Source organism: Dapis purpurea BLCC-M126 (assembly GCF_050015975.1).
Classification (GTDB): domain Bacteria; phylum Cyanobacteriota; class Cyanobacteriia; order Cyanobacteriales; family Microcoleaceae; genus Trichodesmium.
Genome location: NZ_JBNHER010000327.1, coordinates 17,366 through 67,485, shown reverse-complemented (window position 1 = coordinate 67,485; position 50,120 = coordinate 17,366). Strand labels below are relative to the sequence as shown.

At 36.1% G+C, this 50,120-nt stretch carries 38 protein-coding genes and 1 pseudogene; 25 read left to right on the top strand and 14 right to left on the bottom strand.

Going from position 1 to position 50,120, the window contains the following annotated elements; all coding sequences use genetic code 11:
- Positions 1 to 793 (bottom strand): WD40 repeat domain-containing protein (locus tag ACP6PL_RS30135; protein WP_426549053.1); only part of this gene is annotated, 793 nt, incomplete at its 3' end.
- The gene (locus tag ACP6PL_RS30130; protein ID WP_426549052.1) at positions 777 to 2,213 is read right to left on the bottom strand and encodes a P-loop domain-containing protein; all 1,437 of its coding nucleotides are present in this window, start codon (positions 2,211 to 2,213) and stop codon (positions 777 to 779) included. The genes ACP6PL_RS30130 and ACP6PL_RS30135, both read right to left, overlap by 17 nt.
- 272 nt (positions 2,214 to 2,485) lie before the next feature.
- Here ACP6PL_RS30130 and ACP6PL_RS30125 point away from each other — a divergent pair, with 272 nt between their 5' ends.
- A complete protein-coding gene (locus ACP6PL_RS30125) occupies positions 2,486 to 2,746 on the top strand; it encodes a hypothetical protein (RefSeq protein WP_426549051.1) in 261 nt (86 codons plus the stop codon).
- 330 nt (positions 2,747 to 3,076) lie between these two features.
- On the opposite strand, the gene ACP6PL_RS30120 is transcribed toward ACP6PL_RS30125, so the two are convergent.
- Both ACP6PL_RS30120 and ACP6PL_RS30115 read right to left on the bottom strand, forming a co-directional pair.
- The gene (locus ACP6PL_RS30120; protein WP_426549050.1) at positions 3,077 to 3,760 is read right to left on the bottom strand and encodes an ImmA/IrrE family metallo-endopeptidase; all 684 of its coding nucleotides are present in this window, start codon (positions 3,758 to 3,760) and stop codon (positions 3,077 to 3,079) included.
- On the bottom strand, positions 3,757 to 4,098 hold the full coding sequence (locus ACP6PL_RS30115) for a helix-turn-helix domain-containing protein (protein ID WP_293103213.1): 342 nt from the start codon (positions 4,096 to 4,098) through the stop codon (positions 3,757 to 3,759). Before ACP6PL_RS30115 ends, ACP6PL_RS30120 begins: the two co-directional genes overlap by 4 nt.
- Positions 4,099 to 4,345: 247 nt before the next feature.
- Here ACP6PL_RS30115 and ACP6PL_RS30110 point away from each other — a divergent pair, with 247 nt between their 5' ends.
- The 10 genes from ACP6PL_RS30110 (at position 4,346) to ACP6PL_RS30065 (ending at position 12,778) form a co-directional block, all read left to right on the top strand.
- Complete coding sequence (locus ACP6PL_RS30110) at positions 4,346 to 4,612, top strand: hypothetical protein (RefSeq protein WP_426549049.1); 267 nt, start codon at positions 4,346 to 4,348, stop codon at positions 4,610 to 4,612.
- Positions 4,613 to 5,037: 425 nt separating this feature from the next.
- Positions 5,038 to 5,730 carry a hypothetical protein gene (locus ACP6PL_RS30105; RefSeq protein ID WP_426549048.1) on the top strand — a complete coding sequence of 231 codons (693 nt, stop codon included), beginning with the start codon at positions 5,038 to 5,040 and terminating at the stop codon, positions 5,728 to 5,730.
- 230 nt (positions 5,731 to 5,960) lie between these two features.
- Positions 5,961 to 6,350, top strand: a complete 390-nt coding sequence (locus tag ACP6PL_RS30100) for a hypothetical protein (protein WP_426549047.1) — start codon at positions 5,961 to 5,963, stop codon at positions 6,348 to 6,350.
- A gap of 135 nt (positions 6,351 to 6,485) precedes the next feature.
- A complete protein-coding gene (locus ACP6PL_RS30095) occupies positions 6,486 to 7,481 on the top strand; it encodes a hypothetical protein (RefSeq protein WP_426549046.1) in 996 nt (331 codons plus the stop codon).
- A gap of 96 nt (positions 7,482 to 7,577) precedes the next feature.
- Positions 7,578 to 8,678, top strand: coding sequence for a coiled-coil domain-containing protein (locus ACP6PL_RS30090; RefSeq protein ID WP_426549045.1), 1,101 nt, complete (start codon positions 7,578 to 7,580; stop codon positions 8,676 to 8,678).
- Positions 8,679 to 9,310: 632 nt separating this feature from the next.
- The gene (locus ACP6PL_RS30085; protein ID WP_426549044.1) at positions 9,311 to 9,595 is read left to right on the top strand and encodes a YiaA/YiaB family inner membrane protein; all 285 of its coding nucleotides are present in this window, start codon (positions 9,311 to 9,313) and stop codon (positions 9,593 to 9,595) included.
- A gap of 161 nt (positions 9,596 to 9,756) precedes the next feature.
- Positions 9,757 to 9,984 carry a YiaA/YiaB family inner membrane protein gene (locus ACP6PL_RS30080; protein WP_426549043.1) on the top strand — a complete coding sequence of 76 codons (228 nt, stop codon included), beginning with the start codon at positions 9,757 to 9,759 and terminating at the stop codon, positions 9,982 to 9,984.
- A 525-nt stretch (positions 9,985 to 10,509) separates the two neighbouring features.
- Positions 10,510 to 11,052: a type IV pilin-like G/H family protein gene (locus ACP6PL_RS30075; RefSeq protein ID WP_426549042.1), complete on the top strand. Its 543-nt coding sequence runs from the start codon at positions 10,510 to 10,512 to the stop codon at positions 11,050 to 11,052.
- A 229-nt stretch (positions 11,053 to 11,281) separates the two neighbouring features.
- Positions 11,282 to 12,226: an ABC transporter ATP-binding protein gene (locus ACP6PL_RS30070; RefSeq protein ID WP_426549041.1), complete on the top strand. Its 945-nt coding sequence runs from the start codon at positions 11,282 to 11,284 to the stop codon at positions 12,224 to 12,226.
- Between the two features lie 192 nt (positions 12,227 to 12,418).
- On the top strand, positions 12,419 to 12,778 hold the full coding sequence (locus ACP6PL_RS30065; protein WP_426549040.1) for a hypothetical protein: 360 nt from the start codon (positions 12,419 to 12,421) through the stop codon (positions 12,776 to 12,778).
- A 237-nt stretch (positions 12,779 to 13,015) separates the two neighbouring features.
- Here the strand turns inward: ACP6PL_RS30065 and ACP6PL_RS30060 are convergent, their stop codons facing one another.
- The 3 genes from ACP6PL_RS30060 to ACP6PL_RS30050 form a co-directional block, all read right to left on the bottom strand.
- Positions 13,016 to 13,918 carry a succinate--CoA ligase subunit alpha gene (locus ACP6PL_RS30060; protein ID WP_426549039.1) on the bottom strand — a complete coding sequence of 301 codons (903 nt, stop codon included), beginning with the start codon at positions 13,916 to 13,918 and terminating at the stop codon, positions 13,016 to 13,018.
- A gap of 368 nt (positions 13,919 to 14,286) precedes the next feature.
- Complete coding sequence (locus ACP6PL_RS30055; protein WP_426549037.1) at positions 14,287 to 15,504, bottom strand: ATP-grasp domain-containing protein; 1,218 nt, start codon at positions 15,502 to 15,504, stop codon at positions 14,287 to 14,289.
- A gap of 1,551 nt (positions 15,505 to 17,055) precedes the next feature.
- Positions 17,056 to 18,576: a glycosyltransferase family 2 protein gene (locus ACP6PL_RS30050; protein WP_426549036.1), complete on the bottom strand. Its 1,521-nt coding sequence runs from the start codon at positions 18,574 to 18,576 to the stop codon at positions 17,056 to 17,058.
- 1,422 nt (positions 18,577 to 19,998) lie between these two features.
- Between ACP6PL_RS30050 and ebsA the strand changes: the two genes are divergently transcribed.
- Complete coding sequence (gene ebsA / locus ACP6PL_RS30045; protein WP_426549035.1) at positions 19,999 to 20,370, top strand: type IV pilus biogenesis protein EbsA; 372 nt, start codon at positions 19,999 to 20,001, stop codon at positions 20,368 to 20,370.
- Between the two features lie 789 nt (positions 20,371 to 21,159).
- The gene (locus ACP6PL_RS30040; protein WP_426549034.1) at positions 21,160 to 22,233 is read left to right on the top strand and encodes a phosphotransacetylase family protein; all 1,074 of its coding nucleotides are present in this window, start codon (positions 21,160 to 21,162) and stop codon (positions 22,231 to 22,233) included.
- A gap of 8 nt (positions 22,234 to 22,241) precedes the next feature.
- Here ACP6PL_RS30040 and ACP6PL_RS30035 read toward each other — a convergent pair whose 3' ends face one another.
- From ACP6PL_RS30035 to ACP6PL_RS30025, 3 genes and pseudogenes are all read right to left on the bottom strand, one after another.
- Positions 22,242 to 22,514 (bottom strand): hypothetical protein, encoded by a 273-nt coding sequence (locus ACP6PL_RS30035; protein WP_426549033.1) that lies wholly within the window; start codon positions 22,512 to 22,514, stop codon positions 22,242 to 22,244.
- Between the two features lie 95 nt (positions 22,515 to 22,609).
- Positions 22,610 to 22,873, bottom strand: a complete 264-nt coding sequence (locus ACP6PL_RS30030) for a hypothetical protein (protein WP_426549032.1) — start codon at positions 22,871 to 22,873, stop codon at positions 22,610 to 22,612.
- 29 nt (positions 22,874 to 22,902) lie between these two features.
- Positions 22,903 to 23,529 (bottom strand): annotated as a pseudogene (locus ACP6PL_RS30025) (carotenoid oxygenase family protein); the annotation flags it as partial.
- 244 nt (positions 23,530 to 23,773) lie between these two features.
- Here ACP6PL_RS30025 and ACP6PL_RS30020 point away from each other — a divergent pair.
- From ACP6PL_RS30020 to ACP6PL_RS30010, 3 genes are all read left to right on the top strand, one after another.
- Complete coding sequence (locus tag ACP6PL_RS30020; protein WP_426549031.1) at positions 23,774 to 24,277, top strand: DNA recombination-mediator protein A; 504 nt, start codon at positions 23,774 to 23,776, stop codon at positions 24,275 to 24,277.
- Between the two features lie 13 nt (positions 24,278 to 24,290).
- The gene (locus tag ACP6PL_RS30015) at positions 24,291 to 24,713 is read left to right on the top strand and encodes an MAPEG family protein (protein WP_426549030.1); all 423 of its coding nucleotides are present in this window, start codon (positions 24,291 to 24,293) and stop codon (positions 24,711 to 24,713) included.
- Positions 24,714 to 24,805: 92 nt separating this feature from the next.
- Positions 24,806 to 25,297 carry a YajQ family cyclic di-GMP-binding protein gene (locus ACP6PL_RS30010; protein ID WP_426549029.1) on the top strand — a complete coding sequence of 164 codons (492 nt, stop codon included), beginning with the start codon at positions 24,806 to 24,808 and terminating at the stop codon, positions 25,295 to 25,297.
- 280 nt (positions 25,298 to 25,577) lie between these two features.
- On the opposite strand, the gene ACP6PL_RS30005 is transcribed toward ACP6PL_RS30010, so the two are convergent.
- Positions 25,578 to 25,781, bottom strand: a complete 204-nt coding sequence (locus ACP6PL_RS30005) for a hypothetical protein (protein ID WP_426549028.1) — start codon at positions 25,779 to 25,781, stop codon at positions 25,578 to 25,580.
- A gap of 450 nt (positions 25,782 to 26,231) precedes the next feature.
- On the opposite strand from ACP6PL_RS30005, the gene ACP6PL_RS30000 reads away from it, so the two are divergent.
- Positions 26,232 to 26,813, top strand: a complete 582-nt coding sequence (locus tag ACP6PL_RS30000; RefSeq protein WP_426549027.1) for a WD40 repeat domain-containing protein — start codon at positions 26,232 to 26,234, stop codon at positions 26,811 to 26,813.
- Here the strand turns inward: ACP6PL_RS30000 and ACP6PL_RS29995 are convergent.
- A complete protein-coding gene (locus ACP6PL_RS29995; RefSeq protein ID WP_426549026.1) occupies positions 26,810 to 27,985 on the bottom strand; it encodes a tetratricopeptide repeat protein in 1,176 nt (391 codons plus the stop codon). The genes ACP6PL_RS30000 and ACP6PL_RS29995 overlap by 4 nt on opposite strands.
- A gap of 89 nt (positions 27,986 to 28,074) precedes the next feature.
- Here ACP6PL_RS29995 and ACP6PL_RS29990 point away from each other — a divergent pair, with 89 nt between their 5' ends.
- The gene (locus ACP6PL_RS29990) at positions 28,075 to 28,794 is read left to right on the top strand and encodes a hypothetical protein (RefSeq protein ID WP_426549025.1); all 720 of its coding nucleotides are present in this window, start codon (positions 28,075 to 28,077) and stop codon (positions 28,792 to 28,794) included.
- Between the two features lie 1,149 nt (positions 28,795 to 29,943).
- Here ACP6PL_RS29990 and hemL read toward each other — a convergent pair.
- Positions 29,944 to 31,242: a glutamate-1-semialdehyde 2,1-aminomutase gene (gene hemL / locus ACP6PL_RS29985; protein WP_426549024.1), complete on the bottom strand. Its 1,299-nt coding sequence runs from the start codon at positions 31,240 to 31,242 to the stop codon at positions 29,944 to 29,946.
- Positions 31,243 to 31,520: 278 nt separating this feature from the next.
- Between hemL and hisIE the strand changes: the two genes are divergently transcribed.
- The 3 genes from hisIE (at position 31,521) to ACP6PL_RS29970 (ending at position 39,495) form a co-directional block, all read left to right on the top strand.
- The gene (hisIE, locus tag ACP6PL_RS29980; protein ID WP_426549023.1) at positions 31,521 to 32,189 is read left to right on the top strand and encodes a bifunctional phosphoribosyl-AMP cyclohydrolase/phosphoribosyl-ATP diphosphatase HisIE; all 669 of its coding nucleotides are present in this window, start codon (positions 31,521 to 31,523) and stop codon (positions 32,187 to 32,189) included.
- A 632-nt stretch (positions 32,190 to 32,821) separates the two neighbouring features.
- Positions 32,822 to 34,288: an alpha-amylase family glycosyl hydrolase gene (locus ACP6PL_RS29975; protein ID WP_426549022.1), complete on the top strand. Its 1,467-nt coding sequence runs from the start codon at positions 32,822 to 32,824 to the stop codon at positions 34,286 to 34,288.
- Between the two features lie 434 nt (positions 34,289 to 34,722).
- Positions 34,723 to 39,495: an ExeM/NucH family extracellular endonuclease gene (locus ACP6PL_RS29970; RefSeq protein ID WP_426549021.1), complete on the top strand. Its 4,773-nt coding sequence runs from the start codon at positions 34,723 to 34,725 to the stop codon at positions 39,493 to 39,495.
- Between the two features lie 917 nt (positions 39,496 to 40,412).
- On the opposite strand, the gene ACP6PL_RS29965 is transcribed toward ACP6PL_RS29970, so the two are convergent.
- A complete protein-coding gene (locus ACP6PL_RS29965; protein ID WP_426549020.1) occupies positions 40,413 to 41,183 on the bottom strand; it encodes a class I SAM-dependent methyltransferase in 771 nt (256 codons plus the stop codon).
- 502 nt (positions 41,184 to 41,685) lie between these two features.
- On the opposite strand from ACP6PL_RS29965, the gene mtnB reads away from it, so the two are divergent.
- The 4 genes from mtnB to ACP6PL_RS29945 all read left to right on the top strand — a co-directional run bounded on the left by mtnB (position 41,686) and on the right by ACP6PL_RS29945 (position 49,707).
- Positions 41,686 to 42,303 carry a methylthioribulose 1-phosphate dehydratase gene (gene mtnB / locus ACP6PL_RS29960; RefSeq protein ID WP_426549019.1) on the top strand — a complete coding sequence of 206 codons (618 nt, stop codon included), beginning with the start codon at positions 41,686 to 41,688 and terminating at the stop codon, positions 42,301 to 42,303.
- Between the two features lie 250 nt (positions 42,304 to 42,553).
- Positions 42,554 to 43,342 (top strand): hypothetical protein, encoded by a 789-nt coding sequence (locus ACP6PL_RS29955; protein ID WP_426549018.1) that lies wholly within the window; start codon positions 42,554 to 42,556, stop codon positions 43,340 to 43,342.
- Positions 43,343 to 44,549: 1,207 nt separating this feature from the next.
- Positions 44,550 to 46,025 (top strand): alpha-amylase, encoded by a 1,476-nt coding sequence (locus ACP6PL_RS29950; protein ID WP_426549017.1) that lies wholly within the window; start codon positions 44,550 to 44,552, stop codon positions 46,023 to 46,025.
- Positions 46,026 to 46,692: 667 nt separating this feature from the next.
- Entirely contained in the window at positions 46,693 to 49,707 is a 3,015-nt protein-coding gene (locus ACP6PL_RS29945) for a WGR domain-containing protein (RefSeq protein ID WP_426549016.1), read from the top strand.
- Positions 49,708 to 50,120 lie beyond the last annotated feature (413 nt).

The following is a 50,120-nucleotide window of genomic DNA, read 5'->3' as shown; positions in this document are numbered from 1 at the left end:
GATTCCAGACTTTCAGTGTATGATCGAATGAACCCGAAACTACATATTTGCCATCATGTGTCACTGCTACTACCCTTACCGAGCCACTATGCCTCCTGAGAGTGTGTAACTCCTGCCCAGTCTCCAGATTCCAGACTTTCAGTGTATGATCGAATGAACCCGAAACTACATATTTGCCATCGGGTGTCACTGCTACTGCCGTTACAAAGTCACTATGCCCAGTAAAAGTACGGATTAGAGGATGGTGAGCAGGGGTGAGATTTGCTGCTAGTGGGCGCAACCAGGGTCGTTCGCGATATTTTTTGGCCTCAGTTAATAGTTTCTCAATGATGGGCATTTGTTTTTTTGGTGGCAATTCTTTTTTAGTATATTTGGGCAAAAATTTACCAATAATAGGTATGTATTCCCAAAAGTATTTATAAGGTGGTGGTAGTAGTGCTAGCAACCGCCCCAATAGTTGCCCCGGTAACTGACTCTCATCATCTGTAAATATGTGTGCTGACTTTTGCAATGCCAATTTTATTAACGTCAATGCTTTGTCTGCATCCCTATCCCGATCGCTCAACTCAATCATTTCCAAACTATCTAACAATTTATAATCATTTATTAAAGCCTCAATGCCATATTCTGGATGCTTAATTTTAGCTAACAAAAAATTAAAATCACTCAAACGCTGATAATATTTTTCAACTTGCTTTGTTTCGACTTTCAGGCGCGGATCGTCTAACAAAAGTCGCTGTTGACTTGGAGATAACTTAGCAAAATTTTCTGTAAACTTACTCCTCGGAGTCATCCTCAAGTTCCTCCCACAATGAATCATTATAGTCAGACAACATTTGTTCAATATTCCCTAACTTTGGAATAGCTTTTCTAATCTCCCGTTGCTTCTCAACAAAGTCACTAAAACTCAAGTGATAAATAGAATAACATTCCTCTCCTACCAACATTTGCTTTTTTAAAAATTGTATCCAGTCATCCAAAACTTCCTGCACATCATACTTACTCATAGACTCTTTTTGATTGACAATATCGGTAATACATTCACAACTGATCGGTTGATCCGCCACGACTAAAATAGATAAAATCATCGCTTTAATGGGATTTATCAGCAACCTTTCCCACTGCCGATAATAATATTGTTCTAAACCCTCTGGCAATTGTTGAATTTGCAAATCATCTAATTTCCCCTGAGCAATATCGGGCAATACAAAATATAAATACATAAAATTATTCTGGCTTTTTTCTGCCAAAGTTTGGATAAATTTTGGGGGAGAACATTGTCGTTCCTTCATCCATAAATGAAATTTTTCTTGATATTCGGGAGCGTCAATATAAGTAGTGATATATTCGGTAATATCGGCTCGATTAAATTGTTTATATTCTCTCAAATCTAATTCTTTTATCTTCACCGAAGGAGCAACCAATAACTTTTTTTGTTCGGCAGTATAGGGGCGACGAGTTAACAGAAAATAAACCTGTTCTGGCAAGTTTTGGGGTAAGTCTAAAATATTATGCCCTGGTTCAGTTGTTGCCACCTCATCCAAAGCATCAACAACTATAATTAACGGTCGATTTTCTGATAGTTTAACTTTAGCTTTATTCAGTAAAATTTTTAAGTCATCTCTGTCAGTATTTTGTAGTTGATAATAGTGGGATATTTGCTGACGAATTTTATTCAGAAAATCATCAGGAGTATTGCATCCCGTAGTTAGCTCATTAAAATAATGAATAACCCCATTATCTTTAACATATTTAGCAGCGATCGCGCTCTTTCCCATCCCCGGTTCCCCAATCACAGTAAAATAACCTTGGGAATTTTCATTAATAAAATTATTGAATGCCTGAAAGACAAATTTTCGTCCACAAAAACGTTTAGTTTTCTCTTCAATTAATGGCTCAAAACCTGTAATTAATGATTCGGATTGGGGCGGGAAATTATTTCGTTCTTCAGCATATTTTTCTCTAAGATATTGATGTAAAATTAGAGCTTTTCCTTGACCTTGATGAGCTTCTAATCGAGGACAAATTTCCGTAAATTTTTTATAAATTTGCCTCATTCTTGACTTAACAGATTCTTCTTTTAGATATAATTTTTCCGCTACTACTTTTACCTCTACTGGTTTTTCATGTGCTTTTGGAAAAATTTTCTTTAAAGTTTCTGAGGTTAATCCATGTTCGATTGCCATCGAATCCAGAAATTCTAGCCATTCCATCAGCTAATCTCTCTCTACTCACAACAGCAAATTATAGCAAAACTATAACTATTAATATAAATTTAGCATCTAAACTCAAAAAAAATTATCAATTTTATACCTAGATTAGACTTCAAATATACCTGAGATATACCTACATAAAAATCAACTTTAAATACACCTTTTAGACCTTAGTATAACTGAAGTATAGAGAACCTAAAAACCCCTTGCGGAAAAAATAAATTTGTAGCTATAGTGTTAACAACAAGCAATTCAAATCAGGAAAACAAATCATGGAAAACATCAAACAAATTTTTGAAATAGGAAAACAAATCATGGAAAATATCAAACATTTTCGAGAAAATATCCAGGCAGCAAATCCCGAACTCAAGGGCAAAATCAACCCAATTAATCCCGAAAATGTTGTAGAAAATAAATTAGATGCAATGGCAGGATTAGAAACAGTCATTTCCCAAACTAACCACCGAAAAATAACCAAACAAATGAATGTAGCGGTAAACATCATAATTCCCACAACTATTAATATTGACTAACCATACGAGACTCGCCCATGCATAGAATTGTGCAAACAACAATTACAGCGCTTTCCGTTGTTATGAGGTACACACATCGCGGGCAAGATGCCCGCACTACATGATTTTCACCATTTACCCTGTACATCATTTGCCCGAAATCTGCTGTAAGTGTAGGTTGGCTTGAGGGACAAAACCCAACAACAATAAGGCTTAATACCAGTTTGATAAATGTTTGCTACGAATCTCTGTTGCCTGTTGCCGATAACTAGAGTTTTGTAACATTCTTTCTTTCAAAATGGTATAAGTTGGGTTTCACTTTGTTCTACCCAACCTACATTTTTAGGCGTGTCATCCAAATAGTTGTGTTTGCCCCTTAACTTCAGTAGGTCCCCGATAAATTGTGCGACTACCTTTAGGTATAGAAATCCAGCCAAACTCTTGCAGACGATAAGTTAAATTAGAAATACTCACGCCTAACTCATCTTTGATTTTATAAAGGTTTGACCACTTAGTTAAATCTCTACCTTGTCTTTTCTCTTCCAGAATTGACTTCGGCATTAATAAACAACCTGCAAAATATTGTGCTTGCCATTCAATAGAGTCAACTTTACTGCCACCTGCACCCCGACAAACAAAAGATTCTTCTGACTCTTTTGGTTTTCCATAATCACCTAGATCGAGTTCTAACTGTTTGACAACTCCATCTGCTTCGTCATGGTTAATATGTAGCACCCAATGACCAATTTCGTGAGCAAGGGTTGATTCTTGAAACCCTTGAGGTTTATCTAAAATTTCCTCATTGATTTCAATAAGTCGTTCGGTTGGTAAGATTCGAGCAGCGATCGCTCCTCCTTGATCGGGTGGAATATAATCCCAAACTACTCCCAAATCCAAAAAATCAGCTACTAAGGAAGCATCAAAAGGCCATTTGGGAGCAAAATTTGCCGTTTTGTGCATTTGCCTGAGAATATCATTTGCCCGACGCTCAATCGACTCTTTACGATAAAAGCTATAGGGTTTGAGGATACTCATACTTCATTCTCCCTTGCCGCTTGAGATATTTTTTGAGCGAACTCAGGATTTTCCTGTACTCGTCGGAATAATGCCAGCATCTCTCTTGGGTTTTGCTTGAGAATTTCCTCGTACTGTTGAGGAATTCTACCAGCAAGGAAAATCAATTCCTCTGGATTCAAATTGAGATTCTTCGCTAATCCGCGAATCACTTCTTCTTTTGGCGCATAGTCAGCGCGATCGTTCTCTAGCTTGGACAAATATGTGAAGTCTACTCCTAGATGCTTGGCCAGTTCCCTTTGGGAGTATCCTTTGTCCTTGCGGGCCTTTCTAATTAGCTTTCCAAAACTTTTTGCCACGACTTTTTACCTCCTGGTAAGTATTTTAGACCAATTTGACGAAAATTTCAACTTTACTCTTGACGATTAAATCAACAAGCGCTACAATAAATTTAGTTGATAAAAAAATCAATTAAAGCACACTACTGGTAAGGTTGAAAATTCAGTCAATTAAAATTAGGCTCTATATATAGTGTCATGCTCGAATTGGCTAATTGTAAATTTACCCTTAGTTTTCACAAGTATAATCCACCTGGAGGATACCATCATGCTAAGAACCTGGACAGACACTCACTACAAACTAGAAGACGAAGACTGGTTATATATTGCCACCCATGAAGAACAGAGTTCTGCCTCTCTTGTTTGCCCAGGATATGCAAGAGATGGGGAAGGTTTCAGCATTCACTTTACTCCTACTCACATAGAAATGTTGGAGCATTTACTGGGAGCATTGCGAATTATTAAAGCTCAGGAAGAAGCAACCACAGATTACAAATATCCAGAACCAGCAAAATTGTCACATCTAATTAATTAGAAGGAAGAGGGAGTAGGGATTAGGGAGTAGGGGGAAGGAAGAAGAACTAATTATTAGAACTTACGCACCTAACCAACAAACCGGGTTTATTACCGTTAATGCTTAATATTGCTAAACCCGGTTTCTGTGTAAGTCCTAATATGTCTGGAGAATTAGCAATCATACTAGGTTTTTGCTGGCGCACAACTTTCCTATCGGAATGCTAGCGCAAAAGCACTTCGGCTGTCGCCGAAACTGAACACTTCTCTCTTGAAACTTCTAGCATTAGACTTCTCAAAAATTAATCTCAAATCTTTGTCATTCAAGTAGCTCAAATTAGGGAGATTTTAACCCCCCATTATACACCTTGAGAAGCCGAGAGTTGAAGTAGAATTCAACTAATAACAAAAAATTAGAAATAAATCAAACTCACAGGAAACAAAAAAATGTCTAATACTAATACAAAACCCAAAATTGATGTTTTTGGAGCCAAACCAAAACAAGCTTTATTAGTACCAGAAATTCCCATTGCAGTTCGTAATAATTGCCAATCAGGACAATGGGTAATTGGAGACACAGATTACGGCTCTAAAGTATCAATGACAATCCTCAAATTCAGCAAATTTTTTGGCAATTTAGGTCAAACAATTAATACTTTGTGGGGTCAACTTTGGTTTATAGCTGAGTCAGGAGAATTACCTCAAGGAGTGTTAATGGTGACATATATTAAAAGTCGTTCATTGAATGATTTTAATCGTTTAATTGCCTCAGTTCAAGCCAATGGAGTTGAACCAGCAACAGGAATTTTTATTCCTGAATTTGTTAAACATAGCGGTCAAAAGCCGGATGAAAATGGTGTAGTAAAACCTATTAATTATTACAGTTTAAAATGGCGTTGGGAAGAACGCAAAGACTGGTCAATTATTCATCAGGCAGCAGCAGTACTTTCAGAGCAAACTAATCTTTCAAAAATGATTGACTTAGAAGGAACTAGAAAAATGGTTTGTTTAGATGATTTATCTCCGAATGAAACTGCTAGTTTGATGGCTGCTCATACTAATAGTAATTCTGATTCTTCAGTGCTGAGTTTAAATGCTAGTGATGATACAGCTTTACCATCTGCTGCATTATCTTCATAAATTACTAAGCATTCAGCAATCAGCCGTCAGCTATTAGCTAGGAGTTATTAACTAAAGGAGGAATTAGTCTCTAAAGAGAGTTAAAAGTTATCAAGAAAAAGGTTTTTAATCAACCTTAGTAAGTTATTACTTTCAAAACATTTTTGGTTAACATCTTCCAGGAAAAGCTGAACGCTAAAAGCTGATAGCTGAATGCTAATAAAAAAATCTTAAAACTTAAGGAAATACAAATGAGTAAAATTCCTAAATTCACTATTTATCAAGGTGCAAAAACACCACGAAAGCAACAGTGGGAAGAAAATTTACGAGGAAAAATAGAAGTTAAGCATCAAATTCGAGCTGATACTGTTAATGACTTGGAAAATTTCAGTCAAGATTTACGACATATTAGTTTAGTTGTTGAATCTATTCACAAGAATTACCAGGCATTACTAACAGAAAATCATCATTTAAAATCGACTCTTTTACAGTTAGTAGATGATTGTTATTGTTGGAAAGGTAATCGTTGTGAAAAATGCCAGAAAATTCTAAAATCATTAGCTCCAGAAACAGCTAAGAAAAAAATTAATACTCCCCAAGAATATGAAGCTATTTTGACACAGCTTCGGAAATTGGGATAAGTAGGAAGTGTGGAAAGTATGGGAAGTGTGGGGAGAAACAAGCAAATTCGATCTTCCGATGGGTTTCACTGGAATGAAACAAACAATTCTGCTAGGTTAAATCGCAATTAAATTTAGATTACTAATGGAGGAAAAATGACACAAGCTACATCCGAAAACAGCAAATTTCAAGTAATGAAATCATTTGAGCAAATTTTAAATGCTCGCAAAAATATCACATCAAAAGTAGCAACTAAGGAGGAAGAAGCAGAGAAAGAAAAAGGTAAACAAATCTTAGAAACTGCTGCTACTTATACCACTGATAGTATTGTTAAAGGTTTGGCTGATTTACAATTAGATTTTGGTGGTATTGTGAATCAATTATTAGAAAATTTACACCAAGAATCGGCAAAACTTGACGAATTAAAACTTGGTATTGAAATAGAAAATCAACATTTACAAGAGTTACAAAAAATTCGTATTGTTGCTGATGCAATGCATATTTTAACTCAAGAACATCAAGAAAAGTTACGATTCCTAGAACATAATTTTAACGAACATCAAGAAAGTCAGACAAAAGATATGACGACTAAGCGAAAGGCTTGGCAAAAGGAACAACAAGAGTATGAATTAGCAGTTGCAGAGGAAAATCAATTGTTAATTAAACAACGAGAAAAAGAGGTTGCTGATTATCAATATGATTTAGAACGTCAACGTAAAATTGAAACAGATGACTACGAAGAAATGAAACGAAATATGGAACGAGAATTACGAGATTTAGGTCAACAAAAGGAAAAACAATGGCAAGAAAGAGAAAGTTATCTGGCAGAAAATCAAGTTGAATTTGAAGAAAACAGAGAAAAAGTTAATGGTTTTGAAGAAGAGTTAAAGAAGGCTTATGTTAAAGCTAAAGAGGAGGCAATTCAAGAAGCAAATCGAGAGGCAAAAGTTAAAGCTGATCTGTTTGCAAAAGAGTGGGAAGGAATGAAGAATGGTTATGAGTTAAAGATTCAATCTTTGGAGGAAACAATTCAGCGACAAACTGAACAAATTAACGATATTTCTACTCAGTTACAAGCTGCAATACAGCAAGCTCAAGATTTGGCAATGAGGGCTTTTGCTAGTTCTAATAATGGTTCTCAAGCGAAGTAGAATTCAGAATTTAGAATTGGTGAATTAGAGAATTTATCTTTGATTCTACATTTTAAATACTAAATTCACAAAAAAATTTAACAGGAGAAAAAGCAAATGGTTAAAAGAGTTAGTGCTAACAATACTAAAGCTGAAATTTTAGAAGCTTTTGCAGAATTAAAAAAGGAAAAATCTGCTCTAGAAGCAGAAATTAAGCAATTCAATAAGGAAGGCAAAACTACTAGTAAAAACTCTGTAGATTCAATGTCAAAACAACCAGGAAAAGAAGTAACAAAATTTATGAACTTAAACCAAACTCAGAATAAACCAAGTATGCAATATACAATTGAAAATTTACTCGCGCTGCAAAGTGGTTTTGGTGGAGCTATTAGCGAATTGTCCGAAAAGCTCACTTCAGAAGCTACTAAATTAGAAGAAGTTAGACAAAAAGTGACAGAAGAAATTAAACAATTAAACAATTTGCACAATTTAGAAAATATTGAGGAAAATACTTTAGATAATTTGATTCAACAATATGAACAAAGTGCTAAAGAATTTGAAACAGAATTTAGCGATCGCCAGGAAAATTTACAACAAGAAATGGAGTCAGGTAAACAAACTTGGGAAAAGGAACAACAGGAACATCAACGCAGCATAAAAGAACGAAATGAGCAGCAAGATAAAGTTTATCAACGGGAGACTGAAAATTATAAATATGACTTGCAGTTGCAACGAGATTTAGATATTGACGAATATGAACAAAACAAGAAAAATTTGTATAAAGAATTAGAAGAATCTCAACAACAACAGGAAAAACTTTGGTCAGAAAGAGAGCAGTCTATTTCTGAGCGCGAAAAAGAATATGCTGAAGTAGAATTAAAGGTACAAGACTTTGAAAAAAAACTAGAAGCTAATATTAAGAATGGTAAGGAAAATGGGCGAAATATTGGCAATTATCAGGCAAAGGTTAAATCCGATCTGTTGGCAAAAGAAGTAGAAGGAGAAAAACAATTTTATGAACTACGCATTCAATCTTTACAACAGACAATTCAAAATCAAGAACAGCGGATCAAGAACTTATCTCAACAATTAGATTCTACTTTAATTCAAGTTCAAAATTTAGCTGTAAAAGCCATTGAAGGAGCATCAAATTCTCGTTCATTTCAAGCTATGAAAGAAATTGTTCTAGAACAAAAGAATCAGCAAAAGAAAAGTTGATTTATAACCTAAAAAAATTAGCGATCGGCAGTCGGTAAATTTACCGACTGCCGATCGCTTCCTTTATTAAAAGTTAGGAGTAAGAATCAATATTAAATATAATTTATTGGCTTGAATATCCCTTTTTAATCAAACATAAATCTGATTCAGTTATTTTAATTACCCTGATTATTTGTAAGATTATTTTTTAAAATTTGGTATTATTATATTGAATTTTATTATATTTAGATAATTAGATAGTACAATTTTTGAACTGTCTACCTATAAATTTTATCTATAAGTATCACCCTTTATTTGTCTTGTCATAAAAATTAAAAATATAGGGCTACGCAGGTGTAGTGCGCGGACATTTATAGATTCTCAAACTCAGTCAAGGAGAAATTAGATTTGTTGGGAACAGGGAACAGTTAGAAAAACATTTCCATGTCTGAGATTCATGATAAATAATTGTCCTAACTAATTCTTTCTTAACTATAACTTCTAACTTCTGACTTCTGACTTCAAACTTCTGACTTCATGTAGCGATCGCTTGTGCATCTATAGAAACTGTCACTCTACTATCATTCCTATAAAATTCTACACCTAAAATCAAAATTAATCAGCCAAAAATATTGATTTGAGGTAGTAATTTTATGACTAATAAATATGTTCAACAAAAAGATACTGCTGCATGGATACTTCAAGTTTGGGCTTCCTTTATTCTTGCTACTGCTGGCACAGCAACTGGCATTATTTATCTACCTGTAGATATTTGGATTAAAAGTTTTATGGGGATGGGTTTAACATTCTCAGTAGGTTCCGCTTTTACCTTAGCAAAAACCATCAGAGATAATCACGAATCTGAAAGAATAACTGCTAGACTTGATGAAGCAAAAGTTGAAAAATTACTTGCAGATCATCATCCTTTAGACAAGTAATATAATTGAATTCAGAAGTTATAGCACTACGTTTTTGAATTAGCAAAATAAATTTGCTTTGTTAGGAAATAGGAAATATTATAACATTGATAGTTCTATCTCCGTACCCTATTTCCTAGTGCTTTAATCAAATAAAAATATTGATTTGAGGTATTAATTTTATGACCAACAAAGATGTTCAAAAAAAAGATACTACTGCATGGATATTTCAAGTTTGGGCTTCCTTTATCCTTGCTACTGCAGGCACAGCAACTGGCATTATTTACTTACCTGTAGATAATTGGATTAAAAGCTTTGTGGGGATGGGTTTAATATTCTCAATAGGTTCCGCTTTTACCCTAGCAAAAACCATTAGAGATAATTACGAATCTAAAAGTCTGAAAGAATAACTGCTAGACTTGATGAAGCCAAAGCTTAAAAATTACTGGCAGATTATCATCCTTTAGACAAAAAGAATAACTGCTAGACTTAATGAAGCCAAAATTGAAAAATTACTGGCAGATTATCATCCTTTAGACAAGTAGAAAGTATCTATAAAATTTCCAGATAGTGGGCAAATATTTCTACACAATTAAATACTAATAATAGAAAAAAAATTGGGCACGACACGAGTTTTTCACAGGTCTGCATAGATGGTGAAAAATGATTAATTAGTGTATTCGTGCCCAAATTTTTTTTATCTCATGCAGCAACTCTACCTATTTACTGATAAGTAATATGATTTACCTAAGTTTATTATTAGAAATAATTTGTAATTTTTAGAGAGATGGAAGATGGTAGGGAGATGGGTACAATAATAGCAAAGCTAATTAGTAATTAATCCGACTTAAATCTTAGATATTTTTTTGTGTGATTTAAGTAAGCTCTGCCTTGATAAAAATTTAACTATATAGGGGAAAACTAGGAGGTAAAAAATGTCAATCAAACAATCTCCTAATTTTAGGAATATATCTTTGGTCGATTTTATCGGGTTGATATTTTTGGTGGTATTTAGCATGGCTATATTACCCTGGTTTTCACAACCACTCAAATCACCCCCAAAAAGCGAAGCAAAACAATATGTAGCTTTAATTAATAAAGGCCAACAATTTTATTATTCTAAAAACGGTGAGTTTAGCGATAATATCCCTGATTTAGGACTAGGTATCAAGTTAGAAACATCAAATTACTCATACAAAATCAAAGAACTTAACAGTCTGAGAGTTATAGTTACTGCTACTACTAAAAATAAAGACTCATTTTATTATTACAAACCTATACGCTTGCCTTTTTTTGGGATTGGATTACCTTTTTCTCAGCGGATACCTCTACCTTCAAGTAAAAGTTATTCTGGCATAGTATATATTAAAGACGGTACTCCTCAATCAATGATTTGTAAAACTGACGAACCCTCATTAATAGCACCCGATAATTTTCAATCTTTTGACCAATGTCCTAACGGTTCTTCAGCACTATAAAACATCCATATTTTTCCTGTCAAAACAATCTTTCGGGAAATTTAGAAACTGTTTGAGAAGTATTGGATAGAACCGATGAATCGGCGCAAACCTAACCCCCCTACCCCCCCCTACAAGGGAATGGGGGTCTCAAAGCTTCTCTCCTGCTCCGAAAGAGGTTTGGAGAGAGGTTTTTATGAATTGACAAACAATTTCTTATAGAGAACCTATCCTATTTTATCCAACAGCCATGCTAAAAGAACTAGCAATTGAAAGCCGTGGACTAACTAAACAATTCGATCGCCACATAGCAGTCAATGACCTATATTTACAGGTGGCCACCGGAGAAGTTTATGGACTGATCGGACCCAATGGCGCAGGGAAAACTACCCTCTTACGAATGTTAGCAACTGCCGAAGAACCCACGGTTGGAGAAATATATATCAGTGGAGAACGCTTGCTGCGTGACCATACTAACTCCACCCTGAAACAACGTCTTGGTTTTTTGCCAGATGATTTTCCCGTATATGATGATCTGACTGTGTGGGATTATCTTGACTATTTTGCCAGACTTTACAATTTGCGCGAACCTCACCGTTCGCGCCGACTGTTTGCTGTCTTAGAATTAGTCCAACTGGTGAATAAACGGAATAGTTTGATTTCTACTTTGTCGCGGGGTATGAAACAACGCCTAAGTTTAGGAAGAACTATTATTCACGAACCCTTACTTTTGTTATTAGACGAACCTGTTTCTGGTTTAGATCCCATTGCCAGAATGCAATTTCGGGAAATTATCAAAGCTTTGCAGGAAGCAGGGATGACAATAGTCATTTCTTCCCATGTTCTGAGTGACTTGGCAGAACTTTGCACTTCCGTGGGAATAATGGAATTAGGTTATTTGGTAGAAAGTGCTTCTCTCAAAGAACTTTATCAACGTCTTAGCACTCAGCAAATCTCGATTTCTGTCATGGGTGGGTTATCAGAGTTAATTACAGAAATTAAAAATTTTCCCTGGGTGGAAGCTTGGGAAGTTTTGCCAGATACTCAACAAGTACAAGTGCAATTTTCCGGAACTCCCGAAGATGCTGCTACTTTGTTGCGATCGCTCATTCTTGCCAATATCCCAGTCACAGAGAGAGCCGGAGGAACAATTCCCTTCTGCCCCCTGCCCTCTGCCTTTCCTGATAAGTCATAGATACAGCTACTTGTTTTTTATTTCATTGGAGTAATTAATTATGCTATCTAAACTATTAGTCAATTTATTGAATTGGAACCCGCAATTATTCAGGGAAATTAAAGGTCGTCTCACAAAAAAAATGTAGCGATCGCCATATCTGTATCTCTCCTGTGCCAATTTCTGGTAATGTGGTTATCCCAATTCAAAATTTTGAATTTGAATTGGATATTTTTGGCTGTGATGTTAATTGGCGGTGTTTATATGTTAGTAGAAGATATAGCCGAAGAAAAACGTCTTGGTACTCTGAATTTTATTCGCCTCAGCCCTCAATCTAGCCAAAAGATTTTGCTTGGCAAATTATTAGGAGTACCAATTTTAATTTACCTAGCAGTCGCTATTTCTTTGCCTTTATATTTGTGGGCTACTATTTCATCTGGTTTGTCTTTATCTGGGTTTTTGAGAGTTTCTGTAGTTTTAATTACATTTTGTTGTTTTTTCTACAATTTATCACTACTTGTTGCCTTTTTAGGAGTTACTCAAGCTTGGAAGTGTTATAAGAAACCGGGTTGATCGGAGGTAGATATTAGTATGGTGAAGCATTTCATATTAAACCCGGTTTCTATACTTTTTTTTAACCGATATTACCGGATTTGATATGACTTAGAAAAAATTTAAATCTGGGGCGGGTTTCATTATCAAAAAAATAGACTTTTTGTTCTGAATACTTGTGCTTAAACCCGCCCCCTATTTTAGGAAAATCTCAAATTAATTCCAAATATTTATCGTATCAATTTATCAAAATCCAAATTAGATATACTTCTTTTCGAGTGAATTTCTCACTAAAGTTGGAATGTCAGAAGGTCGTTTTGCTACTGGTATTTTAACTGCTTCAAAAGCTGCAATTTTACTTTCAATCTCACCATTAGAATCATATTTTTCACCAGCAACCCTAGCACTAATTAAACTATTAGCATGACTATAATTTTGATTTATAGGAGCATAAGTACCAGAAATATAAGCAACTACAGGTTTATCAATTGTTTCTGAAATATAAGAAGCTGCTATTTCTTCACTTGCGCCCTCAACCTCTCCTATTAAAACAATTAACTCTGTACGCTCATCCTCATCTAATATTTGTAACCACTGGAGAAAAGAAGAACCTACAATTGGATCGCAACCAAGACTTACAGAAATAGACTGCCCCAACCTTGACTTCGTTAGTTCCCAGGCAACTTCATAAGTAAGAGTATTACTGCGACTAATAATACCAATTGGACCTGGAGTATAAAACTGAGTCGGATGAGTACCTAGTAACAAACGATCTGGTACAATGATACCTGCACAGTTAGGTCCAACAATCAGAGTTTCTGTGGCCTCAGCTTTTCTCAACAGCTTGACCATATCTAGGGGAGGCACGCCTTCTGTAACAATCACAATTTGTTTAAGACCGGAAGCAATCGCCTCTAAAGCAGCATCTAATACCTGATAAGCAGGCATAACTATCACAGTGGTATCAATTATACCCACCTTTGCCACTGCCTGCTCTACCAAACTAAAAACAGGAATATCATACCATTCTTTTCCCCCTTCTCCAGGACTAATACCTGCCACCACATTTGTGCCACAAGACTTCATCATTAAGGCTATTTGGGTAGATATTTTTTCTGTAACACCCTGAACTATGACTTTGCTATCTTGAGTTAAATTCATAATACTTCAGCCATTATTTGTATAGGCATTTATTAATTAATAATGAACAATGGATAATGGATAATTATTTTTGTTTTGCTGTTGCCGACATGAAAAATGCTAAAAGCTTTGGCGGAGCATTCCGTAGGAAAGGTTTGCGGAACGCAAACATAATTATCAATTATTAGGAGAGACTTTAAAGTGGATTAATTAATTATCAATTATCTTGTAACAATTAAAAATCACCTCTTATTCTCAATAATATGATTGAATAGAATGATTTTTTTTCTTTTTTTTTCCTTACAGGAGAATGTTTCAACCTTAATGAAAATTATTAATTAAATTATTAATTAATTGACTGGTATTGGTAATTTTTCCGTTTTTTACCACTATTTAGACAGAGAAACAGCCTTATTAACTGCATCCTCTAAGTTTTCCATAACCTCTACTGGTAGACCTGATAAACGTTCCCTCGCTCGGCTAATTCTACCTCCTAATAAACGCAGTACAAATGGAATTTTTTTCTGGTCTATATTTCTTAACTTATTAAAATATTCATATATTATAGTAATCAACTCATCACTTGTCTGAACTATACCTATAACATTTATCAAAACTACCTTAACATTTTCCTTTTGACTAACTAAATCCAAAGCTGCAAACATTTGTGATCGTAAACTATCCTTGACTTCCAAATAATCACCCAACTTAATATTCAGAAAATTAGCTGGTTTTCCCTGGGCTTGCATCACCAAATCAACAGTAGTCATTGTTAAACCTTCACCATTGCATAAAATCCCGATATTTCCCTGTAATTCTATCAATTTCAGTCGATAATCTGGAATAATTTTTTCACTACTCAGACCATTAACATTACTCGTCACCAATAAAGAATTGTTTTCTATTTCCTTTACTTGTTCCTGTTTAATTGCATAATTATTACTAATATTTTTGCCAACTAAATTAACCAAGTCTGGATGACGACCTAAAGCATAATCGTTAACACTAACCTTACCATCTAAAGCCATTACTTCTCCTCTCGGACTAATACCAAGAGGATTAATTTCTACCAAATCTAAATCCTTTTCGACAAATAATTGATACATTTTTTCTACTATGTGGCTTACTGATTCTATCAGTTTTCCTTGCAGTCCAATTTTTACCATTAAACGACGTGCATAAAAAGGGGAAAATTCTTGATTAACAACCACCTGTTGCATATTTTTCATAGCTGTTTCTGTATCAATACCCCCTTGTGCTGAACCCAGAAGTACAGGGCGACGTACTATTGGATCTAAAACAACTGCCAGATATAATTCCTGGTCAGCATTATATTTTGCCTCTGCCAACAAAACTTCTGGATACTCATCTTTAATTGGCAAATTAAAAATTGTCTGAGCTGCTGCCACAGCATCAATTGTATTTTCAACAAATTTAATACCCCCTAAGCTATTTCTTTCACCAGTATGAACTTGAGACTTAAGTACAACTGGATAGGGTATTTTTAATCTTTTTAAATCTTTAGGATAATCTATTCTTTGAGAGGGCAAAACAGGTATCCCCATCTCACTAAACAATGCCTTTGCTTGATATTCTAATAAATCCATATCAACTTAATCTTTGATTTGCTCTAGTTAATAATACTTTGGGATATTTCATTTGAGCATTCCCCAGATTTTGACAAATTTGGCAGCTATACTTGACCAAATATTTGCAGACAAAATAGGCATTCATAATGCTAAGTTTCTTAATATTCTTGAAGGAGTATAATAATTCCTATTACCCATAAATTCCTCCATCAAGCATCTAGTTTTCCCAATCTTTTTTTCTGCTTTACCCTTTTTCTATTAATTTGATTTTTATAACTCATTTTTGTTATGGACATCAAAAAATAAACATCATTCAAGTATAGCAATTGTTAAGGTTGATAATTGTTATGTCTATAACTTTGACTACAACTATTTTTCTTCAATCATAGCAATTTGCGGGCCTATTTGCTAGAAAGAGAGAATCAATCATCTAAAGATATCCCAGCAATTATTACAATTAAATCTTGATTTGCTCCATTTTTTATGCATCTGTTCCCTGTTTCTAGTTAAGCTGTTCCTAATAACTACAGTTTTGTAGCATTATTTAATCCAATTTTTGTAACATAAAAGTGAGATTTCATAACTTAGAAATATAATTGCTATATAACCTGCGATATTAATGTGTTAAAGACATTATCAATAGCTATAACCCCTTGTAGAATCGGGGTTGCACATTAAAGAATGATAATAGATTTTAAGCTGTACATATTGTTGAGGAAACATTATCCAAAAATATCTACTTTCGGATTTAATCATTTCTGATTGTGCAACGCCGTAGAATCACTATTAAAAGAGGAGCGACTTGAATTGCGGATCTGCTCTGTAAGAGCGGGAAATTTCGCTATGCCACCCTACGGGAAACTGGCTCTTTCAGAGGACGCTAACGTTTTTTCATGTCGGCGAGAGCCGAAGTGCAAATTTGTGCAGCAGCTAAAGCTTTTTCCCCTTGAAAGAGCAGGCTTTTGACCTGAATTATTTAATTAATAATTATTAATTATTCGCTAAAATCAGACTTTTCCTGTGGAATACTCCCCAAACAGCTAAGTTGACAAATCAGCTCTAAACTTACCCAAACCCGAAGGTTAACCAACAAAGGGTTTGTGAAGCATCCCTTTAGGAAAGGAATCTCCCAAAATACAATTTTATCCCCGAAAGCTCCGTTGCTGCTTCTATGACAACCAAGGACTAAAGTCTATAAAGTTTCTCGATCTAGGCTAATTCTCCGTAGAGACTCTGCCTACTCATCCATATTGTTTTCTACATTAACAGGACTATTAAAGTCTCTGTCCATTTAAAAACCACATTCTGCAAATTTATAAATCCTCAACTAGAGAAGCATTTTCTATTTATGCCTACAGAGAGAATATATTTGAGAACTTGGCTAAAATCTATATGCTTTAGTAGTTATACCAATTCACTTTAAGGATGTCACAAACAGTTTCAAACTTTGAAATGTAAAATAATTGCCCGAAACTATTGTATTGTCAAAATTTTTATTAATCGCAAATTTAACTTCTGACTTCTAACTTCTGACTTATGACTTTCGTGAAACGGTATTAGCTCCAACTTTTAACTCTCCTCATCACCTCTATGAACCGTTTTTACCCATTTTAATCGCTTAGGTAATACAGACATCCGAGCAATAGTAACGCCCATAACCACAAACCAATGCAACATATAAAAAGTTCCCCGCACACTTTCTAAAAAAGTCAGCAATAAAGACAATGGATGTTCTTTCCTCAAAGCAAACTCCATTACCTTTTCCTCTTGTGCTAAACTTCTTTGTCGTGTTTGAGTTCGACGTAAACCGATAAACATTCCTAACAAAGATACCATCACAGTAAACACAGTTAAGGGACTGGTTACTGGTAAACGACGTAAGATTATTGACATCAAAAAATCAGGCACAGCAGCAACCGATATTAGATATTGTGTCACCCAAAATTGCCATAAATCCCAGGTTTTACCAAATCCCATTCGGTTACGCAAAATCAATTGCCAGTAGTCTAGATAGCGCTGATATCCTCCTTCTGCCCATCGGGAACGTTGATGCCACAAAGCTATCGAGTTAGTTACTCCTTCCTCCATTACCGGTGGAAAAGCCAGAAAATCTATATCCCATTGATTTAAGTGTAGGCGAATAGTTAAATCTAAATCATCAGTAATAGTTTGTTCATTCCACCCCCCACATTCTTCTAAAGCATTCAGACGGACGAACTGGCCATTTCCTCTGAGTTCTCCAATCCCACCAATGGCAATTCGCTGTTCCTGAAAAAAACCATCTAGGACCATTTCTGCAGATTGTCCCTTTGTCCAAAAATTTAGACCTGCATTGGCGATCGCTTTTCTTACTTGTACTGCTCCTACTTTTTCTCTCGCAAAAAGTGGTACTACCTTTCGGAGTAAATCAGGTGTTACCTGTGCATCTGCATCAAACACTCCTAAAATTTCTCCCCTCACAAAAGGTACAGCAGTATTTAGAGCGCCTGATTTACCTCCCCCAGCATCTGGACCTCTTCTAATCACTTTTAGTTGTTGATATTCCTGAGCCAACTGTTCTAACAATACAGGGGTTTTGTCTGTACTATTGTCATCTATTACCCAAAGTTCGTAATTATTAGTAGGATAATCCAAAGCACAGATATTCTTTACCAATTTGCTAATTACAGCTTCTTCGTTTTTCGCTGCTACTAACAGAGAGACATAAGGCCAGTCTGCTAAATTTTCTTCTGATAGAGGTTTTGGAGCTAGTTTTGGTTGAGCAAATAGTATTCTCAAAAGTTGAACTGATAGTAAACCTGTCAAACCCAGAATTATCCAATATCCCCAGGATAGTAAATGAAGTATTATAGTAGTAGTCCAGATCAGCGATAGCATAAATGCTGCCTTACGTCTACGACCATCGTCAATATTCTGATTATTGAGCTTTTTTGTATCCACAACTTCTGTTTCTTGCTCTATTTGGTTAGTATGTGAACTTTCCTGTTTTTCTGATACCTGATGATTTTGCTGTTCATTATCTGAGGTATGGTTTTGATAAATTTGGGTTTCCTGATAGTAATCGTTTTTTGGCCAAGAACTGTCCGGCATAATTCAACTAATCTTAAAAGATCCAACAACTAATAATTTTCTTATGTTTAAGAGACTAACCTAATTCTGCCTTAAAAAACTATAAAGATGGTCTTTTGACCTCCATTCCAGAGATTTAGAGGAGTTTCGGATTGAGAATTTTAGTTTTCAATAATTTCAGGACTTACACCTATTCACCTATTTATAGTTGTAAGCTAATCTATGTACTAGATACTATAGGGGTCTGTCAACTTGGAAATATTTGTAAGCTTGATTAGGGATAATCCTTTTGACAATTAGTTATTCCTCAAAACTATTTTTACAGATTAATAGTTATTTTTTCATATATCTAGTGTTTTACTTAAGTCATAAATTTATATCCGCATCCCGGCTATTTCAACTGTTGATTTCCACCTAATTTATGGTGAGTAAACTACATTTATAACAAGTTTTATAAGTATAAAAATAGTTGCAAAACACAACTCAAGTGTTATGGTATTGAGGTATATGGATTAAATGCTGTTGGAATTTATAATAGCTCCAAGTCAGGATATTACGATCTGTTTTTTTGCTAAGTTTTCTGCCAGATTTTACTACCATTTCGGAAGTAGAAAAAGTCTGTAAAAAGATGACCTTATACTCATCAACTAAAAACAGTGCCACTTTATTGTGCAAGTCTTTAACTAGTGCAGAATGGCGGAAATAACTGACCAGTTACATGCATCCTAAAAGTCTTACTAATCAATACTTCTAACTTCCCCTTCTGGGAGGGGTTAGGGGTGAGTTGACTTCTGACTTCTGACTTCCGCGTAGCGGCACTAGGCTTTGGATACATTCCTTTATAAAATCGGCCACTTAGCCCATTGCTCATGGCTGGTGGTTGGCCATACTTAAGTCATAAGACACAGAAGTAATTCTCATCTTTTTGGTCTTGGGATAGCTAAAATCATTACATGACAATCTTTGGCTAGGTTTTTTTGAGTTGGAAAGCAACAAGTCTAATCTAGCTTGCATATCTTTAAGATGCCCTTGTATTCCTCAAACTTGTCATACTTTCCTCACTCCCCCTGACAGGGGTAAGTTTTTAACAAAAGGGTGAGTAATCACTTTTCTTGAGTATAAAATCTCAAGAAAAATCTAGTTTTTTTATACTCTGTACTTTCCCCTCTCCCCAAACTTCTTTTACATCAGGGGAATAATCCGCAAACATATCGGTGAGACTCTGTTAATGGACTTATGCACCAGCAAAACGACTATTTTTTCTCCTTTAAAGGGTCTAATCCTCATGCCCTATAAAATAAGACAATTTCAGCATCATAGCTGTATCAGCTCAAATCTGAAATATAATCATAGTATAAATTTACATACTTGCTTAACTCCCTAGTTTATCAACAGAAAATAACTAGGTTTTGATAAGTAGTATCGATCATGGAGAGTATTAGGATGTCAATTAATCAATTAAAACCAGCAGAAAAAGGGGAAATAGCTGTTTATAATCCATATTACCCAGAAAAAAGACGTAAATATTTAGGTCATGCTATTAGCTTATACAAACAAAAAAATTTAGAAGGAGCAAGAAATATAGAAGGAGGCGAAAATATTCCTTTTGTTATTACCTGGAATGTTTCTATATTACCTGCAGACATCACTCGTTGCAGAATTCAGTTTGATGGTAATCAAGAACTTAACTATGAAATTATGATGGCTAGTTATGAGTTTGTTGATTTTTTAATTGATGTCTTACTGAATTACAACAAAACTCGTACAATTGATTTTTCTAAGACTTTCTACGGAAAGCTACTCCACTACGAGTAATCTAGGTTTGATAGTCACTTCTAAGACTGACTTGAAAATAGGATTTCTAGCCTGGTAATTTTATGGGAGTTTTGACTATTGTTATCAAAACTTTGGCTTTTATACCTGCGTTCTCCTAAAAAGGATAGTCTGATCGAACAGCTCACCAATGTTGCCGTTTTACCGAATAATTATTAATTATTAATTATTAATTAAATAATTCAGGTTTAAAGCCTCCTCTTTCAAGAGGAAAAAAAGAAATAATATTTCCTTATATTCAATCCTCTCGGTTTTAACCAGAGGTAATTATCAATTATCCATTATCAATTATCAATTAATGAACAGGAATTTTCTAGCCTAGATAATGCTGGCTGGCTAACAGTTTTATCTCATTTATAAGTTATCCTCCGCAGGAGGAAATTAGTTAACAATACCTCTGCCTAAAACCAGAGCCTTGAAATATTGAAATACTGAATTATCTTTTTTATCCTCTTGTAGGCCAACAGCACGCGACGTAGACAAGGAGAGTCTTGAGACTTTATTTCCTGCCAGGAAATTTAGAAGGAAAAAAAATCTGGAGTGTTATAAAATGCTTTGCTTTAGACAAACTTATTCATAACAAACCAATTTGCCTAAAGGACTAAGCAACAACTTACTGCTAACTTTGGACTTATTGTACGAAATTGACCACAATGTTCACCATATATTCTGGAAAAAGATTTTATATCCTAAGATTGGAGATATAAACAGAAATACTTGCCGTAAAAATGCGATAATTTCCAAAAGTTCATTAATTGCAGGAGTGAGGATGTGCCAAAATCTGCAAATTATTTGCTAATTGGATCGACTGAACCTTACAGTGGCAAATCTACAATTACTTTAGGAGTAGCCCATGAGTTACAAAGGCAAGGTATAAGCATTGCCTATGGAAAACCTTTGGGAAACTTTTTAACCCCAACATCTATTCCCACAGATGCTGATGTGGAGTTTATAACTGACACTCTCAAGCTTTCAGAAAATGGTATTCGACCAACTCTTTTGATGCTCGATCAAAGTACCATAGATAAGCGGTTGCTGGGAGAACAAAAAACAGATTATCAAAAATCTCTAGCCCAATATCTACAGGTAGAGGGAGAGGGTTTAGTAATATTAGAGGGACCTGGTACTCTAGATGAGGGTAGTCTGTTTGAATTATCACTGCCACAAGTTGCGGAAATTCTTAATGCTTCTGTAATTTTGGTAACTCGTCCAAATTCACATTCTTATATAGACTCTTTACTTTCAGCTAAAAAACGTTTAGGTAGTTCCCTTCTCGGTGTAGTCATTAATGATGTCCCAGTAACAGCACAAGAAACAGTAACTACATTAGTAAGACCTTTTCTCGAAGCTAACAATATACCTGTATTAGGAATATTGCCTAGAAGCAGTCTCCTACGCAGTGTCACAGTTGAAGAATTAGTTAAGCAATTAAAAGCTCAGGTGCTTTGTCGCCCTGATCGCCTGGATTTAATGGTGGAAAGCTTGACAATTGGTGCAATGAATGTTAGTGCAGCAATAAAATATTTCCGTAAGACTACAAATATGGCGGTAGTTACGGGGGGCGATCGGACGGACATTCAGCTAGCAGCTTTAGAAACTTCGACCCATTGTCTAATTTTAACTGGGCAACTTCCACCTGATGAGTTAGTGCTGCGTCGTGCTGAGGATGTAGAAGTGCCTGTTTTGTCAGTAGACTATGATACTCTATCTACTGTGGAAATTATAGATCGAACCTTTGGTAGTGTCCGTCTACATGAACCTCTCAAAGTAGAATGTGTTACAAGACTAATGGCACAAGATTTTGATTTTGAACGCTTGTTCAATCATTTTCAGCTAGGAGTATAGCTAGGAAATTATTCGTCTTGATTCCAGATACGATGTAAACCCATTAGTATGAATTTGAGTAATCCTAAATGACAAACAGGTTTAGCATCTAAGTGGGAAGCATCAAATATGCAGACCTCACCACAGTTATACTGATTCTCAAAGATAACTATTAAGATCAATAATTTCTGGGGGCCTTGAGTATCAGGAGCATAAATAGGCTCCATTGAGGTAGCAGTTAGATGATAAGTTTGCTGTAGTGAGAGTATTGGTTTGATGCTGGAAACGAGCAATTGCTCCAAACATTTCTTGACTAATATCTACATCTTGGTTTATGAACTGAGAGATAAGTAAAGCCAGATAACTTTCCTACTTCAGCAGATACAAGTGTGCGAAATTAGGGAGTATCTAGTAATTTATTTATACGACCAGATTCAGGTTCTAGATATATCTGCCAGAAAATGCCTTGAGGCACATTATGATTTTGGCCACTAGCTACTTCTTGCAAGTAGTTATTTATTTGGTCAAAATCTGCATAGCGGACCAAAGTAACTACTACCGTATCGTCTTTGTCTAGATAACCATTGCCAAAATTATACTGAAACCAAGGTTCAGTTTCTTGACGACTAATTGGTTTTAGGCATGAACAGTCACAAACCAAAATTTGTGTACCTAATTCTGATTCCCAGGTTAAATTATCAAGAAAGTCTTGACTTTTGTAAAAGCTAGCAATAGTCGTAACCGTACAGGTGGAATGAAAAATATCAGATATGGGCTAGCTAGAATAAACTCATGAATTAGACGCACACCAGATATTGATATCAGAGCTTTTTGCTGAATTTTTCCGGTACTACTACTACGGTATATATTTAATGATATATTTTGTCCAGGAGTAAGTCCAAAATTATATTTATCTCCTGTAATGCTATATCTTTTCGGATGGGCTGAATAGCTTTGGTGATTTTCTAAACTCCCTAAATTTTCTAGAGCCAAACTTTCTAAAGTCTGTAAGTTAATACCTTAAGGATGTCTACTTTCCCATAAAGCTAAAAGTTTATTTGGCAAAGTAAAAACGGAAGTATTAGGAGTATTTTTGACAAATTTAGTTACTCACTCCGATAGATTTCCTGGGGGGTTTGTTCCATAAACGCCAAAAATATATCTTCCTTTTTGTGTCTCAGCTTGGTATTCTGCTTTTTGCACATAACGGTAAACAGCCTTGGGTTCTTGACCCCTCAAAACATATAAATTAGAATTTACAGCTAAGATAACACCATCCCCATTCAACCAATGTCCTATTTGTTGTCCATTGTGTGATAATTTGTTAGGTCAATTTCTGTATAAAGACCCTTTTAATCTAGAGGGTACTATACCGGAAATAATGGGAAGGGGAGTAAGAGGAAGTTCTAAGGCTAGTTAAGCCAAAGCTTCTGCCCATCCTGATGTTTCTATTGATTGATTTTTTGGACTCAATTGCAATTTTTCCTACAAAATAAATGTACAAAAATATATTTAATTGCTATAATCCCTTTGGAAGTTTTATTACATATAGATAAAATCTTTGAGTCAATCAATTGATATACCCAAGGTAGATGATTTTTTACAGGAACTTTTAGCAATCCAACAAACAGGTTCTAAGAGAATTGCTGTGTTAGGTTCTCGTCATGTTCCTATTACTCATCAACAATTAATTGAGTTGTTAAGTTATGCTTTGGTATTAGGTTCAAATCATATTATTACATCGGGTGCAACGGGTACTAATTTAGCAGCAGTTCGGGGTGCAATGAGGGGAGACCCTAATTTGGTTACGGTTATTTTACCCCAAAGTTTGCAACGGCAACCAAGAGAATCTCGCCAAGAATTGGAGAAGGTAATTCATTTGGTGGAAAATCCTAAAAATGATCAATTATCTTTAGCTGAAGCAAGTTCTATTTGTAACCAAGAAATTGTTTCTCGATGCCAGCAGTTGATTTGTTTTGCTTTTCACGAAAGTCATACTTTATTGAAGACTTGTCAAGATGCAGAAGAACAACGTAAAGTAGTAACTCTGTTCTACCTAGATTAATTTTCCTAAAAAAATGAGTTTGTTGGAGTTACCAGCACCATCTATTTTACTTGATGCCATTGTAATAGGAGCAATCCTAGTTTACGCACCTTTTTTAGTAGTAGCCTACGGTCGTATTAAAGTAGGCTATGATTTGGCTGCGCCTCGTGCTTTATTTGAAAAATTGCCTGATTATGCTAAGAGGGCAACTTGGGCACATCAAAATTCTTTTGAAACTTTTATTTTATTTGCAGCAGCTTCTTTTATGGCTTATTTGACAGAACAAAATTCTGTGTTGGCTATAGGAGCAGCAGTTGCTTTTATAATTGGGCGATTTTTTTATTCGATATTTTATATTTTGGATGTACCTATAGGGCGATCGCTAATGTTTGCTATTAGTTCTTCTGGTACGGCTATTTTGTTTATACTAAGTTTAATCAGTGTGAATAATTTTTAGTAAGCTATTTTAAGATAAAGAGTCAACTTATAAAGCTGATAACTGACCCCTGACATACTTACAGTAAAACTAGAATAATATGTGGAAAAATTATGGCATCTACATCATCTTTTGATATAGTCAGCGATTTTGATAGACAAGAATTAGTTAATGCTATAGATCAAGCAGATAGAGAAATTAAAGCTCGCTATGACTTGAAAGATTCTAATACAACATTAGAATTAGGAGAAGATACAATTACGATTAATACCAGTAGTCAATTTAGTTTAGATGCGGTTCATACTGTTTTACAAACTAAGGCAGCTAAACGGAATTTATCGTTAAAGATATTTGATTTTGGTAAAGTCGAATCTGCCAGTGGTGGTAGAGTTAGGGAAGAAGTTAAACTACAAAAAGGCATTAGTCAAGAAAATGCTAAAAAAATTACTAAGTTGATTAAGGATGAATTTAAAAAAGTGCAAGCTTCAATTCAAGGTGATGCGGTGAGAGTTTCTGCTAAGTCTAAAGATGAATTACAAGCAGTAATGCAAAGATTAAAAGCAGAAGATTTTCCGATGCCATTGCAATTTACTAATTATCGCTAAAATAGGGAGTAGGGAGTAGGGAACAAACAAAAAACAAAAAATATTTACCCCGTCAAAAGTCTAGATATTGTACCTCATAATAACGGGAAATTCTATATTATATAGTCTGATTCCATTCTAAATTTAGAATGTAAAAAAACTTGGCTTAAAAATTTCTATTTTAGTCATACAAGAATGGAAAAACTACTCTGACAATTTTTATTCCTATCTCCTCTAAATTCCAATTTATCCTTACTGCTAACTGCTACTCTTACCAAAAGACTTTTTGAGTAAATCCTAATTAATCATCCGGAAATTGCCAACAAGAAATACGCTCAATATTGGTACTTTTGCAATTAGGGCATATTCCTTCCCAGGATGATTCTACCCATTCATATTCGCAGGTATGACAATGACAAAATATATTGTTAGTATTAGCATCTTGAATTTTTTTCTGCCAGGCTTGCAATAGAGAAATATCTTGTTGTTTGTTATTTTTTGACATTTTTACTTCTAATTACAATCAATACTTGGAAATCTATTGTTACTACACCGATTCAAATTTTAGGCATTGGCATTATTAAAATACATTTATACAATAATGTATTTGCTAACTAGATTGCAATTTACAAATTATCATTAATTATAATTTTATAAAAAATTATACTCTTATAAAAAGTTCAAAAGTTATGACACAATCACCATCACCACCTCCTACTAACAAAGGTTGTAATAGAAGTGGTTGGATTCCTGGCTGCTGTAGCAGGTGCATTAACATTGATTGAAATTATTAAAAAAGGTTATTGTATTGTTGCAGCTAACTCCCCCCTAATAGTTATGGGTTATTGTTGAGAATACTCAGATAGCCAAAATAAATCTAAGAACTATAAAATTTACCTGAATATCAATCTGAGGCTTATGCGGCTACTTTGAGTCTAAATATGGAAGTATTACTTTGCCTGAAAAGAACAAGGAAGTCTATTCTATTGCTGCTTCAAAACTCCTAGGAACACATAACACTGAAGTCTATAGTCTTACTTTGAGTCCAAATAGCAAGATTTTAGTTGGTGGTAGTACAGATGGCGAGATAAAACTTTGGGATTTCTCAACAGTAGAAGGAATATCAAACCAAAATCTAGTTAGGATTATGAAGCACTATTGCAGGCATAACTCAGATGATGATAGTGATAGGTTTGATTCAAATTCTTCTTGCTTGGAGAAAACAAATACAGCTAAAACAAATTCTGGAGTACATACAATCGCAATATCCAAGAATGGTAAATGGTTAGCATCTGGTGGTTATGACTTAAATATCAAAATTTGGAACTTCGATTCTCAAAAGCAAATGACAAATATTAAAAGCAGTCAAGGTTCAATAAAAAAGCTGATATTTAGTTATGATGCCAACTTTTTAGTAAGTAGTAGTGGCTATACTGATGACTCCTTAGGTGAAAATAATACTGTAAAAATTTGGCGACCTCACTTTATAAATTATAAAAAATTAGGGCAAAAAGAAAAAACTATCACTACAAGTTAATCAGGTTTAATTTCCCTTGCCTTCTCCCAACTTTTATTCGCTTCTTCCATCAAACCTAAATCTCTCAAAACATTTCCTTTCTCATTCCAACCATCATAAAAATTAGGCTTAATTTCTAATGCCTTGTCATAACAATTAACCGCTTCTTTCAAATTTCCTAAACTAATCAAAAAATTAGCCTTATTATACCAAGCTAAATAATAACCAGAATTAATTTCTAAAGCTTTGTCACAACTAGCGATCGCCTCTTCCCATCTCCCTAATTTTCCCAAAGCTTCAGCACGGTTATTCCAAGCCAAATAATCATCAGACTTAATTTCTAAAGCCTTGTCATGGCTGGCGATCGCCTCTTCCCATCTTTGTAACTGTACTAATGCCTTGCCCCGATTGTACCAAACTTGATGATAATCAGGCTTCAAAGCTAAAGCACTTTCCCAGCTATCAACTGCTCCAGCTAAATCTCCAGCTTTTGCTTGCTCTAAACCCAACTGAGCAAATATTTCCGAATTTTGCTCGGCAGACTGTTGTTGATTTTCTACTCCTACCCCAAGTTGACTAACCATTGCCTGAATAACTACTCTTGGGTCACTTGTCTGTATACCTAACTGTTGCGCAACAGTAGCTAATAAATTAGGATTTTCCTGAAGCTTAACCACCAAATCTGCCAAAGCTTCATTTTCTTGATTTTTTCCTAAAGATGGTTGAGCAGGAGGGGAGGCACCAGCATCAGGTCCATCATATTCCCAAATCGCTCCACTATTATCCCGACTTAAAAGTTCAGTTCCAATATTATTAGCTAGATTTCCTAGAGACTCTAGGGAAGGGAGTGATGGAGTCAAATTAGCAAACCTAACCATTCTCTGAGCTAACTCATCATTAGGTTTAGGGGATGCTAATAATCTTTCTCCAAAACGTTGTAGCCATTCTTGCCAAGGTTCAGGTTTACCTCGCTCTCCTAGGTCATCAAAAAAACTCTTTACTCTTTCAGGAGACCAACCTTGAGCAATACCTTCTAAAAGTTGACCGAAGAGAAAATCATAATCTGTATCTGTTAAAGGTGGGAGAGACTCAGAGGGTGGTTGAGTTTCTAAAGGGTTTGTTTGAGATTGAGAGAATAACCCCAAAAATTTTTCCCATAAACTTTTCAGCCATTGCCAAATTCTGCGAACCATTGGTTTGATTAATTAAAATCTTCCTTTCAAAGTATAAACTTTTATTATATTGTAGTATGGTATGGAAGGAAACGAAGAATGCCAGCAAAATGCTCTTAGCCCAACAACTCGAAAACGTGGTACAACAAATGACTAGGCTAGAAAATGAGGAGATTACACTTCCCATATTAATTTCTAGTATGATGATACCTTCCACATTGACGACAAAATATTTTATTACAGTTGTTTATGGAAATGATTATGATGCAACAGAGAATATAACAAAGCTGGCTTCAAAATTATATGATGTTACTTTGCTTTCATCTATTACTTCTACTTATGCAGGCATCCGAAACCATATTGCGAAAAAACGCAATATTCTTATTCCTTTGATTGATGTAACAAAGGAACTTGAAAAAAAGAAAAGAGAAGAGTTGTTTGAGATGCTAAAGGTTGGCGTTAATGAAACAGGAAAGGTTTTTACGCCTAAGAAAAAGTATGGGTATGATGTAGGATGTCCTAAAATTTTGTCTACTAAAGAACGTATTTGGAAGGAGGCAAAATTTGATGATATAAGAGATAGATTTATTATTATTCCTACAGTAGAATTTATTGAACATTTTGATGTTGACTATGATTATACACCTTTATTCAAAGCTCGTGAAGAATTTTGGTTGTCGGCAGCTAGTGAGTTTGAGCAAAATTTGAAGTTGGTTGAAGGTGTTAATAGGCAGTTAATAGCTATGATGGCAGCAATCTATGATATATCTGTATCAGAGGCAGTAGATAAAGTATCTATTTATCAAGAATTCGTAAAAAAATACTTCTAATTCGCTATATTTGCCCCTAATCAAAAAAGGAAAATATATTTAATTCACTATTTAATTCACTTACTAGGCTAGATTTTGAGAAGGATTTGAGAAAATTCCTTAGAACTGTAGCGCTATAGTTTTGATTTATCTATACTTCAGATTCAATTCCTAATCAAAAAAGGAAAGGATATTTAATTGACTGAGTCAGGTAAATGTTGATAATTCCTCCAGAAAAATTCTCAGAACTATAGCGCTATAGTTTTGAATCTATCTATCTGAGATTGTGTGAATTAAATTCCTAATCGAAAAAGGAAAGAATATTTAATTGACCTACTCAATGTAGATGTCGGTCGTGGCTCCAGAAAAGTTCTTAGAACTATAGCGCTATAGTTTTTTTATCTATCTATCTGAGATTATGCGGATTAAATTCCTAATCGAAAAAGGAAAGAATATTTAATTGACTTACTCAATGTAGGTGTTGGTCGTGGCTCCAGAAAAATTCTCAGAACTATAGCACTATAGTTTTTTTATCTATCTATACTGAGATTGTGTGGATTAAATTCCTAATCGAAAAAGGAAAAGAGATTTAATTTACTTACTCCACTAGATGTTAATAATGACTCCAGAAAAGTTTTCAGAACTATAGCGCTATAGTTTTTCATCTATCTATTATCTATCTATACTGAGATTGTGTGGATTAACTTCCTAATCGAAAAAGGAAAGAATATTTAATTGACTCTTCAGCCAGGGGTACTAATAACTGCTATAGTCATTTCAAATAAGGATGAAACACTTTTTTAGCTGAACACCCTTTCCAGGAAAGAAACACTCGTCCCAGTCTTATTCAGAATGACTATAACGAATAATTGGGCGTTGCTGAACTAAGGGATGAATTTTTGCAGAAAAGGTAAATCCCATTTTTGGTATAGTAGTTTAACTTAAAAATGAGACGTTTTTTCCTCTAAAAGTCCCTCAGAGCAAGGAAGCTTTGTCTAACTTTCAAGTGAAATGACTATATTTCCTATTTCTATAAAAAAAATACCAGAAGGCAAATATGCAGCTCCCACACTCCCCAGACTAATTCATCCCACAAATATGCAACGCCAATAATTGACATAGATGGGTAATAGAAAACTGAAAAATCATCCATTACCCATTAAAAAACTCTTAAAGACTAGACATAACTTCTTTTGCAGCAGCCAAAGTCCGGTCAATATCCTCTTCAGTATGCGCTAAAGAAGTAAACCCTGCCTCAAATTGAGAAGGAGCCAAATAAATTCCACGCTCCAACATTCCTCGGTGGAACTTACTAAACTTGCTCAAATCAGACTTTTTCGCATCTTCATAATTGTGAACAGGTCCTTGGTGGAAAAAGATACCAAACATTGCACTAATATTCCCACCACAAACAGGAAGACCAAATTCTTTTCCAATAGCCAATAATCCATCAGCAAGTTTCTTAGTAATCTTGTTTAATTGTTCATAAGTACCTGGTTTATGTATCAATTCCAGAGTCTTAATACCAGCAGTCATAGCCAAGGGATTACCAGAAAGAGTACCAGCTTGATACATCGGACCTGCTGGAGCCACCATTTCCATAATATCTTTACGACCACCATAAGCTCCCACTGGCAAACCACCACCAATAATTTTCCCTAAAGTTGTCAAATCTGGAGTAACGTTAAATTTTTCCTGAGCGCCACCATAAGCAATACGGAATCCAGTCATCACTTCATCAAAAACGAGCAAAGCACCATTATCCTCGGTAATCATCCGTAACCCTTCCAAGAAACCTGCATCTGGAGTAATAAATCCAGAATTCCCGACCACAGGTTCGAGGATAACACCAGAAATTTGGTCTGGGTTGTCGGCAAATAGTTGCTTAACTGCCTCTAAATCGTTGTAAGGAGCAGTTAAGGTATTGCTAGTCACAGACTTAGGCACTCCTGGAGAGTCTGGGAGACCGAGAGTTGCCACACCAGAACCAGCTTTAACAAGAAACATATCAGCGTGGCCATGATAACAACCTTCAAATTTAATTACTTTATCTCTACCTGTAAAAGCTCGCATCAGACGCAGTACAGCCATACAAGCTTCTGTACCAGAATTAACAAAGCGAACCATTTCAATGCTCGGTACAGCATCAATAACCATTTCAGCCAAAGTATTTTCTAAAGCACAGGGAGCACCAAAACTTGTACCTTTTTCCAAAACTTCTTTCAGAGCATTTAATACTTCTGGGTGAGCATGACCACAGATAGCAGGTCCCCAAGTGCCAACATAATCAATATATTGGTTGCCATCAACGTCCCAAATGTAAGCTCCCTTAACTCTGTCAAATACAATTGGTTGGCCACCAACAGATTTGAATGCTCTGACTGGAGAACTCACTCCTCCTGGCATGAGTTTTTGAGCTGCTGCAAAAATTTCTTCGGATTTAGTGGTATTTAGTGTAGTAACTACCAATTTTACTCTCCTTAATTTGTCTTTATTTCAATCCCGATCAGGGGATTTCATGTTATACCAAATTAATATAAACCTATATCTATATTTGGCTAATTGTATCATTGGAGTGGGTGTATATTTACAGTAAATTTTGGAGAATTATGAAGCTATCTTTTGACAATTTATTTATTTTATGATAGAAACCAAAAACAAATTAAAATTTAAGATTAAACATTCAGAAAATACTTGAAAGATATCCTAAACTCCGAAATATACAAACAAATTTTTTGGGGCACATAATGTCTACCTCCCAACCAGTAAGTTTAAGTCAATTGATTCCAGTGGAGCAAGTTCGTTACAATGAACAGGGACTTGTACCCGCTATTATTCAAGATTATTTAGATGGTACAGTGTTGATGATGGCCTGGATGAACCAGGAATCATTACAAAAAACTTTGGAAACCGGGCAAACTTGTTTTTGGAGTCGTTCTCGGCAAGAGTTTTGGCATAAGGGTGCGACTTCTGGTCATTTTCAAAATATTAAGTGGATCCGCTACGACTGCGATAGCGATACTTTATTAGTGGGAGTTGAGCAGGTGGGAGATATTGCCTGTCATAAAGGGGAAAGGAGTTGTTTTCATCTTGTGGATAGGAAGGTTGTGAAGCCACCTGCAGATATGTTGTCTCAACTTTTTGATGTGATTAGCGATCGCCGCGATCATCCAGAGGAAGGTTCTTATACTTGTAAGTTATTTGCTGGAGGAGATAATAAAATTCTTAAGAAAATTGGGGAAGAGTCAGCAGAGGTGGTAATGGCTTGTAAAGATGATGAGAAAGAGGCGATCGCTGCGGAAGCGGCAGATTTATTTTACCATACTTTAGTTGCTCTAGCACATCATAATGTTGAGTTGCGAGATGTGTATCGCAAGTTGGATGAACGCAGACCACAAAATAAATACTATAAATAGGTAACTTAGTAATAGTAACAGTTCATTTCAGCTATCAGTTATAAGCGAATCATCAGGATTGAAATACTGAAATTGATTTTTTTCTATCCAAGGCGAGGCTTAAGACATTATTTTTTTGCCAAAATTTTAGACTAGTTTAGAAAGTTAAGCAGCCAAAAATCTAATCTTCTGTTTTTAACTCCCCCGGCGGGAAGTCCTGCGCTCTCCCGTAGGGGAGCGTCGGGAGTATGTCAAATTGAAGTCTAGTATTATCTATTAATTTCTGCAAAACAAAATCAGGAACTAAAAAGGTACAAAATCAATTTGTGGGAACTTGGCGACTGGTGTACTTTAAACTCAAAAAAAAAGTAATTCACCATCTTAAAGCCTCTTTATTTTCTAACTGTATTGGTACAGACTAAAAACGTTTATTTTGATATAGGAGCTTTGTACTGAAATAATACTAACTTAATATTAAATATAGCATCAATAACCTTCTGTCCAAAGATAATGACAAACAGACGATCGCTTTGCAAGTGACAGATTTGTTCGATCTGACTTTAGTTGTTTTCAGCCAAAATTTATAATGGGTTGTCATACAAATTTGCTTTCAATATGTCACAAATAGTTTTAAAGTCTCAAATGTGAAATATATGATTAATCCTTCCCTATATCAAGTTAACACCCGAGTTTGGCTAAACCAAATATCCGAAAAATTAGGTCATCACGCTACCTTAGATGATATTCCTGATGACGAACTAGATAAAATAGCGAATATAGGATTTGATTGGGTATACTTTTTAGGAGTTTGGCAAACAGGAATAATGGGGCGAGATATTTCTCGTGCAAATCCTGATTGGCAAAAAGAAGCTATAGAGGTTTTTGGTGACAATTTCCAAGAAGATTATATTTGTGGGTCTTGTTTTGCCGTAACTGGTTATCACATCCATGAAAACCTCGGTGATAATGAAGCCATGCTGCGACTGCGCGATCGCCTACATCAACGGGGGCTAAAACTGATGCTGGATTTTGTCCCCAACCATACTGCACCAGACCATCCTTGGGTACAAACAAATCCTGACTTTTATATTCAGGGAAGCCAAGCCGATATCGAACGAGAACCCCAGAATTATATACAAGTAGAATTACCAGCAGGTAACCAAATATTTGCTCATGGAAGAGACCTCTATTTTCCAGGTTGGCCTGATACTTTGCAACTTAACTACAGCAACCCGAAATTACAAGAGGCGATGTTAGCAGAGTTATTCAATGTTGCTCATTTGTGCGATGGCGTTCGCTGCGATATGGCAATGCTAATATTACCAGCTATTTTTGAGAAGACTTGGGGTATTCCAGTGCAACCCTTTTGGTCTAATGCCATCTCCCAAGTTAAACAGCAACATCCAGATTTTACCTTTATGGCAGAAGTATATTGGAATTTGGAATGGGAACTGCAACAGTTAGGATTTGATTATACTTATGACAAACTTTTATATGATCGCCTCCGGGAACAGCAGTCAATTCCAGTTAGACTGCATCTTTATGCTGCTGTTGATTTTCAAAGTAAGTTAGCACGGTTTATAGAAAATCATGATGAACCTAGGGCGAATGCAACTTTTCGAGCAAGAGTTCATCAAGCTGCTGCCATTTTAACTTATTTTACTCCTGGTTTACGTTTTTTCCATCAAGGCCAGTTACAAGGTTGGTCTCAGAAAATTTCGATGCACTTATGTCACGCTCCTCAAGAAGCTACTGTTCCCAACCTAGAGAGATTTTACCATCAATTATTAGATTGTTTAGCTTTAGATATTGTCCGTGAGGGAAATTGGCAGTTACTAGAATGTGTAGCTGCATGGGAAGGAAATTTCACATGGAATAATTTTATTTGTTTTGTCTGGAAAGGAAAAGATGATCGACTTTTGTTAATAACGGTTAATTATGCTCCTCAACAAAGTCAATGTTATGTTTTACTTCCTTTTGAGAGTCTCAGAGGTGAAAGGTATCGACTACAGGATTTAATGAGTGATATTAGTTACGATCGCTTGGGAGATAAGTTGATTTCACGAGGTCTGTATTTGGATGTACCTGCATGGAGTTATCATGTTTTTGATATTAGTTAGTGACAGTTCAGTTTATTAACTAGCTCAGAACTTGAACAGAAACAAGGTTTCTCGACGAAAGTTAGTGAAACAACCAATAATTATAGCCAGAAACTTGGTTTCTTTATACTGTTAGGCAGACTAAAAAATATTTAATTATAACATGGAAACAAGGTTTTCCAGGCAATAATTTATTGACTTTACATAATCTTCACCAAATTGATAGTTAATATAAATTTTCTGTAAATATACTGAGATTTTAACCTGAATTTAACCAAAAAACTGAGTAGATTTGTTTAGATTGACTAAGTAGTTTAAGTAGTTACCCGAAACTTGAGCATTAGGTCAGAAATCCCAACTTGAATTTTGTGTGTGAGATTACATACAAATCAAAAGATATACCTTAGTTAGCTATTAAAAATTACGCAAAGAAAAAAATAGGAGAAAATTTTTGCATGGCTACACTTTTTATTGAAAATTTTGAGACTGATGGTAATGGAACGAGGTATAACACCTCAATCCCAGAATTCAGTGATGGATCTGGTGATTTTTTCACTCGCACCGATGGTAGTAATATTGGCAGTTTTTACCAAGTTTCAAATCCTGAAGGTAGCTTCTATTTTGCTGCTCAAGACATTGATGGAGAAGGTGCTGCATCCGAGCAAACATTAACTTTCTCAGGAATTGATATTGCAGGTTTTACCAATCTCAACTTTAGCACCCTGTTAGCTGAAGATGATGATGGTACTAATCAGGATTGGGATATATCTGATTTCGTTTTATTTGAGTATCAGATTGATGGTGGTGGTTTTACGAATTTACTAGGGATTGAAAGTATTCCTGATGGTGATGCTTTCAACGCTGTTCCTGCACAAGATACTGATTTCGATGGAAATGGTGACGGAACAGAGGTAACAGACACCTTTGCATCCTTCTCAAGTGCCATTGCTGGAACAGGTTCCACCCTAGACATTCGCATCACTTTCGACCTCAACGCTGGTGACGAGGATATCGCATTAGATAATATTGAGATTACAGGTGATAGCGGGAGCAGTGGAACAACAACCGCTTTAATTAGTGAATTCAAACCGAATCCCATAGGTACCGATCCTGCTCAGACAACCTTTGAACTCAGTGGTACACCAGGAGATGCTTTTGATGGTGTGATTGTTAGTATTGAAAGCGATCCTGGCAGTGCAAATCCAGGAGACATCAATAATTTTGCGTCGGTTTCAGGAACTTTCGATGCTAGTGGTTTGTTAACTGTCAATATTCCTGATTTAGAAAACCCTTCATTTACAGTAGCGCTTTTGTCTGACTTTACAGGAAGTTTCTCTACAGACATTGATACAAACGATGATGGACTACCAGATGACCTCTCAACTTTTGGTACAGTATTTGATGCGATAGGTGTACCTGATACTATAGGGGATGAAGCATTCTTATATGGAACAGACCTCGGTGGAATAGACTTTACTTATACAGGTGATGAACCCAGACTTATCTTCCGGGATGCTAGTGTAGGAGACCTTTATGCTATTAACGATCCAGACAACGGTCAAGTTTTTGATATTAATGGGATTGATGTAACTCCAGGGATTTTTGATACTGACCCCACCATTGGTACTGATACCTTTGGAACTATCAATCCTAGTGTTGGTAGTAGCGCCTCCAACCCAGTCATCAATGAAGTATACGTTAGCCATGATGGAACAGACAACACTGAATTTATCGAAATATTTGGCACGCCTGGTACATCATTGGATAGCTTAAGTATTATTGGTGTCGAAGGAGATAGTGGCTCTCCAATTGGTACAATTGACGCTCAATTTGACTTTGATTCAACCCATATTATCGGCGACAACGGCTTTTTCTTGGTAGGAAACCCCACAGGTTTAGCAAATAACTATGCAGTTGCTCCAAATGCTGAGATTAATAATAACTTCCTAGAAAATAGTAGTTCGACCTTTGCTTTAGTTGAAACCAGCAGTATTTCTGGTACTTCTGTTACAGGCAGCGAAGTTGTGATCGATACTGTTGCTCTTACAGATGGTGACGCAGGGGATACCTTCTTCTTTGATGCACCTGTTATCGGTCCCGATGGTCCATTTTTCCCTGCTGGTGCCCGTCGAGTCACCGATGGAGTCGATACAGATACAGCTAGTGACTTTGTAATTAGTGACTTCTTCCTGGGTGCCGATAATACTCCTACTGCTGGAACTTTTGATAATGGTGGCGGTGGCGGAGGAACCGGATCTTCAGCCTTTATCCACGAAATTCAAGGTAGTGGTGCATCTAGTCCACTAGAAGGTCAAACAGTAACTATTGAAGCAGTTGTTGTGGGAGACTACCAGGATGGTGCTAGCGGAACAAATGGAGATTTGAATGGTTTCTTTCTTCAAGAAGAAGACGCTGATGCAGATACCGATCCTTTAACTTCTGAGGGTATATTCATTTTCGATGGTGACTCTCCTGCTGTAGACGTCAATATTGGAGACGTTGTTGAGGTTACAGGAACAGTAGATGAATTTTTTGGTTTAACTCAACTAACTGATGTCTCTGTTTCCATTCAAGGAACAGATACTTTGCCAACTCCTGCTACTGTCAACTTCCCTGTTACCACTGTTGAGGATCTAGAAGCTTTTGAGGGAATGGGAATCACAATTCCTGATACCTTATTTGTCACTGAATATTTCAACTTAGACCGCTTTGGTGAAGTTGTGCTATCTTCTGATGGAGCAAGTAATGAACCAGGAACAGATGGTCGCCTGGAACAATTTACTGACTTCAATGCTCCTGATGCTGCAGATTTTGCTGCTTATCAAGAAGCGATCGCTACCAGACGCATTGTTCTGGATGATGGTCAAACAGTTCAGAACCCTCAGACAATTATTCATGGTCGTGGTGGCAACCCTCTGAGTGCTACCAATACTCTCCGGGGTGGTGATACTGTTGATAATCTATCCGGTGTTCTCAGCTTTGGCTTTGGTGACTACCGAATTCAACCTGTTGAACCCATAGATTTCCAAGCAACTAACCCTCGTCCAGAAACACCTGAAGACGTTGGTGGAGATTTGAAAGTTGCTGCCTTAAACGTTCTCAATTTCTTCACTACTCTAGACGAGACTGGTAATCCTGGTAGTGGGCCTAATGGTCTTTCCCCTCGTGGTGCGGATAACCAAGCTGAGTTTGACCGCCAAGTTGAGAAATTGGTGACAACTCTAGAAATCATGGATGCAGATATTGTTGGTCTGGTTGAGTTAGAGAACGAATTTGGTGCAGATCAAAATGGTGACGGTCAGTTTGCCATTGAGACTTTGGTTGACGAACTTAACAACCGAGTAGGTGCAGGTACTTATGCTTATGTTGATCCAGGCGTTCCTTTTGTGGATACAAGCGATGCCATTTCCGTCGGCGCAATTTACAAAACTGACAGCGTTCAAGTTGCTCCTGGAACAACAGTAGAAATTCTCACAGATTCCGATCTGTCTGATCTTGGTTTAAGTGGCACAGTATTTGATGGTCCGAGTACGAACCGCGCTCCCATGGCTGTCACTTTTGAAGAACTAGGTACAGGAGAACGTTTTACCGTATCTGTTAACCACTTCAAGTCTAAAGGTGGTACAGGTTCTGGAGATGATGCAGATATCGGTGACGGTCAGGGTAACTTCAATGGTACTCGTTTACGAGGTTCTGAAGCTCTAAATGCTTGGTTAAATACTGACCCGACTGGTAGTGGAGATAGTGACTTTCTAATTGTAGGTGACTTAAATGCTTACGCTGAGGAAGACCCAATTACATTCTTGGAAGCAGAGGGTTACACTGACATCGCTCAAGAGTTTGTCGGTAATAGCGCTTACTCCTTCACATTTGATGGGCAGTTAGGAACCCTCGACTATGCTTTAGCTAATTCTAGTTTGATAAATCAAGTAACAGGAGCTACAGAGTGGCACGTTAATGCTGACGAACCTGATGCTCTTGATTACAACCTTGACTTCGGACGCGATCCAAGTCTGTTCAACGGTCAAGATCCATTCCGTAATTCTGACCACGACCCCATAATAGTTGGTTTGAATTTGGAAAGAAAGAATGAACTACCCAATGCTGCTGATGATGAGGTTAGCACTGATGAAGACACCTCCATCACCGGAAATGTCCTCACTAACGATACTGACCCCGAAGGTGACGACTTAACTGTTACTGAAGTTAATGGTCAAACTGCGGATGTGGGAACTGAAATCATCCTAGCTTCTGGTGCATTATTAACCGTTCAAGCTGATGGTTCCTATGATTACGACCCCAACGGTCAGTTTGAATCCCTCAATGATGGGAATACAGACACCGATAGCTTCACTTACACCATTGACGATGGCAATGGTGGTACGGATACAGCCACTGTTACTGTCACTATTGATGGGGTTGATGAAGCTCCCGAACTTCCTCCCAATATCCTAGAATCTGATTACAGGATTTTTAGTCACAATATCAATACTACAGAGTACACTGTTGACCTGGATAACTCCCAACCTGTTTACAAGATTGACGATACTGCCACCAATGGGTCTGTGAACGAGTTCCTAACTGAAGCAGTATTGGAACTTGGGGGAACAGTTGTCAGAAATGGTACAATCAACGTGAGTTCCCTGGAACATTTTGGAGGTAACCATAATCCATCCATCACAGAAAATGAGGCTATTGATGAAGTAACAATCAAGATTGCTGGTTCTGGAGTAGGGGGTCAGTTCAAAGCTGACTTCGACAACGATGGTGATGCCAATGCTTTTCAGACATTCGCACGGGATCTCCTGGGTAAAGACCCAAGAAAAACTGAAATCTTCGAGTTCAATGGCGGTACCAATGGTGGGAATAACAGGATCAGAATATTCACCAATGACGAGATTATTGGCTTGAACCCAGAACTATCAGATGGTTTACGCACTGCTGATAGCCTTGATTTTACCTGGTCTGGTAGTGATACATCAGGAACACAGAAGCGCAATAACTTTGATGATTTCATCGGAGAAATGGGGGATATATTTGGTGGAGACCAGTTGACGAATGCTGATATCCATGTGATTCCTACTCTAAATGAAGCCGAACTTACAGAAACTGAGGTGGAAATTAGCAATGGTATCGGTGGTTCCGAAACCTGGAACTTTGGCAACGAGCAGGAAGCACAAAACTTCCTAACTTTCTTTAACAGTACAGTTGAGGCTTTTGCTGTTTAGTCCGTAGAGATGGGGAGATGGGGAGACGGTGAAGGGCGGGGCTATTTTTATACTTTTTTCGCTATTCTATTGCTCGAACTCCTGACTCCTGACTCCTGACTCCTGACTCCTAACAATGAATTTAGTGGTCTACCCAAATGAAAAGCGCTGTAAACAACCTCTAAGTTATTTCGCTCAATTACTGCATCTTAAATGTTCTTTTAGACATCAGTATTATCACTTTTGGCATTGCTAGTAAAGTTTTATACTGCTGTTTTCAGTTTATTAGCTTTGGGTGCTGTAGGTGGCAGTCGTGTTTTGAGGAAGATAAAGTAAACAACATTTTGCAATAAATATCTGAGATAAAAGAACTGAGGGATGTTCTATGGAGCATCCCTATAATATTTTGAGAAGTAGATTTTGGAGATAATTCTATGTGCCTCCTCTAGGGGGAGCTACCCCAACGGATAAGCGCGTTGTAATAAAATTTTTGTTTGTAGTTTTGCTCTAGCTCATAAAAAACTTATGAAAAACTAGAAATAAACTCCGCAATTTTTACCGAATTATTAATTATTAATTATTTTATTAAATAATTCTGGTTTAAAGCCTCCCCTTGGATAGGGGAAAAAGCGGTCGAGGGATGGCGAGGTTTCCTCGCCATATCCAATCGACCAAGAGAAAAGAAATAATATCTTCTGATATTCAATCCTCTCGGTTTTAACCAGAGGTAATTATCCATTATCCATTATCCATTAATGAACTATGGCCTATTCCCTATTCCCAAAAAGCAACAAGATTTTGGACATGAATAAAATAGGATTGCTATATATCTACTTGATCGGGTAGGAAACTACTGTATTTGACAAAAAAATTATGAGTAGGAAGAAAAAAAGAAAGCAATATTTATCCCTTCCTACTTTATTCCAACTTAAAGAATATTAAAATTGATTTGAAGTAATTATTACCCTAGGTTCAGCAAGATATAAATCAGTTCGATAAACTAAATAAACTAAACCTTTTTTATCCACCCATTTTTGATATAATGTTTTCAAATTTTTTGTAATCTCTTCCCTTTCATAACCCTTATTTGGCACAGATGAGGAACTCATTATTCTACCAATTAATCCGGATAAATTTAATTCTTGCCGATGAGCAAATATTGAATGTCTAAAATTAACAAAATGTGGACTTTCTTCCAAAGATGTAATTGAAACATTACGCTTATTTTTAGCGAATGGATTAAGTTTGGCTATCTGCTTCATTAAATTACTATTTTCTTGAGTAAATCCATCTTGTTTATTCCAGTTATTCCGTACAATAGCTAACCTACCAGATGGTTTTAAAATTCTGTGAAATTCTTGTAGGGTGGGTTCCAAGTTAAACCAATGAAAAGCATGAAAACAAGTTATTAGATCGACAGATTCATTGGGCAGATTAGTAGCTTCTGCAGTTGCCTCCTGAAATTTGATTAAAGGATTAGGTGCAGCAGCATTTATCATTTCAATATTTGGCTCAATAGCGATTACATTGATTCCCTGTTCAGCTAACATTCTAGAGCCAATCCCTGTACCTGCTCCAATATCTGCTGCTACTAATTCAGAAGGATTTTCAAATCCATTTATTATAGCAGTAATAGCTTCTTTTGGATAGTTGGGTCTATATTTGGCATAATCTGTTGCTCGGTCAGAAAACCGATTTAGTGGGTTCATGTTATCTTAACAGCTCTCAATTGATATTATTTTCATCCACAACTTTAACTCAATTCTCAAATCATGGCATTCTGGAAAGAGAAAGTAAGGATTCAGCGGTCAGCTATCAGCTTTAAAGGAGGAAAATGTAATTTAGAGATTTTCAAGAATTAGTTAAAATGTAGTATAAGATAAGCGAATGCTTACTTAGATTTAAACCAGGCTCTTAAGGACAGGATCTTATAAAAAGCTGAGAGCTAATAGCTAATAGCTGAATGCTTGGGAAAGTTATATAGTATTTATAAAATAGATAAGGTACACAAGTTTTAGATTTTAGGGAATAGAAAACAGAGACAAGGGAAAAAATACTGTATCTCATTAATGAACTGTTATCTAATTAACAGAGATTAAGAAAATATTTAATATTGAAAATTTAGTCTAGATTTTGATAATTTAAAAAGATTAATTCTATTTACCAAACTAATAGTGAATAGTTATAGATATTTGTAAATATTACTTAAAAATGAACGACGATCCCCGTGAATCTTTAATCTATGCAGCGACACACTTTTATCAAAAAGGCTGGATGGTAGGTACTGCTGGAAATCTTTCTGCTCGCCTACCAGATAATAGTTTTTGGATTACTGCTAGTGGCCGCCCGAAGGGTAAATTAACTAAACAAGATTTTGTTCGAGTAGATATAAATGGTCAAGTATTAGAAAAGCCAAATCCTAGCTTTCGGCCTTCGGCTGAAACAAGTATTCATCAAACTATTTATCAATATTTTCCAGAAGCGAAAGCTTGTTATCATGTACATTCTATAGAGGCAAATTTAGTCTCGAATTTGACTGAGGGAAATGGTTTGGTATTACCATCACTAGAAATGTTGAAAGGTTTAGGAATTTGGGAAGAAAATCCTTGGGTAGAAATACCTTTATTTGTGAATCATTTAGAAGTAAAAAAAATTGCCGATGAAATAAGCGCTCGGTTCCTAGAATCTCCTCCAAAAATTCCTGCTCTACTAATTCATAATCACGGTGTAACAGTTTGGGCAAACTCTCCTGAATCTGCTTATCATTATATTGAATTAGTAGAATATATTTTTCGTTATATGACGGCTGCTAGACAAGTTAGTTTTTGAATGATAAAAATATGATCTTGAAGAATAAGTTAGCAGAAATAATTCAGAATTGAGAATGGTTTTGGGAAAATTTACTTGCTGTCGCTACTTTTTATTGGTTTTCTTGAATTTTTCCTACCTAAATAAGGATTTAAGAGACGAAATTTATAATTCAGAATGGTTGGAGAAAATTTACTTGCTATAGCTCTTGTTGTGTGAATTTTTCCTACCTAAGTATTGTAAATTGGTAAATAGTCAAATTAGTAAAACTATGAAAAAACAACTGGCCAGTCTATCAAAAACATTAATAACCCTGATATTAGGAATTATCCTGATGCTTGGTTTACCAATGCAAAAATCATTAGCAGTTTCCCCAAAAGAATTACAACAACTACAACAAGTATTTGATATTCAACTACAACGATCTTATACACGGGGAGTTAAAGATGCTGCTCATGCTAGGGAAAATGAAATAGACAATATCTTATGGTCAATTACTCCAGATAATCCCGATCTAATATGGCGACAAGTAGATGGAAAAGCCGAGGTATTGATGGTAACTTGGACTTCCTGGAATGGCTATGATAACAACGTAGGCGAAAAAATGCAGTTAAGTCGAGAAGTCTGGACTACTCCTGCTCCCCAGGTACAAACCTTTGGATCTCAACTTAACCTCAATGAAGATAATTTAACTCTCAGACTAGAACAATATCTAGGCTTACCTCCTCACAGTGGTAAAACTAAATTTGTACAGATGTGGGTTGAACCTAAAGATTTATTCCGTCCTTGCCCAGATCCAGAGATTAGTGATACTAGCTGCGACTTGGAATTTCCTGCTAATGTTGAACCCCCACATGAGGAATGGGTAAATGACAAGATACTTACTTCTTATGGTGAAAATGGTTATCCCTGGACAAGATTAGGTTATACCTATGATTGGGGAAATATTGCTACAGAAATTGGAGGCAGTGAATTTGTGGTTCGCTCTGGTGCAGAGGTTGAGATTGATTCAGTTATTAATACTGTGGAATATGTTCAACAAAATTTGGCTTTAAGCTAAATCTAACACCTGCCCTAGTTTTGTAAAAATTCTGAATGAGCATCTTCGGCTGAGAAGTAATGCGACATAATATATCAGGAGTTAGGCATTAGGTAGGAAAAACTAGTATGTGAGATTGCTATCTGTTCCGGACTGCTCTGCAAACCCTGTCGGTTGCAATGACAAAAATACCTTGTACTGCGTAAGTCCTATATAGAAATCATTTGGGGTCTATTGAAAATATAGATAGTGTGATGGGGTGATGGGGTGTATTGGAATATTTTTCCATCTTTTCGCATTCATTTTCTATCTCCACAAACCACTTCGTGCCTCAAAAATATTGATACCAAATGGGTTCTATAGAATCCATTTGGTATCTATGAACGGGAGTCTGGGGAGGTGGGGAGAGTTGGAGTATTTTTCCCCTATTCTATTTCGAGCTACTCCTGAATTCTCAGGCACTCATACCCCGTGCCAAGATAAGCTTAGGGATTCTATAACATCCTCCTAATTTTCAACTTCTCAATTCTCAACTCCCAATTCTGAATTCTGAATTCTCACTCACCCATACTGCGTAACAAGATATGCTTAGGGCTTCTATACATCAATTCTTTCTCCCACTCCCTCCATAGCTACTCCCTACTCTCTCTTTTCTGGAGATACGCTTAGGGCTTCTATATATTGTAGTGCGGTGACACAGCAAAATTTTTAGGGTGCGTTAGAGATCTAAAATTTATACTCTCAAAAGGATTTAATAATCCGTCGTAATATCAAATCCGGTTAATTGCACATAGAATCTGATTATATGATATATGTTTATGATTCTATAATTATTAAATATTCAATCTCCCTAAATTCAAATCCTGGAAGTGGTTAGGGGTGTGTTCCCGTCTCCCCATCCCCCCATCTCCCCATCTCGTCCAAATATATAATCAGTATTCAAGCGGATTTGATATAACGCAACATTGCATAAGTTTCAGTCGGCCAGTAACAATACACAGTAGTGGTGTACAAGTGCGATATTCTTAAAAAATTTAAGTGGGCAAGCAAATACTATTCCTCTAAAACCCTCCAATTAGATATATTTTCTGTTGCCAGATGAGCTGTTCCCTGTTGCATTCCTCCATAATAAATCACTACATATACAGGACATTCACTACACAAAGACTATTGCTTCAACGCTACTAAACAGCCATAATTATATTGACAATTATCAGGATTTCCCAAAATGGCAGCAATTAATGGCGTAATGATGCAATATTTCCACTGGTATATTGACCCCAATCTTATCCTGTGGAATGAAGTAAAAAGTAAGGCCAAAGAATTAGCAGATGCAGGCTTTACTGCTATGTGGTTACCACCAGCTTACAAAGGTATCGGGGGAACTTATGATGTGGGATATGGGGTTTACGATATGTATGACTTGGGGGAATTTGACCAAAAAGGTACGGTTAGAACAAAATATGGCGATCGCCAACAATATCTAGATGCCATCCAAGCTCTACACAATGTTGGTATTGATGTCTATGCTGATGGAGTTCTGAATCACCGCATGGGTGCTGATGGAACAGAAATTGTTAAAGCAACTCCTTTTTCTAAGGATAACCGCATTCATCCCAAGGGTGGAATGCGTGAAGTTAAAGGTTATACTCATTTTCCGTTTCCTGGTCGGCAAAAAAAGTATTCTGACTTTGAGTGGCATTGGTGGCATTTTGATGCGGTGGATTATGATGACTATAGCAAGGAACAAAATACAATATATCTATTTGAAGGGAAAAGCTTTGATGATTATGTGGCGTTGGAGAAAGGAAATTTTGCTTACCTAATGGGAGCTGACGTTGACTTCCAGAGTAAAGAAGTTCGAGATGAAGTAATACGTTGGGGTAAGTGGTATATAGAAACGACAGGAGTGGATGGTTTCCGTCTAGATGCCATCAAACATATTTCATCTTGGTTTTTTCCTCTGTGGATAGATGTATTAGAACATCATTTTCAGAAAGATTTATTTATGGTGGGGGAATATTGGTACAATGATATTGGTACGTTGCACTGGTATATTAATTCGGTTGGTGGCAGAATGTCTGTGTTTGATGTTCCTCTACATTACAATTTTTACTATGCAAGTAAGGCGGGCGGACATTATGATATGCGCCATATTCTCAATGGTACTTTGATGCAGGAACGTCCAGTCAATGCTGTTACTTTTGTGGAAAACCATGACTCCCAACCTTTACAAGCATTGGAAGCTCCTGTTGAACCTTGGTTTAAGCCTTTAGCTTATGCCATTATTTTGTTGCGTAGTGAAGGATATCCTTGTGTTTTTTATGCTGACTACTATGGTGCAGAGTATGAAGATTATGGGAAAGATGGCAACCGTTACAATATTTTCTTACCATCTCACCGTTGGATAATTGATAAGTTACTTTTTGCCCGGAAATATTATGCTTATGGGGCACAATATGATTATTTCGATCATTACAATACTGTAGGTTGGACTCGTTTGGGTACTGAAGAACATCCAAAAGCAATGGCTGTAATTATGAGCGATAGCTATCCTGGTTACAAGTGGATGGAAGTAGGTAAGCCTAATGCTAAGTTTTATGACCTTACTGAACATATTAAGGAACCTATTTATACAAATGAGTGGGGTTGGGCAGAGTTTCGTTGTAATGGTGGGTCAGTTTCTGTTTGGTTGGAAGAATAAAGGTAGGAGGTAGGTTTAACTAGCTATTAGCTTTCAGCATTTAGCTAGCCTCCTACGGAGGAACTACGTTAACAGCTAAAAATCCAAGGGTTTAAGTCCCCCACAAGAGTTTTAAAAATTAGTGTTGCGTGTTAATGGGGGATTAAAACCCCCATTATACACCGTGAAAAGCTGATTACTGTTAGCGTTAGCGAAGCTCCTCTGCAAGAGGCAGCTCCTCTGAAAGAGGCTTGCTGACTGCTGACTGCTCCTTCAATAGTTTATATTAGACTATTGGTATAAAAAAGTAGAGAAACCGGGTTTATTAAATACCCTAAAACAGTAACATCTACCTTCCATAAACCCGGTTTTTTATAATACTCGGAAGCAAGTTAATTTGATATAATTAGAGAGTCGGAATATAAAATCTAGTTATATCAAATCCGGTTAATTGCACATAGAATCTGGTCATAGGATATGTGTTGATAATTTTTTCAATTACTTTAATAGATATCTCGCTAAATTCCCCACCGGAGAGTGGTTAGGGGTTGGTCTCCATCTCCCCATCTCCCCATCTCCCCAACCATATAATAAGTATTCAACCGGATTTGATATTATGGGTAAAATGGGGTAAATATTTTTTGCTTGTTCCCTATCTTCTGACCCATCTTCACTACTCCCTAAAACTATGAAAGTAATAAAAAAAATTACCCTCCATTATCAAGACGATCGCTCAGATAAAATTTATGAAATCGAACTATTTGAAGTGAAGGAAAATCAGCATTATATGGTCAATTTTAACTATGGTCGTCGTGGTTCACAATTAAGACATGGTATTAAAACAGATGGCTATGTTCCCTTTGCCAAAGCTGAAAAAGTTTTCAATCAAGTAGTACAAGAAAAAATTAAAGGTGGTTATCGCGACGTTACTAGAATTTCCCTAAATTCTCTGCCTAAAAAAACAGAATTTCCTAACCAGAATCACCTGCGCAAACAAGCAATTCTCCAACATTTAGCTAGAGAAAAAACCGGTCGTCCTTTGGAAAGAATTATTTGGCGGGCAGGAGAATTAAAAATAGCTGAAGCTACTCCGATGTTGATTAATTTTATTGGCACTGGTACGGATTTAAGAGATTATTGTATTGCTTGGTCGTTGGGTTGGTGTGGTGGAAAGGATGCTCTTGCTGCTTTAATTAGAATGTATGAAAATCCGGCAACTTCAGAGTTTGTTAGTCGGATAGTTTTTGAGGCGATTTTGAAATTATCTGAACCAGAAGTTCGCGCCGAATTGCAGACAGAAATGATTGAGTTTTTATCCCCAGAATTAAGAGAGTTTGCCCGTCATGGAACGGCAGAAAAATTTGAGGAAGTATTTAAGCAACGTCTGGGGGAAGGTAAAAGTTTTTCAGACATAGAAAGACTATATCAAATAGATAATGAATATGTGCGACCTGCTCTTTTAAATTTTATCCGCACTGCTCCATTTCAAGAAAACTTTTTTCAGCCAATTCGTCATATTTTTAAAATGGCTGAATATCGTCGAGACCCAGAAGTTTTTGGCATTCTTACTTATAGATTTGACAAAGAAAATACAACTGGTTGGGAAGTTTATACTAAAAAAACTCGTAATTATTTACGCAAGCGAATTTGGCGAACTTTAGAGAAACTTGGCACAGACAATGATATTGAATATATTAATTTAGCAGTAGGTATTTTACTGCAATATTCTGATACTGATGCTATCTATTATTCTGAACTAGAAAAGAAGTTTGTTCATTTTTTAATCTTATCTCATATTCTCTACACAAATCATTCTCGTTATTATTTATCTTCTAATCGCTTAAATTGGTGGTTTGGCGGATATTTTGGACGAAGTAATAAAGAGATTAAACAACGGGGAGAAGCTTTTCCCGAATTATGGGAACAACACCCAGAAATATTAGTGAAATTATTATTAGAAAGCAACTGTCACGCTGTACATAATTTTGCCGTGAGAGTCTTGGAAAGTTGCCACAGCTTTTATCCAAAACTCAATATCAAAACTCTCATAGAATTTATCAAAAAACCTTATGAAGTTACAGTTAGGTTTGGATTTGAATTAGCTATAGAAAGATATAAAAAAATAGATCCAGATCTAGACTTAGTTTTAGCATCAGCAAATAGTATTTTGCCTAAAGCACATACAGCAGCTTATCGCTGGATAAATAAACAACCAAATAGATTTTTAAACGCTAATTTTCTCACAGGCTTAATCACCAGTCAGGAACCAGAAACTCGTGACTTTGCTCAAACATTTCTCAGTTCACATAGTCTGAAAGAAGGTACTGCTAAAGTATTAATTGGTAAAGTTATTGCTGAGTTATTAACTTTCAAACAAGAAACTTACTGGATAGAGCGAGTCGCTCAAGATATTGCGGATATATTGTTGAGTTGTTTGAGCTATCAATTAAAACAATTAGGTATGGGAGTTATTATAGATTTACTCCAACATCCATTGGTAGAAATTCAAGAGTTAGGAGCAAATATTCTGGAAAACCATGAAACTCCTGCTGCGGAATTACCTACTAATTTAATTGAGTCTTTGATTGAATCTCCCTATCCAAAAATTCGGGAAATTGGTATTAGAATCTTTGGGCAGTTACCAGAGGATATTTTGATAATTTCTCGGCGAGATTTGATTATTGCTATGGCGGTTAATTCTGAGGAGGATATTCGGAGTTTAATTGAACCTATTATTCAAGATTTGACAAAGAAATATTCCGATTTTGCTAGTCAGTTAGCAGGGGAATTTATCGAGATTTTGGTAATCCCAGAAAAGTCAGAGGGAGTTCATGATTATTTAGCAGGTTTATTGAGGAATGATATTCCGGGATGGCAAGAGAATATTACCTTGGAAAAAACCAAGCTGTTATTAAGAGCTAAATCCGACCTTGCTCAAGAATTAGCAGGTTTAATATTAAAAGCAAATTATCGGCAATGGGCAGGAGATTTTGCCACAATTGAAATTGTTAAGTTGGCAAATTATCAATTAGTGTCAGTTAGACAAGCTGCATGGCAAATTTTTTCAGAAAATATTCCTCGTTTTCGGAGTAATTCTCAGGAGATGTTAGCCGCAGTTAGATTGTTAGAATCTGATTGGGAAGATTCTCGCAATTTTGCTTGGGAAATATTTCAAACATCTTTTGATGAAACTGATTGGTCGCCGGAAATAATGGTGAGTATTTGTGATAGTGTGCGGGATGAGGTAAGGGTGTTTGGGCGTGAGTTGGTGAGTCGTTATTTTGAGGATAATTATGGTCAAGATTATTTGTTGAAGTTTAGCGAACATCCTTCAGGAGATATGCAGGTTTTTGCTACGAATTTTTTGTCAGATTATGCAGCAGATAATCTGGAAAGATTACGAGATTTGCAGCCTTATTTTATTAGTGTTTTGTGTCAGGTAAATAAAGGTAGAGTGGCAAAGCAGCGAGTATTTACTTTTTTAGAGCAGGAGGCAGAAAAAAGTGAGGAAGCGGCGCGAGTTGTGGCTGATATTTTGACTAGGCAATCTGTGACTATTGCTATTGGGGATAAGGCAAAGGCAATCGAAATTATGTTGAAAATTCATAATAGTTACCCAGAGATTTCTTTGCCTATTTCTGTTAAGTCTGTTTCTAGGAAAGTTAAAAGCTCACAGGGATTATGGCACGGATGCAGGGATTGATTGTCAGTTCACTATTGGACTGAAGCACACGCAAGATGTGGATGGATAGGGAAATTTTCTAACTATTGCGTATAGAGCAATAATAAAATCATTTTCTGAAGCACTACGCCAGAGGTGATGGGTAGTGGAATTTTTCTAACTATTGCGTATGGAGCAATAATAAAATCATTTCCTAAAGCACTCCGCCAGAGGTGATGGAGTGGGAAAATTTCCGACTATTGCGTATAGAGCAATAATAAAATCATTTCCTGAAGCACACGCCAGATGTGGATGAGTAGTGAAAATTTTCCTGCTATTGCTGATAGAGCAATAAAATCATTTTCTCAAGCGCACGCCGGATGTGGATGAGTAATGGAATTTTTCTGACTATTGCTGATAGAGCAATAATAAAATCATTTTCTCAAGCGCACGCC

What these genes read in the sequence shown, in the direction of transcription:
- ACP6PL_RS30095 (WP_426549046.1), top strand. Translation starts at nt 6,486, where the DNA reads ATGACACAAGCTACATCCGAAAACAGCAAATTTCAAGTAATGAAATCA.
- ACP6PL_RS30120 (WP_426549050.1), bottom strand. Translation starts at nt 3,760, where the DNA reads ATGAGTATCCTCAAACCCTATAGCTTTTATCGTAAAGAGTCGATTGAG.
- ACP6PL_RS29950 (WP_426549017.1), top strand. Translation starts at nt 44,550, where the DNA reads ATGGCAGCAATTAATGGCGTAATGATGCAATATTTCCACTGGTATATT.
- ACP6PL_RS30070 (WP_426549041.1), top strand. Translation starts at nt 11,282, where the DNA reads ATGCTAAAAGAACTAGCAATTGAAAGCCGTGGACTAACTAAACAATTC.
- ACP6PL_RS30130 (WP_426549052.1), bottom strand. Translation starts at nt 2,213, where the DNA reads ATGGAATGGCTAGAATTTCTGGATTCGATGGCAATCGAACATGGATTA.
- ACP6PL_RS30055 (WP_426549037.1), bottom strand. Translation starts at nt 15,504, where the DNA reads ATGGATTTATTAGAATATCAAGCAAAGGCATTGTTTAGTGAGATGGGG.
- ACP6PL_RS30090 (WP_426549045.1), top strand. Translation starts at nt 7,578, where the DNA reads ATGGTTAAAAGAGTTAGTGCTAACAATACTAAAGCTGAAATTTTAGAA.
- ACP6PL_RS29965 (WP_426549020.1), bottom strand. Translation starts at nt 41,183, where the DNA reads ATGAACCCACTAAATCGGTTTTCTGACCGAGCAACAGATTATGCCAAA.
- ACP6PL_RS30100 (WP_426549047.1), top strand. Translation starts at nt 5,961, where the DNA reads ATGAGTAAAATTCCTAAATTCACTATTTATCAAGGTGCAAAAACACCA.
- mtnB (WP_426549019.1), top strand. Translation starts at nt 41,686, where the DNA reads ATGAACGACGATCCCCGTGAATCTTTAATCTATGCAGCGACACACTTT.
- ACP6PL_RS29955 (WP_426549018.1), top strand. Translation starts at nt 42,554, where the DNA reads ATGAAAAAACAACTGGCCAGTCTATCAAAAACATTAATAACCCTGATA.
- ACP6PL_RS30015 (WP_426549030.1), top strand. Translation starts at nt 24,291, where the DNA reads ATGAGTTTGTTGGAGTTACCAGCACCATCTATTTTACTTGATGCCATT.
- ACP6PL_RS30060 (WP_426549039.1), bottom strand. Translation starts at nt 13,918, where the DNA reads ATGAATTTAACTCAAGATAGCAAAGTCATAGTTCAGGGTGTTACAGAA.
- hisIE (WP_426549023.1), top strand. Translation starts at nt 31,521, where the DNA reads ATGTCTACCTCCCAACCAGTAAGTTTAAGTCAATTGATTCCAGTGGAG.
- ACP6PL_RS30005 (WP_426549028.1), bottom strand. Translation starts at nt 25,781, where the DNA reads ATGTCAAAAAATAACAAACAACAAGATATTTCTCTATTGCAAGCCTGG.
- ACP6PL_RS30105 (WP_426549048.1), top strand. Translation starts at nt 5,038, where the DNA reads ATGTCTAATACTAATACAAAACCCAAAATTGATGTTTTTGGAGCCAAA.
- ACP6PL_RS30085 (WP_426549044.1), top strand. Translation starts at nt 9,311, where the DNA reads ATGACTAATAAATATGTTCAACAAAAAGATACTGCTGCATGGATACTT.
- ebsA (WP_426549035.1), top strand. Translation starts at nt 19,999, where the DNA reads ATGTCAATTAATCAATTAAAACCAGCAGAAAAAGGGGAAATAGCTGTT.
- ACP6PL_RS29975 (WP_426549022.1), top strand. Translation starts at nt 32,822, where the DNA reads ATGATTAATCCTTCCCTATATCAAGTTAACACCCGAGTTTGGCTAAAC.
- ACP6PL_RS30080 (WP_426549043.1), top strand. Translation starts at nt 9,757, where the DNA reads ATGACCAACAAAGATGTTCAAAAAAAAGATACTACTGCATGGATATTT.
- ACP6PL_RS29995 (WP_426549026.1), bottom strand. Translation starts at nt 27,985, where the DNA reads ATGGTTCGCAGAATTTGGCAATGGCTGAAAAGTTTATGGGAAAAATTT.
- ACP6PL_RS30010 (WP_426549029.1), top strand. Translation starts at nt 24,806, where the DNA reads ATGGCATCTACATCATCTTTTGATATAGTCAGCGATTTTGATAGACAA.
- ACP6PL_RS30075 (WP_426549042.1), top strand. Translation starts at nt 10,510, where the DNA reads ATGTCAATCAAACAATCTCCTAATTTTAGGAATATATCTTTGGTCGAT.
- ACP6PL_RS30050 (WP_426549036.1), bottom strand. Translation starts at nt 18,576, where the DNA reads ATGCCGGACAGTTCTTGGCCAAAAAACGATTACTATCAGGAAACCCAA.
- ACP6PL_RS30110 (WP_426549049.1), top strand. Translation starts at nt 4,346, where the DNA reads ATGCTAAGAACCTGGACAGACACTCACTACAAACTAGAAGACGAAGAC.
- ACP6PL_RS29970 (WP_426549021.1), top strand. Translation starts at nt 34,723, where the DNA reads ATGGCTACACTTTTTATTGAAAATTTTGAGACTGATGGTAATGGAACG.
- ACP6PL_RS29990 (WP_426549025.1), top strand. Translation starts at nt 28,075, where the DNA reads ATGCTCTTAGCCCAACAACTCGAAAACGTGGTACAACAAATGACTAGG.
- ACP6PL_RS30125 (WP_426549051.1), top strand. Translation starts at nt 2,486, where the DNA reads ATGGAAAACATCAAACAAATTTTTGAAATAGGAAAACAAATCATGGAA.
- ACP6PL_RS29945 (WP_426549016.1), top strand. Translation starts at nt 46,693, where the DNA reads ATGAAAGTAATAAAAAAAATTACCCTCCATTATCAAGACGATCGCTCA.